The organism is Microbulbifer sp. (genome assembly GCF_051659245.1).
In the GTDB taxonomy this organism is placed as follows: domain Bacteria; phylum Pseudomonadota; class Gammaproteobacteria; order Pseudomonadales; family Cellvibrionaceae; genus Microbulbifer.
In genome coordinates this window covers 1-56394 of record NZ_JBOFOC010000187.1, presented here as the reverse complement: position 1 = coordinate 56394, position 56394 = coordinate 1, and the positions used below count along the sequence as shown (strand labels likewise).

Sequence of the window (56394 nt, the reverse complement as noted above, 5' to 3'; positions counted from 1 at the left end):
GATTCAGCTGGGGGTAGATGGAAATCGCGTGGAAGGAGCGGTGCTCGTTCGTATCGGTTTCCACCTTGGTGTAGCTCACCCCCAGGTGGATATGCTGGCGATGACTCTTCTCGAATTTTTTGAAGGAATAGTCGATGCCGTAGGTGCGGTTATGCTGGTCGGAGTCCGGCTGCGGGCCGCCACCGGCGCTGAGCAGCAGTTCGTTGGCGGATGTCGATTGGCACAGCAATAGCAGGGCCAACACAAAAAAAACTTGTTTCACCGCTTTCTCCTCGATTCAATCGATGGGCACGCTTCGCTTTGCCCATCCTACAATCTTTCCCTGTAGGAGCCTGCTTGCAGGGCCAAGCCGCGCGTATACAAAGCATCGCTTTGTGCGCGGATTGGCGCTCCGCCATGGATGGCGGAGCCGGGGCTTGATCGAACACTGTACGGTTGCGCCAAGGACGGCAACTCGCGATTGACTACCCACACGGTTCGCTTGCAAGCAAGCTCCTACAAAGAGGTTCTAGCAAACCGCGAAGGCCCTGATGATTTATTCCTTAAGCCCGCCGTTTAAAGATCAACGAAGTGTTGATGCCGCCAAAGGCAAAGTTATTGCTCATCACATACTCGGTATCGATCGCGCGGCCGTCGCCCTGAATGTAGTCCAGCTCAGCGCAGTCCGGATCGATGTTTTCCAGGTTGATGGTGGGGTGGAACCAGCATTCACGCATCATCTGGATACTGGCCCAGGACTCCAGTGCGCCGCAGGCGCCCAGGGTGTGGCCGGTGTAGCTCTTCATCGAACTGATCGGCACGGCACGGCCGAAGGCGTTGAGGGTGGCGTGGCTCTCGGCCACGTCGCCGCGGTCGGTGGCGGTGCCGTGGGCGCTGACATAGCCGATGGCTTGCGCATCGATGCCCGCCTGGACGATGGCCTGTTGCAGGGCTACCTGCATGGTGGGCGACTGGGGCTGGGTGACGTGACTGCCGTCGGAGTTGGTGCCGAAGCCGACAATTTCCGCATAAATCCGCGCGCCGCGGGCCACCGCGTGATCGTAGTCCTCCAGCACCAGGGTGCAGGCGCCCTCGCCGATCACCAGGCCGTCGCGCTCGCGATCGAAGGGGCGCGGGGTGGCACCCGGCGATTCGTTTTTGGTGGAAGTGGCGAAGAGGGTGTCGAACACTGCCGCTTCGGTTGCGCAGAGCTCCTCCGCGCCGCCGGCGACCATCACCGTCTGGCTGCCGTTGCGGATCGCCTCGTAGGCATAGCCGATGCCCTGGCTGCCGGAGGTGCAGGCGGAACTGGTGGTGTAGACACGCCCGCACAGGCCGAAAAAGACCCCGATATTCACCGCGGTGGTGTGCGACATCATCTTGATATAGCTGGTGGCGTTGAGGCCGTCGGTGCGGTGGTTGATCAGCATATTGCCGAAGTCGCCGATCGCCGCCGGGGTGCCCGCGGAGGAGCCGTAGGCCACACCGGCGGCGCCACTTTTCAGGATCGGGTCGTCCAGCAGGCCGGCCTCCTCCAGCGCCAGCTCGGTGGCGCGCACTGCCATCAGTGAGACCCGGCCCATGCTGCGCACCCGCTTTCGGGTGTAGTGCTTAGGTTTCTCGAAATCCACGACCGGCGCCCCCAGGCGTGTCTCCAGCCCCTCGTACTTGTTCCAGTCATCCATATACACCACGCCGGAACGGCGTTGCTGCAACGACTCCCTGACCTGCTGCCAGCCCTGGCCGATAGGGGAAATGCCGGCCATGCCGGTTACTACCACGCGTTTCATCAGTAGAGACCACCGTTTACGGAAATTACCTGGCGGGTGATATAACCGGCCCGCTCGTGCATCAGGAAGGCCACCGTCGCGGCCACTTCCTCCGGTTTGCCCAGGCGACGGGCCGGGACCATTTTCAGGATTTCTTCCACCGGCAGATCCTCGTTCACCATTTCGGTATCGATCAGCCCGGGGGCCACGCAATTGACGGTTATCTGGCGCTTGGCCAGCTCCAGCGCCAGCGCTTTGCTGGCGCCGATCAACCCGGCCTTGGACGCGGAGTAATTTACCTGGCCGCGGTTGCCGGCGAGCCCGGAGACCGAGGTCATCACCACGATGCGCCCCGGCGCCTTACGCCGCACCATGGGCATGGTGAGCGGGTGCAGCACATTGTAGAAACCGTCCAGGTTGGTGTGCACCACACGGTCCCAATCCTCCTCGGGCATCGCCGGGAAGGCGTTGTCGGCGGTAAGACCCGCGTTGCACACCACCCCGTAATAGGCGCCGTGCGCTTCCACATCGTTCAGCAGCGCTTCGCGCGCACCGCTACGATCGAGGATATCGAACTGCAGGATTCTCGCTTCCCGCCCCACTTCGGCAATCTCTTTCGCCACGGCTTCCGCCTGCTCCCGGCGGCTGCGGCAATGCAGCACTATGTTGTAGCCGTCCTGCGCCAGCTGCAGCGCAATGGCGCGGCCGATTCCCCGGCTGGAGCCGGTGACCAGAATCCACTCGGACATTTATTTTTTTCCCTTCAGATATTCTTCGATATTTTCCGGTTGAAACACATTCAGGCGCGCACTCTGCTCAATACCCTCGCCGCACACATGGCATTCGAAGGTAGCCATGCCGTTATCCGCCTGTAGCAGCCGCTCCACGCTCACCGTGAGTTCGTCGCCGCACTGATAGCTGTCCACATTGCTGTGGAACTGGCGCGAGCCGAGCAGGAAGCCGAGCTTTACCGCCTCTCCCGCGCACTTTGCGTGGTAGCCGGCAAACGCGGCAACCGCCTGTGCCATATATTCGATACCCACATAGGCTGGCACCCGGCCCTGGCGGTCGAAAAGGCCATCCTCGCGCACGCGCAGTTTCGCCACCAGCGTCTCCTCGCCAGCCGAAACCACAGTATCCAACAACACCATATCGCCGCTGTGCGGCACCAGTTCGCTCACCGGGTAGTGTTGTCCCTCTTTTGCGGAAGCTTGTATGGAAGATTGCATAAACTCTACTCCTCTCCGCCGAAAATCAGCGTGCTGTTGCTGCCGCCGAACGCGAAGGAATTGCTCATTGCGTAACGCGGCCTCTCCGCTTTTCCGCCACCGCGGTGCAGGCGCAGCGGCGGCAGTTTTTCGTCGTACTCGCCGTCGAAACAGTGCGGTGGCACGCCAGCGGAAAATTCTCTGTGCAGCGCCAGCCAGCAGAAGGCCGCTTCCAGTGCGCCGGCGGCGCCCAGGGTATGCCCGCTCACGGGCTTGCTCGAGGAGCAGAGCACGCCTTCGCCGAGCACGCCGTGCACCGCTTTCGCCTCCATTGCATCGTTCTGCGCGGTGCCGGTGCCGTGCAGATTCAGGTAGCCGATATCGCCGGGCGCGAGGCCCGCCGCGCGCAGCGCGCGGCGCATGGCCTCCGCCGCGCCCCCCCCGCTGGGGTCCGGCGCCGACATATGGTGCGCATCGGAGCTGGCGCCCACCCCGCGCAGGCGCACCGGCCCCGGCTCCCGGCTGAGTACGAACATGGCGCCCGCCTCGCCGAGGTTGATGCCGTCGCGGTTGCGGCTGAAGGGTTGCGCCAGGCCGGCACTCAGTGCGCCCAGCGCGTGAAAGCCTTTCACGGTCATGCCGCACAAGGTGTCCACGCCGCCCACCACCACCGCGTCGCAGATGTTCATCGACAGCAGGCGCCGCGCGCTGGCAAAGGCGTTGGCGCTGGAGGAGCAGGCGGTGGATACGGTGATCTGGGGCCCCTGCACGCGGAAACAGGCAGCCACGAATTGCGCCAGTGCCGCCAGTTGCTGCTGCTGGCGGTAGCTGTAGCTCCCCGAATTCGCGCCGCGCAGATGCTCCTCGCCGGCGGCGATGCCGGAAGTGGAGGTGCCCATCACCACCGCGATGCGCCGCGGACCGTACCGCTCGCGCAGCGCCGCCAGCGGTTGCTCGATCTGCCGCGCCACCGCCAGTGCGAGGCGGTTGTTGCGGCACTCGTGCTGCGCGAGTTCCGGCGGCAGCGCCGGCAGGCTCTCCCCGATCACACCCAGGCGCCCGGCGAAATCCGGCAGCCAGGGGGAGCCCGCGCGCATGTGCGAGCAGTCGCCGGCGAACAGGCTCGCGGCCACCTGGCGCGCGCCGCTGCCCAGTGCGCAGGCGAGGCCGAGATGGTTGAGATAGAAGCGCGTTGAAGCCATGGATTATTGTCTTTTACAGATTCCTGATTGCGAGCGAGTAGTCCAGGGACTCCTGCACCAGTCGCACCTGCGCCGTCCAGGGGTCATCGCCGCGGTAGTCCACCCGCGTGTGCAAGCGGCCGCCATAGTACAACCGGCGCTGCCATTCGCCGCCATCGCGCTGCTCTTCCAGCGACCATCCGGACGGCAGCGCGCCTCGCAGCAGCTCCAGCGGCCAGTACACCAGTTGCAGGTCCGCCAGCAACGCCTCCGCGGGCAGCGCCCGGGTTGCCGGCAGGTAGCGCTCGGCCGTCAGCTGGCGGCCATCGTACTGAATATCCATCAGGCTGACACCCTGCGGGCTGACCAGCGACAGCTGGAGCTTCTGCGGCCGCAAAAGCAGCGCCGCCATCAGGTCCCTGCGCTCGCCGCGAAACTCGACCCGCAAGTGCTGCAGCAGCTCGCGCTCCTCCCCCGCGGGCAAAGGCGCCAGCGGGCGCAACGGTGGCCGCCCGCCCGGCTGCAGAACGCAGCCGGTGAGCAGCAGCGCTGCGACTGCGATGGCAATCAGGCCGCGCATACTTCCGCCAGTATCCCCGGGCGGTGCTCTGTCCCCGCCTCATAGGGGGGTTGCCGGTACCAAGCGGCAACGCCGGCGCCGCTGGAATTGCCACAAGGTAATGAAAATTCTCGTTCAACAGGCTTCATATCAGCTCCGATGGCGCTTGATCACCTTGGTTAGAGTGTGGCTGATTCCCACATCATCTACTTCTTCCACCACCTCCAACCCGGCCTCCTCAATGCACTTGTGCATCAAAGAGGAATGGTACATCTGACTGTTTCCATTCGCGATGCAGGTAAAGTACAAGGATGTCTGCTGCAGGCAGAAGGCCGCATTCTCGAATTTCTGCCTGTCCCAATAAGTTTCCATGATGTATAGACTTGAATCCCTGGTCATGACATCAGCCGCCTTTCTCAGGATCATGACGATTTCCTCTTCCGAGAAGCAATCCAGGAATTGGCTCATCCAAATGACATCATGCCCTTCAGGCAACACAGAGTCTTCACGCAGGATATCAACAGGGAATTCAGAAACCCTGCCACCCAGGCCGTGCTTGTCGATTTGCACTCTTGCCTGCGCCAATTGGCCTGGAAGATCGCACATTGTCACCTTTACATCCGGCGAATGGTTGGCGCAGGCAATTGCCCATTTTCCGGTATTCGCCCCCACATCAAGGATGGACTGGACAGGGCTGCCGAAAATAACAGGAAGAACTTTCTGAAACGAATTATCGGAATAAAAATGATCGAAGTTGAACCAGCTCTCCCTTGCCTTTTCCGGCAGTGTGGCAAGCGCTTCATAAATTGTTTCATGCCCGGGCGCCAACTCCTTTAATCCGGCCGGCTTGCCTTCGATAAGACTTTCCTGAAAGTGAAAGAAACCCTGGTAATTTACATCGTGGACAAAATCCATATTTACCTGAGTCATTCGATCGTTCAGGATATAAAATCCCAGCTTGGTAAGAATGAATTTGTCTTCTTTAAGAATCAACAATCCGATGCCAAGCCCCGCCTCCGTCAGCACTCTCACCGCATATCTCGACAAATCCACGTGCTGCAGAATTTCCGATAAAGACAATCCATTGTCACCGCTCGATTCGATTACCCTCAACACACCAAGATCTCTCAGCGCCTTTGATGCCTGAAATGCAAATGGACCGAAAGCGATTCGCTGGGCCTCTTGTTTTGCTTCAAGAGCGCTCAACTTGTCTTTATTAAAATAACTCATTCTGATTTCCTTGATGGATACCGCGCACTAAAATTTCCTCCAACTGTTATTTATCCGGTTTTCATATGATTTCCACTACGGGAATATCCTGGTTCCGTCCCAATAAAAAACAGTACCGCCAGCAGCAAGGTAAGCGAGGTACCCAGTGCCAGCGTCAATCCAAAATCGGCAATCGCCTGAGTGCCGGACAGGGCCAACAGGCCAAAACCCAGCAGTGTGGTCACCCCCGCCATGGCGATAGCGAGCAGGGTGTAACTTTTTTCCCCGCCGTCGCTCATATGGCTGAACACGGCGTAATCCACGCCGATGCCGAATATCAGCAGCAGCGCCGCCACATGGAAAAGGCTGATGCCGCTGCCGCTCAGAATCAGCGCCGTCATTGTCCCCGCCAGTGCGGCCAATGGCAGGCCGATAATGGCCAGCGCCCTGCGCGGACCGGTGCGCAGGGCGATCACCGCGAAGGCTATCAGCAACACCAGCGGCAGCAGTTGCAGCAGCAGGTCGCGCTGTTGCGACATCACCGCGGCTATTTCCCGGGGCGGGTCCACCAGGGTGACGCCATCGATAGCCGGCACCTCTTCCAGTGCGCCGTCCAGCCCGTAGAGGCGCACTATGGATGCACAGCCGTCGCCATTGCAGCCGAGCCACAGATCGCGGTAATTATTCCCCGCCACCGCCAGCCACTCTTCCAGGGTCAGCGCCCGGAAGGGCCGCTGCAGCTCGGCGATCAGTTGTTCCGCTTCCGTCTCGCTGTAGCCGAGTTGCGTATAAAAGCCCTCCACGGTTGCGCTGGCGTAGAAGCCCCGCATCAGCGCCCAGTTCTCCCGCTGCGCCTCCGGCGGCGGGAATTTTTCGCTGAGCGCCTCGAAATACTGCAGTTCGCCGGCGTGCTGCTGTTCCCGCAGGCTTTCCGCGAGCCGCCACTCCCGCTGCAACAGTTGTTGCCAATTTTCGCCGCGGACCAGGAAATAGCTGGATTCCGCCCGCGACGGCAGCAGCTGATTGAGCCGCGCCTCCTCCCCCGCCAGGAATTCCGGCGGTCGGTAGAAAAGTTTCAGATCGTCGGCAAACTCGAGTCGCGGCAGCGCCAGCGCGGCCAATAACAGCAGCGCCGAAAGACACAAGCCATACCAGCGCTTCTTGCCCAGTGCCAGGCGCTGCGCAAGCACCAGGGGCCTGGGTTTCAGGCGCAGCAGTGCCGGGAACAGCAACACCACCGTCAGCCAGGCACCGATCAGGCCAAAACCCACAAACAACCCCATTTGCCGCAGCAGCGGAAAGGGCGTCAGCGCCAGGGCGAAAAATGCCAGGCAACTCGACAGCAGTCCCAACAGCAGTCCCGGCAGGATATCGCCGTCGCGACCCGGATCCCCGCGCAGCCGGTTGCAGATAAAGTGGAATGCGTAGTCGATCGCCAGGCCGGTGACGGTGGTGCCGAACACAAAGGCGAGAATATGCATCTGCCCCAGCAGCGCCAGCACCGCGGCGGTGCCGCTGGCGATACCGCAGCCGATGGCGAAAATCGACAGCAGCAGCGGCCTTGCGGAGCGGAATACCAGCAGCGACAGCAAACAGATGGCGGCAATGGAGAGGCCGCCGATCAGGCGGATTTCCCGCTGGGCGCCGGCAGCGGCATATTCGGTGTGCAGGGGCGCGCCCACCGCCAGCAGTTCCAGCCCCTGCGCCTCGGCCCAGAGCCCCATTTCCTCCCGCAGTGCCAACAGGGGCGTTTCAATTCTGCCTCTGAGTTCGGTGGCGCCGGCTGTGGCGCGGATCAGGGTAAACTGCCGCTCGCCACTGCGCTGCACCGGAATGTCCCCGTGCAATTCCGGCGATAGCGCCGGGCCGGCGGTAAAGTAATGGCGGAAGAGTTCGAAAGGGTCCCGTTGCAGGTCGAGCCCCCCGGATTCGGGGCCGTAGATAGCCGCCAGTTGCCGCTGCACCAGCTGGTCTGGTGATTCGCGCAACAGGGCGCGGTCTCCGGGCGCCAGCAGTTGCTGGCGCAGGGGAAACAGCAGTGTCCACTCGCTCTGGAAGCGTTCGCTTTGCGCCCAACGGTATTCGACGCTTTCGATGGCCGCGGAGGCAGCGAGTTTTTGCGCCAGGGTTTCCGTCGCCCCGGCAAGGGCCGCGGCCTCTCCCCGGGGCGCAACCAGCATCCACAGCAGACTGCGCTGCAACTTGCGGTTGAGCTTTTCCTGCGCCGCGGCCACCGCCGGCGCGCCGGCGCCCTCGCCGGCCAGGGCGAGAATATCCGTCTGCAGCCAGCCGGGCTGGTAGCGCAAGGCCGCCGCCAGCGCAAAGGCGGCGGCCAGGGTGAACCATATAGCGAGACGGCGTTTCATTGTTGTTTGTTTTCTGGTTATTGTATTTCTGGTTATTGTTCGCTGAATTCCGCGGTGAACTCCGGGTCCGTTTCGCTCACCGGCTGCAGCCCGATCAGCTGCATTTCCGTTATCGCCTCGTTGGCCTCCGCCAGGTGAATGCTTTCAATACTCTTGTTGCCGGACACTTCGATGGAGGCGATAAAGCCGGCCAGGACTTCGCTCCTGGGGGTCAAGGTGACCGACCAGCTTTCCTCACGCAATTGCGCCTGCACCTCGAACAACTCCTCCAAGCGGGTGAAATCGCCGCGAAAAATCTGCAATAGCGGATTGGCAATCTGGCGCGCCAGCGCGTCGTCACCCGCCCCTTCCTCGCTCATGATCAGGTGGGATTGCAGCGGCTGCACCACCCGCCAGCTGACACCGCGTTCTTTCGACAGCGCCACCACGCCGCTGGAGAGCAGCGGCCGCGGCAGTTGCGGCAGTGTTTTTTTCTGGGTGAAGCGCCCCAGCATTCGCGGCGACTTTTGCAGGCGTGTCTCTATCTGTTGCAATGTATCGCGGGGCTCTATGGCCGCCGCCGGCGCGGATAGGAAAAACAGAACAAATAGCACCCGAATAAATAGCGACTTCTTCTTGCAGGGCCGAAGGCGCCGTGAATGCCTGGAGCGGCCGGGCGGGCGAAGCGCAGCTTGCCCATCGCGGACGCCGATGATGGGCACGTCACTGCGCTCCTTTGCCCATCCTACGGAAATAGCCGTTCCAACATTTAATTTCTGCATCAGGCCACCCCCAGTTTTTGCAGCAGCACCGGCGGCGAGGCGAACAGCATTTCACCATTGCCCATATCCACCGCCACCTGCACCGTGTGCCCCTTGGTCAGCCGGGCACCGCTGTCGCGGTCGCGCACCTGGTAGTTGATCTTGAGGCGGTTTTCGTACTCGGCTACTTCCGCGCGCACCACAACCCACTGCTGGAAGCGCAGGGGTTTTGCGTAGCGGATGCGCAGGTCGATCACGGGCCAGGCGTAACCCGATTCCCGCATCTGCGGATAGTCGTAGTCCAGGCGGTCCAGCAATGTGCAGCGGGCTATCTCGAAATATTTGACGTAGTGGCCATGCCAGGCCACCTCCATCATATCCACATCGTGGAAGGGCACCTGCAACTCGACTTCCGCACGCCAGTTGTCCGGCAGTGTTTTTTTAACAGTCATCGTACAAGCGCCAGTGTTTTTGCTGTATCAGCTGGACGAAATTGCGCAGGTCGCTTTCCAGCTCCCGATCCTCCTCCAGCAGCGCAAAATTGTCGGCGACCTGCCGCAGGCTGGCGCGCAGTGCCGGTGACAGGCCGTCTTCCTCCACGCCGCCCGCGCGCAGGCGCAGCTGCACGCCCTGCCAGGACATTATCAGCGCGGCGGCGGCCACCTGCTCGGTGAGCTGCAGCACGCGCATGCAGTCCCGCGCGGCGATGGTGCCCATGCTGACCTTGTCCTGGTTGTGGCACTCGGTGGAGCGGGAGAAGACGCTGGCCGGCATTGTCTGCTTGAGGGCCTCGGCGGTCCAGGCGCTGGCTCCTATCTGCACCGCCTTGAATCCGTGGTTGAGGGGTTTGCGTTCGCCCCCGGCGCCGGTCAGGTTGGGCGGCAGACCGTTGTTGAATTTCACATCGGCGAGCTGGGCGATCTGGCGGTCGAGCAGGTCGGCCAGGTTGGCCACTGCGTTTTTCAGGCTGTCCATGGCGAAGGCGATATGGCCGCCGTAGAAGTGGCCACCGTGCAGCACATGCTCGTTTTCACCGTCGATAATGGGGTTGTCGTTGGCGCTGTTGAGTTCGGTCTCTATAAACCGGCGCAGCCACGGCAGGGAGTCTTGGGCCACGCCGATCACATGGGGCGCGCAGCGGATGGAGTAACGGTCCTGCAGGCGGTCGCTCTGGCGCGGTGCCTCGCCGGCGTTGAGGTCGTCGTGAATCCAGCGGGCAATGCGGTTCTGGCCCGGATGCGGCTTGGCCGCGAACAGGGCATTGTCGAAGTGGTAGGCGTTGCCCAGCAGGGCGACGCTCATCAGCGACGTGATGCGCGCGCAGAGCTGGCACAGGTATTCGGCGCGGCTGTAGGCGATACAGGCGAGACCGGTCATGGCGGCGGTGCCGTTCATGATCGCCAGCCCCTCCTTGGGGCGCAACTTCAGCGGTTCGATACGCAGCTGGTCAAACACTTCCGCAGTGGGACGCTGCTCGCCGCGGAACCACACCTTGCGCTCGCCGGCCAGCACCGCGGCCACGTAGGAGAGCGGTGTCAGGTCGCCGCTGGCGCCCACGGAGCCCTCCTGGGGAATCACCGGAATCACATCCCGCTGCAGCAGTTGCGCCAGTTGCTGCAACAGTTTATAGCGCACGCCGGAACTGCCGCGGGCCAGGCTCGCCAGGCGCGCGGCGACAATGGCGCGGCTCTGTTCGATGGGGAAAACCTCACCCAGGCCGCAGCCGTGGAAGGTGTAGAGGTGCCGCGGCAACTCCTCCACCAGCTCGCCGGGAATATTGACGGTGCAGGAATCGCCGTAACCGGTGGTGACGCCGTAGATGACCCCCTCCTGCTGCCACAGGCGGTCGAGAAACTCCACGCCGCGATTGATCCGCGCGACAAAGCCCTCGTCGTCCGACAGCTGCACCGCGGCGCGTCCGCACGCGATTGCGTCCACCTGTTCGACACTCAGTTCGGAGCCGTCGAACAGCACCGGGGTGCGCTGTAACACTGCTGTATTCATCGATTTTGATCCCAGAACGGATAGAAGTTGTACCACTGCAGCGGCGCCTTGTGGCAGTAGTGTTCGAGCCGCCGCACATAGTCGGCCACCAGCTCGCGGATATGCCCCTCACGGTCGCCGCGTCGCATCTGCACGCGATCGCAGAGCTTTTCCATATGGATGTCGTAACCGTCGCGGCCGCGCAGGCAGAAGAGGGTGTACACCGGGCACTTGAGCAGCGCCGCGAGAATATAGGGCCCCTGCGGAAAGGGCGCGCTGCGGCCGAGAAATTCCGCGTTGCAGGTGCGGCCTACGGAATTGATCGGCGTGCGGTCGCCGACGATTACCACGAACTCGCCGCGCTCCACCGACTCCGACAGCTGCATCGCCAGCGCCGGGGTCACCTCGGTCACCTGGGTTAGGCGCACCTGGCTGTTCGGATTCAGCAGCTTCATCATGCGGTTGAATTTTTTCGCGTGCTTGGTGTGCACCAGCACATTGACCGTAACGTCCATCATGCTGGCCAGGGCTCGGCAGACTTCCAGGTTGCCCAGGTGGGAGCCGATCAGCACACTGCCGCGGCCGCCCTGAGCCAACTGATGCAAAGCCGCGCGCCGGAGAAAATTTACCCGGCCGAGGGGGATGCCCACAAACCATGCCTCGAGCTTTTCCCGCGCGCTGTCGGCGAAATTCAGGAAGATGCGGAAGCCGGTGGCCCAGTCGGGTTTGATACCCGCCTGCGGATAGCGGGCGGAGAAAAGTTGCAGGTATTGCCGGATCGCCAATCGACCGCTGCGGTTTTTCAGGTAATAGCAGAGCACCACCGGGTAGACCGCGATCTTGAAGGCGACGGGCCCCAGGCGGTGGTGCAGCCAGAACAGGAATTTGATCCCGAGGAAAAATCCCTGCTCGCGATAGCGCGACCAGTGCACACTGCTCACAGCGCCGCCTCCGGTTTCAACCTGCGCGGCAGGCGCGCCAGCATGCCGAAAAACAGGCGGGTGTGCATGGCGGAGATCAGCATATTGTCCTGCAGGCCACGGAAGTGGGACACGCCGCCCACCGGGTAGCGCACCTGCACCGGCAGCTGCACCAGCTTCCCGCCGCGCCAGTGCCAGCGCACCAGTACCTCCGGATCGAAATCCATGCGGTCGCCGGTGTACTCGCCGTCGATCAGCGCCACGGTCGCCACCAATGGATAACAGCGCAGGCCGCACATGGAATCCCTGATTTCCAGCGACAGGGTATTGATCCACACCCACACGTGGGTCAGGTAGCGACCCAGCAGCCTCGCCAGGGGCACGGAGCGGTCGTACACCGGGTAGCCGCAAACCAGCGCGGTGGGGCTCTCCCGGCAGTGGTGCAGAAACTGGGGAATGTCCGCCGGGTCGTGCTGGCCGTCCGCATCCACCTGGATACCGTGGGAAAAACCCAGTTCGCGCGCAGCCCGCAGGCCGGTTTTTACCGCGGCGCCCTTGCCGCCATTCTCCCCGCGCACCACCAGGTGCAGCCAGTCGCCCTGCTCCCGCGCCAGCCGCTGCAATTCCTCACGGCAGCTTTCGTTGCAGCCATCGTCCACCAGCACGCAGGGCAGCCCGAAGCCGCGCAGGGAATCCAGCGTGCCGGCGATGGCGCGCTCGTGGTTGTAGACCGGGATAACGAAACAGGGTTTAACCATGATCAAAACACAATTGTCCGCTGCTGTACTCGCGGGATTCTTCCCCCGCACAACGAAAGCGGAATTTCAGCTTGTTCTTTTGCGGATTGAATTCCAGCTCCAGCTCCACCCGCTCGCCGGGCACCATCAGCTGCTTGAACTTGATCACTTCCATCGAATCGAAGCGGCCGCCGATACCCAGCAGTTCGCGACCGTAGTGCATTGCCCAATCGATCTGCACCACGCCGGGCACTACTGGGGCGCTGGCAAAGTGCCCGGGGAGGCAGATCAGTTCTGCCGGAACAGTTATCACCATCCGCGCGCGGTTCAACTCCGCTTCGCGGCTTTCGACCCGCGGCAACATCGCCGACGGCGTCGCATCGAAAACTGGCATCAACAATTCTCTCGGGCTCTTGCCCTGCTGATTGGTGGGTATCTCGCGTACAAAGCGCCACAGTCTCGGCAGTGCCACGCCCTCCAGGTCCGGCGCAAGATAGCCCCGCAGTGCGCGCACCAGTGCGGATTTGCCCCGCCGGGCCAATTCGCGCCGGCCCTCTTCGCTGAGGACTGCCACCGCGGCCACACACTCGCGCCCACGCTTCAGGGTCAGTGCCCTGGCCGCGGCAATCCAATCGCTGCGGCACAGCAGTGTCTCTATCTGTGAAAGCGAGATACGTTTCTCTTCTATTTTTACAATCCGGTCCGCGCGCCCCAGCAGGCGGAAGCCCCGCGCCTCCAGTTGCACCCGGTCCTGCCCGGCGAAGGGTCGGTCCAGCCAGGGGGAATTCACCCGCAGCAGGCTTTCGTCGCTGCAACTTACCTCGACGCCATCCAGCGGTTGCCACAGGTCGCCTTCCGACTGGCGCCGCCAGGCGATGCCGCCGGTCTCGGTGCTGCCGTAGATCTCGATCGGCGCCAGGCCGCTGAGCGCTTCTATCTGCTCCGCGTCCTCCGCCGCCAGAGGTCCACCGGAGGAAAAAATTGCGCGCAGCGAAGCCGCCCGTTCCCAGGGCCAGCTTTCAATACGACGGCTCAGTTGCGCGGGGCTGGCCACCCAGATCGCCGGGGCCAGCCTCTGCGCGTCCCTCAATAGTGCCGCCACATCCACGTAGGTCTTGCCGACAAAAGCGCAGCCGTTCGCCAGCGGCCACAATACTTTGAACAGCAGGCCGTAGATATGCTGGTGGCTCACAGTCGCCAGCACCGTGGCGCCGTCGGCCAGCGGCCCCCAGTGTCGCTGCTGCGCGGCGATTTCCCGCAACAGTTGCGCCAGCGTCTTATCCACCCGCTGCGGCTCGCCGCTGCTGCCGGAAGTGAACAGCTGGATAGCGCCGGAAAAACTCTGCGGCAGTTCGCTGTCGGCCGCGGGCACCTCGCCCAGCGTCACAACCCCCTCCGCATCCCACTCCCCCAGCCACAGGTCGACATCCTGCTGCAGCGGCTGTACGGTACTGCGCTTGTTGTTGGCCGGGATCACCACCTGCGCATCACAGGCCAGTGCGGCGAACAGCAGCACGCAGAACTCGTAACTGTCGTCGCTGTACAGGACCACCGAAAGCCGGTCGGCATCTCGCGGCAGCCGCTCGCGCAACACGTCGCAGGCGCCGGCCAGTGCCCGCTTGAAATCGCCAAAGCTCAGTGCCCCGCCCCGGCTGTGGCACAGGGGGCTGTCATCGGTGGCGTAGCCGAATATCGATTTGAAATGCATCCGCCTACACCTTTTGGATCAGCCTCTGCCGCAGCAGCCATTCGCCGGCAAACAGCGCTCCCATCAGCCCGTAGGAGATCAGGCCGTTGTACAGGGTCCACAGCTGCATATCACCGGCCAGCGCGGTGGCCGCCGCGATACCACCGTTCAGCAGAAAAAAACCGCACCACACCTGGGTCACCCGACGGGTGTAAGCCACGCCCGCCGGCGGCAGCTCGGGCTCGCGCAGCCGCGCCAGGCGCTCGATGATCGTCTGGGGCTGGCGCAGGCTGTAGGCGAATACCGCAAACAAGATGCTGTTGCACAACACCGGATACCACAGCAGACCCTGTGTATCGCCGCGCAACCAGGCGAAGGCGGCGACGATCAGCATCGCCACGGCCACCAGCCTGGCCCCGACCTTTGCGCTGCGGCCGCCCAGTGCGAGACGCAGGCCGGCAACCGCCAGCAGCAACAGCAGCAGCGAACCCAGCGACAGGTACTGAATGCCGAAATACACCGCAAACGGGTAGAGTGCGACAACAACGGCCAGCAACAACTGTGCGAAGCGGGACACTTCTAGGCCTGGCCCATAACCGTCTGGATAGCGGCGACCACGTCGCCCACGGTGCGCACGCTCTTGAACTCCTCCGGGGCGATTTTTTTGCCGGTAAGCTCCTTCAACCGCACGATCAGATCCACCGCGTCGATGCTGTCGATATCCAGGTTGTCGGACAGGTGTGCCTCGGGGGTAATGTCCGCGGCATCCACTTCAAACATCTCTACCAGAATGTCGGTAAGTTCCGACAGAATCGCTTCTTTACTATTCAACATCTTTGTATCTCTCTCACCCGCGGCGACTGTCCGCAACGAAGTTGGCCAGGTTGTTCACACTGGCAAAATGGGTCTTTGTCGTTTCGCTCTCGGCGTCGATAGTGATGTTGTATTTTTTCTGCAGTGCCAGACCCAGCTCCAGCGCATCGATGGAATCCAGGCCCAGGCCCTCGCCGAACAAAGGCTCCTCCGGCTGGATATCCTCGGGGGAAATATCCTCCAGGTTCAGCACTTCTATGATCAGCCCTTTAAGTTCTTCTACCAATTCGCTCACGCGACACACTCCTCAGTGAAATACTCTTTTAATTGTCTGGTTATTTTCCTGGCGGCCAGCGGCGTTTCCTGCGTGTTTTGCAGTTCCAGAACGCTGTCGCCAGTGGCGATCTCGAATTGAAAATGCGGGCGGGACAGCGGGATGCTGTACCAGGGAACATTCTTCATCAGCATCGGCGGATTGCAGCGAATGGTTACCAGTGTGGGAGCCACCCGGGCGCGCAGGGCCATATAGGCGGCGCCGCGCTGGAGCCTGAGCCCCCTGCCCGGCACCGAGCGGGTGCCCTCGGGAAACAGCACCACCGACTCGCCGCACGCCAGCGACTCCGACGCCAGCTGGATGATTTTTTCCGGGTCGTCGTTGGGGATATATCCGGCGGTACTCACCACCCAGCGCATAAACGGGTTGCGGAACAGGCTCGCCTTGACGATGCAGTTGGCGTTGGGAATGCGCGAAATCAGGAACACCACGTCGATCAGCGACGGGTGGTTGGCCAGCACCAGCTGCCCCGGTTGGCGCAGCCGCGCTTCGTCGCAGAACCGGTAGGTGTAAATGCCGGTGATATGCATAAAGCCGATAAAGGTCCTGAAGGCGTGGTGCACCAGCAGGCGCGCCCGGCGCCTGCGCACTTCGCTGTCGCGGTAGATCAGTTTGAGCGGCGGGAACACCAGCAGGCCCAGCACCAGACCGCCGAGCCCGAACAGGCTGAAGGCGGCGGCGGTGGCCAGCAAACGCCCCCAATAGCAGTCTCTGCGCACGTCGGAAATCTCCTCAGCCGCCAATGCGCACCTCCCAGCCCCGACCCAAGGGCACGCGACCGCCGTCATCCGCCAGCGCCGCAATCAGCGGCAGCTGGTATTCGGCGGATTCGAATGCGGATTCCGGCTCGCCGGCGCCGGCCTGCGCCAGTTCGCAGCTTGCCGCCTCACCTGCGCAACCGGCGCTCAGATGGAGAGCGGTGGCGCAGATAAACGACGGACTCTGCGCGCTGTGCCGGTAAAGCTCCGGCAGCGGCTCTTCGCAGAACAGCAGCAGCAGCTCGGGGAACCCTTCCGCCAGCATACCCGCCGCCTCCAGAAAACCCGCCTGCAACGGCAGGTCGCCGCCCGCCAGGGCCAGCGCCGGGGAGCGGATACCGCAGAGGATGGAGAGCTGGCCGGCGATGGCATTGTGCACCGACAGGCCGAAAGCGGTGGGGGACAGCGGCTCACCACCGACCACATCCTGCAACAGGGAATAGGTGCGCTGTGCCTCGCCGTGCACCGAACAGCACAGCAGGGGCATATCGCGCCCGGCGAGCAGCGGCTGAGCAGTGGAGAAGGCGGCCTTGGCCAGCGCACTGAGGCGCCGGCGCTGCATGGCGGGCAGGAATGACACGTCTGGCAGGGCATCGCCGGCCAGGCTCAACTCGCCCCGCCGCCATCGAACCCAATCGGATTGATCCCCGATTCCCGTTGCCCAGGCCCGCCAGGCAGAGAGTGTGAAATGATTTGGCACCAGCTAATCATGGGACCTGGTCCCATCCCCCAAGAAATCAATATCCGGCGGTCCCTCATACGAACAGCCCAGTGGCTCTGATCAGGCCCGGCCACTTTGGACTAGTCACCACTCCGGCAAACAAGCCCTGAATAGTACCCAAACTGACCAATTTCCGCCAGTTAATTGACATTCTGTACTAGACTGGCGCGCTTTTTCCTTTCACAGCATTCTCGTATGATTCGCCCAGCTTCCGCGATCTTTCAGCAAAACCAAGGGGATCAAATAATGAAACACACTCTGGCCGCAGCAACCGCTGCCCTGCTGTTGACTACCCTTAATACCGCACAGGCACGGGATACCCGGCATATGCTGTCCATCCAGGATGCGCTGTCCACTCCCGATGCCAAGGCAAAGCTGGACGGGGATATCCAGCTCCATTTCGGCGCTGCCCCCAAAGGCACTATCTCCCAACGCCATGGGGAATTCACCGCCAATAAAAAAACCAACGCTTTCAACAAATCCGATACCGAGGCCTGTCGCTGGGTGTTCCTGTCCGCGATGATCGCACTGCAGGACCGCGCGCGCCGGGAAGGCGGCAACGCGGTGATCAATATCCGCAGCTACTACAAAAAGAACGAAGTAAACAGCTCCAGTGAATTCGAATGCGGGGCTGGCGCGATGGTGGCCGGGGTCACCTTTAAGGGGGAGGTGGTAACCCTCAAGCAATAGATTCCTGCTCAGGCCGCATTTGCCCACCATGACTCACACCAGGGATGGCGCGAGTCAACGGTGGGCCTGCGGCCCGTTGCGGAGCCGGAGCTCCGCGTTCCCGGTATCGCGGCCGTAGGCCGCTTCTACAGTTGGATTCGTTCAGAAAATCGGAGTACCGATGGAGATACTGCCGTTCGACTGGCTTAATCTGCTACTGTGCTACGTTTACCGCGCCTCCGCGAAATTGCGCAGCTGCTCGAGGTAACTCCGCTCGGCTTCCGCGGGTAGAAAGCTGGCCTCGAAGCCGTTTTGCAGCAGTTGCAAGGCCTGTTTGCGATTTAAATTCAATTCGCGATACAGGGCGATGAAATTATCGTTCAGGTAGCCGCCGAAATAGGCGGGATCGTCGGAGTTGACCGTGACCTTCAGCCCCCGCTGCAACAATTGCAGAATATTGTGGTGTTTCATGTCGGGAAAAACCCGCAGGCGCACATTGGAAAGCGGGCAGACGGTCAGGGGAATCTGCCGCTCGCACAGCTGTTCCACCAGCGATTCGTCCTCCACACAGCGCACGCCGTGGTCGATACGCTCCACGTGCAGATCATCCAGCGCCGCGCGGATATAGGCCGGCGGCCCCTCCTCGCCGGCGTGGGCGGTTAGGTGGTAGCCGCGCTCCCGCGCGCGGCGGTAGAGCTCGGTAAATTTCTGTGGCGGGTTGCCCCTCTCTCCGCTGGCCAGGCCTATGGCGACGAAGTCGTCGCGGTAGGCATCCGCCAACTCCAGCACGTGCAACGAGTCCCCTTCCGGCATATGGCGCAGGAAGCTCAGGATCAGTAGCGCGGACTGGCCCCACTGGCTGCGGGCATCGGCGATTGCGCGCTTGAAGCCGGCCATAAATACCGGAAATTCGATACCGTTGGTTAAATAGGTCTGCGGCTCGATCATTATTTCCGTATGGACGATATTGTTTTCGCGGCAGCGTTGGAGATAGTCCATCATCAGGTGGTAGAAATCCTCCTCGTCGTGCAGCACCGAGGCGCCCAAGTAGTAAAGATCGAGAAAGCTCTGCAGATTCTCGAACTTATAGGCGGTCTCCACTTCCTCAAGCGTCTGGAAGGACAATGGTATGCGTTTTTTTTCCGCCAGAGACAGCAGGCGGGAAGCCTCCAGAGTACCGTCCAGATGGAGGTGCAATTCGGCTTTGGGCGCGGCTTTCAGCCAGTCTTCGAAATTTATCTGTTCATTCATCATCTTTTCCCTTAACGCTTTCGGGTTTGGCGGGCCTGCGGCCCGCTGGCCGAGCTGGAGCTCGGCGGTCCCAGGATATCCGGGACGGCGTCGCCAGTTCGGATTTTGACGCGCCATTCAACTTCAATACCTGCTCCAGGCAGGCGAGGGTCTGCAGCACCGCATCCCTGCGTGCGTTGTAGCCCATAGTGGCAATGCACCAGATATGCCCGTGCAGGGACCTGGCTATCCCGACGGCGAAATCCTCCAGCTGCGCGCGGACCTCTTCCCCGCCCACTTCCTCTGAAATATAGACCCCAGAACATTGTTCAAACGGTGGTGCTGGACGCCTAACAGCCGCAGGCCCATGACCTGCTGGCCGGCGGGCATCAGGTAACGCGCGGTCGGTGCGGATATCCCCCGCCGGACACGACCATGATCAATTCCCACTGCAGCTTGTGCAATGTGGTGCAGACAAGGCTGGCGCCAATCAGGATCGCCGCCACTGACATTGGCGGTGATCCCCCCGCGCAGCCGGTGTACAAACTGCACGCGGACATCCACAATCAGGGCGCAGACTGCGCAGCTGCCCGTCAGTAAGACTTATGCCATCCGGGCCGGAATTCGCTTTTACCTGTGGGGTGATTAGAGGCTGTTTCATAACGACTTCTCGCTGACAGAACAACGCTTAGGAGCGGCCGCTCCTTCGGAGAATTGGGAGCATTCATGCCTGACGAAAACCGGTTTGATCCACAGGTCTACCTGGAGCTGATGCAGACAGTTACGCGCATCCCCATCCGCGAGGAATGGAAAGCCGGCATCGCCCAGCACCTGGCTACAGCAGCAAAAATGGCCGAGATTGCGGACGCGGCAGAAATAGACCCGAACACCATCGACCTCGCCAACGTGTTTCAGGTGAAGTCCCCGTGAGCGGGCTGCTCTTTTCCTCCGCCAGCGCCATAGCCGACGGCGTAAACAACGGCCGCTTCAGCGCCGGCGAAGTGGTGGATTTTTTCCTGACCCATATCGAAGAGCGGAACCCGGCCCTGAATGCCTTTACCCGGGTACTGGCCGATCGGGCCAGGCAGCGGGCCGCACAACTGGACGCGATGGTGACCCGGGGAGACAAGCCCGGTCCGCTCGCCGGAGTGCCCTTTGCGGCCAAAAACCTGTTCGATATCCGCGGCCTCACCACCCTCGCCGGCTCGGTAATCAACGCCGGCAACCCACCCGCCCGCGAAGATGCATTGCTGATTCAGCGCCTGGAGGAAAGAGGCGCGATACTGGTTGGCGCCCTGGGCATGGGCGAGTACGCCTACGACTTTACCGGCGAGAACCGCCACTACGGCAACTGCGCCAACCCCTGGAACACCACGCATATGAGCGGTGGCTCCTCCTCCGGCTCCGGCGCCGCGGTGGGCGGTGGGCTGGTGCCGCTGGCCTTGGGCTCCGACACCAACGGCTCCATCCGCGTGCCCGCGTCTTTCTGCGGCGTCTTCGGCCTCAAGCCCACCTACGGCCGCCTGCCGCGCACCGGCAGTTACCCCTTCTGCGACAGCCTCGACCACGTCGGGCCCCTGGCGCGCAATTGCGCGGACCTGGCCCGCAGCTTCGACGCCATGCAGGGCTACAGTGCGAGTGACCACGCCTGCGCGGAACGGCCGCTCCTGGATACCGTGGCCGAATTGGCAAAGGGCGTGGATGGTCTGCGTATCACCCGCGCCGGAGGCTATTTCTCCCTGGAGGATTTCCCCCAGGCGCAACGCGCGATGGACAAGGTCTGCCGGGCCCTGGACTGCGCCGACGAAATCGAACTGCCCGGCACCCTGGAGGGCCGCTCCGCGGCCTACCTGATCACCAACGTGGAAAGCAGCCGGCTGCACCTGCCGCGGCTGCAAACCCGGCCGCAGGATTTCGACCCGGACACCCGCGACCGCTTTATCGCCGGCGCCCTGCTCCCGGCGGCCTGGTACGCGCGCGCCCAGCAGGTGCGGCACTGGTATGCGGAAAAGGTGCGCGAGGTGTTCGCCAATGTGGATGTGATTGTCGCCGCGGCCACGCCCTGCGTGGCGCCGCGGATGGGGGAGAAAATATTGAATATCCGCGGCGAGGAACAGCCCCTGCGGCCCAACCTGGGCTACTTCACCCAGCCCATCTCCTCCGCCGGCCTGCCCAGCTGCGTCGTCCCCACCCTGGACGAGGACAGCGGCCTGCCCATCGGCGTGCAGATTATCGCCGCGCCCTGGCGGGAGGACTGGTGCCTGCGGGTGGCCAACTACCTGGAGCAACAAGGCTTCACCGCCCCGCGCCCGCACCTGTAGGAGCGGCGGGGCGGCCATCCGCCCATGGCCGCGATCAGCCTGCACTACGAAGCAATGCCGATCGCGGCCATGGGCCGCTCCTACAGAAAATCGAGCTTCAATGTAAATATCCCGGCCACCAGATAAACCACCGGCGGGCAGGATTTCACCTGCCCGTTCAACAACTTGATCGCCGCATAGGCGATAAGCCCCAACCCAATTCCATCGGCGATGGAATAACCCAGGGGCATGGCCAGCTGGCAAGCGCACAAATTGGGCATATCTGACCGCCGGATGGCTGAGCGGTCGCTCCCGGGATTTGTCCATGCCTTAAGCATCCTGTATAACTGTACAGTACTCAGGGAGCTCCTCGAACACGCCTTCACAATAGAAGCACTGATGCAATAAGCCCTGAAAATCAACCGCGATCAATTAGCAGTAGAACATGGCCGCCCCCGTTGAACTGGCACCGGATTATTACCTGACCAACTTCCGCGCCCTGGTGGATTTTGTGATGGCGCGCTATGAGCCACTGCTCTCGGACGGGGAGCGGCAGTTTTACACCGTTTTTCGGGTGTTGGATATCGACAGCCAGCGGCTGTATGTGCGGCTGTTGTCGCGCAAAGGGGTGCCGTCCCCGGCGGGGGCCCTGTTTCGCCTGGGCAAGCTGGTTTACCCGGAAATTGATGACCTGCCCCGGGCCGCGGGCCGGTTAGTAGAGGCCGGCTTGTTGCGGCGCAATCCGGAATTGCCCCTCGGGGAATGCCTGCCGCTGTTCAGCAAGGCGGAGCTGCTGGCCTGCAGCCCCACACCTCTGCCCAAGACACTGAAACGCCAGGCGCTGGAGCTGGCCCTGCTGGAGCAAGGCGCGGACCAGGCGGTGCTGCTGCATGCTTTGCTGGCGGCTGAATCCCTGATGGCGGTGCAGGCAGCGGAGCACTTTGAGACTTTTAAACTCTGCTTTTTTGGCAACCTGCACCAGGACCCGACCGACTATGTGTTGCGGGACCTGGGGCTGTATCGCTACGAGGATTACCCGCTGGATCGACAGCACCTGCCGTTCCAGAGCCGGGCGCAGATCATCCAGCACCTGCGCTATTACGACTGCCTGGAGCAGCTGGAAAGCACTCTGTGCGCCGGGCCGGACACGATTCTGGCGCTGGCCGGGCAGCTGCCCACCCCCGCGGGCGAGAACAAAGGTGAGGGTGATGGCGATGCCGCCCTGCACCGGCGCCTGGACCGCCTGCGCCTGGCGCTGGCCCGGCAGCTGGAACGGCTGGACGAACTGGAGGCGGCCGACCAGCTGTACCGGCGCTGCACACGGCCGCCGGCCCGGGAGCGCCGGGCACGTATCGCCGTCAAGCGCGGCGATATCGATACCGGTCTGGCCCTGTGCCGGGAGATATTGGCGACGCCCCACAGCGAGGCGGAGCGGGTTTTCGCGGAGAGCTTTGGTTACCGCACCGCCAAGCGGGAGGGGCACCTGCCGGGTTGGGAACCACCGGCCCGGTACCGGCCGCCCACCCAGACCGCGATATTGCCGCAGGCGCCGGAGCGGGTGGAGCTGCTGGCCGCCGTCTATCTGCAAGGGGGGTCTCCCTGCCCGCAAAGAGACCAGTGTTTTTACGTGGAAAACAGCCTGTTTAACGGGGTGCTGGGGCTCTTTGTCTGGGACATCGTTTTCGCCCCGGTGCCCGGGGCTTTTTTTAATCCGTTTCAAGTGGCGCCCAGCGACTTTCGCACCCCCGACTTTTATCCGTTGCGCCGGGCCGCGTTCGAACAGCGCTTGGCCGAACTCGACAGCCACAGTCTGGCGCATCGGGTGTGGCGGCACTATCGCGAGAAACAGGGCATCGCCAACCCGCTGGTGGCCTGGGAGGCGCTACCGGAAGCGCTGCTGGAACTGGCGCTGACGCGCATCCCCGCCGACCATTGGCGGCAGCTGTTTCAGCGCCTGCTGAGCGATATCGCCCATCACCGAAACGGCCTGCCGGACCTGATTCTGTTTCCGGCGGCGGGCGGCTATGAGCTGGTGGAAGTAAAGGGACCCGGCGACCGCCTGCAACAAAACCAGCTGCGCTGGCTGGCGTTTTTTGCCGAACACCAAATCCCCCACCGGGTCTTGCATGTGGAGTGGCAGCAGCCTTGAGCGGGGTAACGACAGCCTTGAGCGGAACAACGACAGCCTTGAGCGGAACAACGACAGCCTTGAGCGAGACGACAATACCCTCGAGCGGGATGGCAACAGCCTTGAGCGACATGACAGCCGAGAGCGATGCCCGGCCCCTGCAACTGCCGGTGGGACAACTGGTCGCGTTTGCCTGCCGCCGCGGTGACCTGATCGGCGATACCCCGGGCGGGCCCTCGGCCCAGGAGGGAATCCGCGCTCACCAGAAACTGCAAAAACAGCGACCACCGGGCAGTGAAGCCGAGTACAAACTGCAGGTGCAATGGAAGTGCGAGGGCGAGGCGGTGATCCTCAGCGGCCGGGTGGATATCCTGCACCCACAAACGGACCTGCACCGGCCGGTACAGCTGGATGAGATTAAAACCACCTACTGTCCGCCCCGGCAGTTGCCGGAGTCGGTGCGTCAGTTGCATTGGGCCCAACTTAAAATCTACGGTTTCTGTTACCTGTTGCAGCGGCGGGCTGACGGGGAGAACCCCGCTACCGATGACGGCTGCGTGGCTCTGCAGATGTTGTGGCACAACCTGAAAGAGAAAAAAACCTACCCGGAGTTGCACGAGTTCACTTGGCCCGAGCTGGAAGCCTTCGCCCGCGCAGCGGTGGGTGAGTATCTCCATTGGCAGCGGAGCTGGCAGCAGCATCGCCAGCAAATGCAAGCGTCGGCCCGGGCGCTGGCGTTTCCATTTCCCGATTATCGCCCCGGCCAGCGAGAGTTGGCGGTGGCGGCATACCGCTGCCTGCGCGATGGCGGTGAGTTGGTGGTGGAAGCCCCCACCGGCATCGGCAAAACGGTCAGCACCCTGTTCCCGGCCATCAAGGCGCTGGGAGAGGCCCAGGTGGATCAACTGGTGTACCTGACCGCGAAAAACTCCGGCCGCCAGGTGGTGCGGGAAACGGCAGCGCGGCTGCACGACAAGGGACTAAAGCTTTCACTGCTGGAAATACAGGCGCGGAACAAAAGCTGTGCCTGCCGTCTGGGGTTGTGCAGCCGGGATGCCGATGGCATCTGCCCGCGCACCCGGGGCTTTTTTGATCGCCTGCCCGAGGCGCGGCGGCAACTGCTGGGCGAACCCCTGTTAACCCCGTCGGTGATCGCCGGGGTGGCGGACCGCTTGCAGTTGTGTCCGTTTGAGTTGTCGCTGCAGATGCTGCCCTGGGTCGACCTGGTGGTGTGCGATTTCAACTATGTGTTTGATCCCCTGGTCCGGCTGAGTGCCCTGCAGGATCAACGGCAGCGGCGGGCGCTGCTGGTGGACGAGGCCCACAATCTGAGCGACCGCGCCCGGGCGATGTACAGCGCCACCTTGAGCCGCAGAGACAGCCGCCGCGCCGCGGCGGCCTGTAAAGGCTCACACCCGGGATTGCGCCGGAGTATTCAGTCACTGGTGAGATCCCTGGATAAATGGGTAACGCAACGACGACAGGAGGGCGCAACACCAGAGGCAATTGCGGACCGGAATGTCGAGCTGTGGGTAACTCCCCTGTCCGAAGCTGAATGCCACCCGGCAGCCGTCACCCGCGCCGCCCACAAAGTTGTGACAGAGGTCAGCCAGCTGTGGGAGCTGTCCCAGCCGCCTCCGGAAGCGATCGGCGACTGGTTAACCGCGCTCTACCGCTTCCTGTGTATTGAACAATTGCAGGCGGAGCAGCATCGTTGCCTGACCCGGGTGGAAAACCGGGACACTCCCTGGCAGGAACAGCAGCTGAAATTGCTGTGCCTGAACGCCGCCGATTTCCTGCAGCAGTGTTATCAACAGTTTCACGCTGTGATTGCATTTTCTGCCACGCTTCGGCCTGCCGCCTATATCTATCGCCAGCTGGGCCTGCACACACAGTCGCCCTACCTGGTGTTGCCGTCGCCGTTTCGGCCCCAACAGCTGGGGGTCTATCTCTGCTCCTATGTGGACACCCGCTACCAGGCCAGGCACCGGGCCACCGATGCCCTGGTAGATATGGTGGCCCGGGTGTACCACAGCCGCCCGGGCAATTACCTGGTGTTCTTCCCGTCCTACCGTTTTTTACAGCAGGTGGCCCAGCGTTTTACTGATCGGTTTCCGCAGATTGACCTGCTGCAGCAGGAGCCCGGGGCCGGCGACGGCGAGCGCGCCGCGTTTCTGGAGTCCTTTAGCGAGGGCCGCCGGAGCCTGGGGTTTGCCATTATGGGCGGTGTCTTTGGCGAGGGGGTAGATTATGTGGGCGAACAGCTGGTGGGTACCATCGTAGTGGGTGTGGGCCTGCCGCAAGTCAACGAGGAGCAGGAGTTGCTGCGCCGCGCTTGCGATACGGCCGGAGACCATCCTGGGGGCAGCGGTTTCGATATTGCCTATCGCTACCCGGGCATGACCCGGGTATTGCAGACCGCCGGGCGGGTGATTCGCACTGAGTCGGACCGGGGGGTAGTGATCCTGGCCGATTACCGTTTCGCCGATCCCTTTTACCGGGCTCTGTATCCGGAGCACTGGCAGCTGCAAACCTGCAGTAGTGGTGAAGCGCTGTCGAACGGGCTCAATCGGTTCTGGGGTCTTGAGTGAGGAAAGTTTATGGTGTCATCCCGAAAGTTTTATCGCCGTGGACCCCATCGACTGGATCGGCATCCGGTCACCTTTGCGGACGTCAGAAGAGAATTTGGTTTCAGGTCCATCGGTATCGGCCGCTGGGTCACACAGGCGGAGCGCGATCGTGCCGCCGGCCTATTTTATGAGGCGCTCACCGATTTGATGTGGATACTGCAGGGGCCTCCGCTCCTGATCTCCCTTCGGCAAACGTTGTCATTTCAGTATGGTATTGGCGGGCGCCCCGGGATATCGGCCTTCTATGAGCCTTCGACCAGGAATTTCTCGTTGGCGAAAAATGCCGGCCCCGGGTCTATTGCCCACGAGTGGTTCCATGCCCTCGACCACTATCTTGCCGATAAAGCATTCAGCGATGCTCCCCGCGGAATGTTCGCATCGGAAGCCTGGCTGCGCGACGCCACTCCGGTGCCCCATCCCCTCAATGATTGTCTCTACGCCTGTTTCAGATGCATTATGTTGGACGAGGAAACCGGGAAACCCAGTGATCTGGTACGGATATCCAATCGGTTCGACAAAGAAAACGGCTGTGTGTATTACGGCGATCCCGCAGAGCTATGTGCCCGGGCATTTGAAGCCTTCGTTCAGGATTCCAGTATCAGTAACAATTTTCTCGTATCCGGAACCAAGGCCACTAAAGAAGCACACATGGGCCTCTATCCAACGGGCAATCATCGCCAGCGCATTAATGCCGCCTTCAGAGAGTACTTTACTTGTCTCGGCAGGGCTTTGCAGGCGAATTTGAACCGTTCCGTTCATGAACGTTGAGAAAATTTTTAGAAATTTGTGACCTTCAATAGCAGCCGGAAGCGCCAACAGGTCTTCTTTGGTCAAGCGCCATGTTTTACGCACTTTTTGAAAAATACATACGATCCCATGACAATCAGAAAACTCAGCCCCGATTTTTCATCATGCACATACAAAAACGGCGGAATTTCTTATCCTACTGCGCTAATACAGTTCGATAAGAAATTCCGCCGTTCCTGCACCTGAATTCGTGCAATATCCAGACTGACACGAGCCAAAGCAAGCGCAGCTTGCGGAGGCCCGGCCCGCCAAGCGGGCGTACGTGGCCAGCCTGGTTATCTGCTTTCCCTTACAGCGGGCGAACCTTGTTCGCGCAAGGACCTTTCTGGCCCTGACCCACTTCGAACTCAACGGCCTGACCGTCGTTCAATGTAGCGTAGCCGCCACCCGCTTGAATTTCTGAATGGTGAACAAACAGATCTTTACTACCGTCTTCGGGAGCAATAAAGCCGAAGCCTTTATCTGCATTGAACCACTTTACTGTACCTTTAGTCATATTGCGTCTTTCTCACTGTGGTTATCTTAAAATTCCATTTCCGCTACCACTATTACGGAAACAGCCTGTGAATTCAATATAGCCCGGCCCTAAAACCAATATCTTTTGGCCGTATCTCAATTGGGCACTTAAGCTAAAAACGCTCTGGGGCCATTGAAACGCCAAGCTTACAGCAAAATTCCAATACTTGCCCGCTATTAAAAAATATTTAATAAGCCCCTTATACCCAAATTTCCCCTGAAACACAATATTAATTTTCTTATATTTTCTATTTTCCCGTCATTTGCACTATCGTACGGAGAAAGCCTACTGCCTTTTCGGAATCAGAAGGCAGCAAATGCCCGCAAATTAAGTGACAACTCTGTGCTTTATTATTTTTTCTAAGAACCTGTTTAGAATCTCGCGAAGAACTCTCCAGGTCGGGAGGGGCGCCTCTTTTCGGGACCGTATGAGGCAGGGATGCCGATTACGAGCGTACAGGGACGTATTCACAGCGTGTCCCGGAAAGAGGCACCCCTCCCGACCCCGCGCTGGACGTGCAGCACCATAGATCGCAAACAGGCTCTAAGAGCCTGTTTGGAGGCTCGCGTAAAACTCGCTTGGCCGGCTTGGATCGGAAGCCGGCGAAGGCTATTCGCGACCAAACAATTCCCCAAAAAAGTCCCCCTCATACCAGCGCGGCTTCTCATCGGCGTCCGCCACTTCCCGCGCAATGGCGTAGTTCACCTCCGCAAACTGCTGCGCGGCAATGTAGTCGATCTGTTCGTCCGCCACGTCGGTGGGCTGGTGGTAACGCTCTTGCAGGAAGCGGTTCTGCATGGCGGTGCCGTCGATTTCCGGATTCTGCGCTTCGCGGCCGGTGATCAGGTAGATGGCGGGAACGCCCTGGCGCACGAAGTTGTAGTGGTCGCTGCGCACAAAGATGACCTGCTCCGGCATGGGGTCTGGGCTCAGTTTCAGGCCGGTGCGTTTGGCGGCGCGCTCGGCGGTGGCGCCGAGGGTGGAGTGCTCGGCGCCGAAGGCGATGATGTCGTTGAAGGGATACAGCAGCATGGGCATGTCCAGGTTGATATTGGCCACCATGGATTGCGGCGGTACCGGCGGGTGTTGGGCGAAGTAGTCGGAACCCAGCAGGCCCTTTTCCTCGCCGGTGACCGCCACAAACAATATAGAGCGGCGCGGCGCACGGCCGGATTCCCGGAACAGGCGGGCGGTCTCCAGCATCACCGCGATGCCGGCGGCATTGTCCTGGGCGCCGTTGTTGATGCGCCCCTCGCTGTCCACGCCGATATGGTCCAGGTGAGCGGAAAAGACCACGTATTCGTCTTTCAGTTTGGGATCGCTGCCCGGCAACAGCGCCACCACGTTGGGACTGAAGAGTTTTTTGTGCACCGCGCCGCTGGTGAGGGAGGCGCTGTAGGGCAGCGTGAAGCCGCGTGGCACCAGGCCGTGTTCCATCTCCGTAAAGATGGTGTCCAGGCTGCGCTCGGCGCCGATAAACAGCTGGCGTCCCGCCGGCATATCCAGCATGACGCCGGGGTGCAGGCCGGGGATGGCGTCGCCGGGAACGTCGTCGGCGCGGAGCCAGTCCAAAGTGTCGTCGTGCAGGTGTTCCAATGAACGCTTGAAGGACCAGCGCTGTTCGCGCTGCGGCGTATTCAGGCTGATGATTCCGACGGCGCCGTGGCGCACGGCGGTCTCGCGCTTGGTGCGACGGGACGAATAGTGAGCCCCCACTTCGCTGGGCAGGTTCTGCGGGCGGCCGCTCAGTATCACCGCGATCTTGCCCTGGACGTCCAGGTTCGCGTAGTCGTCCACGCCGTATTCCGGTGCCTCTATGCCGTAGCCGACAAATACCAGGCCGGCGGTGGTGACGGTGTCCTCGCTGACGGTGGGCGGCGCAGCGACAAAGTCCTCGCCGAAATTGAACGTGATATCGCCGTCGCGGCTGTGTATCACCAGGGTGGGCTCACGATGCCCCCAGTTGGCCTGGCGAAAGGGCACCTGCTGCAGGTAGCCCTGGGTGCCGGCGGGCTGCAGCCCCAGGACCTGGAACTGCCGGGCCACGTAGTCCGCCGCCTGGCGGTAGCCGGGGCTGCCGGTCTCGCGCCCGGCCAGTTCGTCCGCGGCCAGATACTCCACATGCCGGCGGATATTCTCGCTGTCGGCGGTGGGCAGCGGCTCGAGAGAGGTAATGGTACAGGCCCCAAGGGCGCACGCCAGCAGGGCGCTGAGCAGAAGCTTTATTCTCATCCGAAAATCTTTTTCTCAAATCATTGAAAGGGGGAGAGTCGGGTTAAGGAGCCCTCTCTCCCCTCTCCCCTCCCCGGAGGGGAGAGGGGCTGTTAGGCCAGCAAGCTTACCATGGCCCACAGCAGCGGGATTGCGGCGAGGTTCAACAACAGGCCGGCGCGCAGCATCTGGCCCTGGCGGATTGCGCCGGTACCGTAGGCGAGGGCGTTGGGCGGTGTGGCCACCGGCAGCATAAAGGCGCAGGTAGCGGCGATACCGACACCGAATACCATCGCGTAGCTGATCGCCGGGTCGAACTGCTGCGCCAGGGCGTAGATTACCGGCACCAGGATGGCGGCACTGCCGGTGTTGGAGGCCAGTTCGGTGAGGAAGATCATCAGCGCGATGCCGGCCATGATCAGCAGCCAGCCGGGGGCATTGCCCATTCCCGCCAGCAGCGTCTGCGCCAGCCACACGGAGGTGCCGGTCTCGCTCAGGATGAGCGACAGGCACAGGCCACCGCCGAACAGCAGCAGTATGCCCCAGTTGATGTGCTCCTGGAGCTTGGGCCAGGTGACCAGCCCGAACAGCGGCGCCAGTGCGGTAATGGTGAGCCCGACGATCGCATCGAAACTCCCGCCCAGCCCCAGCGCGCGGCTGATTGGCGCGGAGAAAACCCAGGCGATCACCGTACATACAAACAGCGCCACTGCGCCGGTGGCACGAGCCGTCCATTGGGCGGTCTCCACTTCGGCGTGCACGATCCGGGCGTTTTCCCTGCCCGGGCGCAGCACTACCCACAGCGCGGCCAGCACCAGGGGGAACATCGCCAGAGTTACCGGCAGGCCCACTTTCAACCAGGCGGTAAAATCCAGCCCCAGGGCGCGTCCGGCGATGGCGTTGGGCGGACTGCCGACGATGGTGGCCAGGCCGCCGACATTGGCGGCATAGGCGGTACCGAGGACGATGTAGGTGCGGGTGCGCGGGAACTTTTCGTCCACCAGCGACAGGGCGATGGGCAGCATCATCGCGGTGGTGGCGGTATTGCTCATCCACATGGACAGGAAGGATACGACAGCCATAAAGCCGATCAATGTCAGCCACAGGTGCCCGCCTCCCAGATGTAGTACACCCGCCGCCAGGCGGCGGTCGATACCGTGGGTGTGCAGCACCGAGGCCAGGGTAAAACCCCCCATAAACAGGAAGATAATGGTACTGGAAAAGGGGGCCAGGGCATCGGCCGCGGACATCAATCCGCTGAAGTAGGCCGCCGCCGGCACCAGCAGCGCGGTGACAGGGAGCGGAACTATCTCGCTCATCCACAGGCCGGCGGCGGAGATCAGGATAAACAGCCCCAGCTTTTCCGGACCTTCACCCACCACCGCGCCGGCGAGAAAATGGGCCAGCAGTATCCAAGCGGCTATAACCACAAGCTTGACAGGCGGGGGGAGATTTATCACCGACGTGCTCCGAGGTTTTTTTGTTTGTCGTTAACTCAAGTTTCGGGATTCAAATCGAGGCGCCGGGTGGGGTAGCCCTTTGCGGGACACGCTGTGAATACATCCCTGTACGCTCGTAATCGACATCCCTGTCTCATACGGTCCCACAAAGGGCTACCCCACCCGGCTTTGTGCCACCTTCGCGGCCTTGAACTTCGAAACTTGAGGTCGTTAAGATAACAAATTACCCAGGTCGCTGGTGGGAAGAGCCTTTATTTCATTCGCCCGGAAAACTTTTCGCTATCGCTCTCGCCACCTGCTCGTGGGCGGTATCCGGACAAAAATCCCCGTGTGCCGACAGCAGGTGCGCAAACGGCAGGCGCAACAGGCGCTGGAAATCCGCCAGCAGCCAGTGGGCCAGATCCTTTCCCTCCGGGGTCATGCGCATGCGCCAGATGGGCGCCACCTGCATTCCGCGCCGGAGGCCGGACAGGCGCAGTAAATTTTTGCCGCACCAACTGCAGCCGCACCAGTTCTCCCAGTACTGCAGGGCGTCGCAGGTCAGCAGCAGGCCACCATCCCCGGGCACCCAAAGCGCGGCCTCGGGAAAACGGCCGCGGCTGAATTCAAAAAAGTACCCGCCGGGCACCGGGCAATCACCGCCCTCCCGCAGCCACTGGTCCGCCGCCGGCGCGGGATAGAAAGTCGAATTGAGCTGGCGCCAGAAGGTGAGATTGAATTTGTCGCGGTAGTAAAGATCGTCGCAGCCGTGGTAATAGCCGAGGCGCACCGCGTGGCGGATATTGCCCAGGTCCAGCAGTTTTTCCTCCACCGCCGGGCGCAGGCGCACCGGGTTGACCAGTATCAGGTCGTCACCGCAGCGCACTATGCCCATATTGCGCTTGACCACAGTCGCTGGAGCGAGTTTTGTCGAGCCCGGCAGGCAGAAGAATTCCGGCAGCAGCCGCCGGATTTTACCGTGGGGTTGTGCAGGTGGGTAGGCGATCCGCATGGGAACTGCCGCGGCTTCGCCGGCCGGTCACGAGTACTGCGCCCGGTTGCTGGCGCCGCGCAGGATCTGCAGTGCCTCCTGCGCCCTGTCCCCCGGCACGAAGACATGATCGTGGCGCAGCGCCGCCACCACATTGGCGCTAATGCCCGCACTCGCCAGTTCGGCGGCGATGGCGGCAGTCAGGCCCACTGCCTCGAGGCTGGAATAGACCCGCAGGGTGATCTGGCGAAAACTGCCGCTTGCCTCCAACTCCTCGCGTTCCGCCACCGACTGCGGCAGAATCGCACTGACCCCCTCTCTTTCGCGAAACAGGCACAGACATTCCCGCCACAGCGACCGCGCCTGCTCTTCATCCAGCAGACAGAAAGTATAGGTTTCATCCTCCAGGCGGGACTCCATGTTCTGTAGCAGTTTTTGCAAACGCACTTCTGCATTCATACATTAAATCGCCGGGTTGTTGCTCTTTTTCAACGGCGCGGGCCGTCAGTCCCGACTCGCCTTGGGGTCGGTGCCACCGGCCGGCATCTCTGTAAACTCCTCGCCTTCAAATTCCGGCTCGCCCTCCGCCGGAGTGGTGTCCACGGCGATGTCGCGCCGGGCCTCCCGCTCCCAACGGTCCAGCACCAGATCGATATCTTTTTCCAGCTCGACGTTGGGAAATTCCGGGCAGGGTGCATCTTTCACCGGGTTGTGCCAGCCGGACAGCGGGGCCACGAATACGATCAGGGACTTGTGCAGGTGATTTTCGCCGATACTGGCTTCGGTCCAGGTGGTCTGCCAGGCGAATTTCCCCTTTACCGCATAATCGCTCTCGTAGGATTTGAGAGTGAGAAAATAGGGATAGAGTTTACCGCCCCGGCATACGATGCGCCGCTCTGTTTTGATATTGGCCATCTGGGTAAAAGGATCGAAGTACCAGCGGATGTCGTAGCCGTAGACAAAGCGCATTTCCCCGTTGCGCTCGATAAACGCGTAAGAGCGGCCGCTTCCGTCTCCTTTCAGGCTCCATACGTGGCGCGCCTCGCCGTCCCGGGAAATCAGCCAGGAACCCACCCACTGTTCGGCGGAAAGACGGGATTCGGCTTGCCAGCCCTCGACCTCCTCGTCTCCGTCGTCTTTCGCCGCCAGGGCCGCAGCGCAGGCACTCATCAGCGCCAGCGCAAGAATAAAGCGCCGCTGTACCACAGCCTTACTCCAAGTCCGCTTTATTCTTCCGTGAAGTTTTTTCCTGTTTCTCCAGTCTCAGCCGGCGGCTTTCATCATCGCTCAGGAGCCCGCGAGCTTCGGGCACTCGCTGCCCGCCCGCGGGGTCTGCCAGCGGCTCAGGCGCCGCTGGAAGCTCAACAGTCCGCCGCCATCCTGGAGCCAGTGGCGACCGTCCACTATCGCGAAGTTTAAGGTGACCGGACTCCAACCGGTAAAAGCCACCGCAACCACGCCGCCGGTGCAGCGCACCGAGGCGCCGGTGCGCACGCGCACCCGGTCACCCTGCAGTTTCCAATTGATGGCAAAGCCGTGGGATAAGCGGCCGCCCTCGCCGAATCCATAGGCGAAACCGGTGCCGTCGGCGCGCAATTGCCACACCAGTTGCTCGTCGCCCTCGCCCACCACCAGCCAGTTGCCGGCCCACTGACGCTGGGGGGACTCCGCCGCGGCCGGCGATGGCGACAGGAGGAGCATCAGCGAAGCGATGGCACAGAGGGAAGGGAGGGTTTGGCTGAGGGACAGGCGACGCAAAAACTTCATGCGCAACTCTTCTGTTACTGCGGAGGGTTTAGGCAATGGCGGTGAACGCCACCGCCTAATTTAAGGCTAGACGCAAAAACCTACCGTGGCAGCGGAAACGACAAAAAACTTTATTGAGCCGCCACAGGGCGCGGAGAAGCGTTTATTTCGAGTGGGCGTCCGAGAAGGTCTTGTCTGCGCGCCACACACGGTATTTCAGCTCGAAGCCTTCGGGCAGGTAAACCACCAGCGGCCGCTCGCTGTTGTAGGGCACCATCAGGTCCTCGCCATCCACACGCACGAAGCGCCGCGCTTCGCTGCCTTCGGGGCAGGCTTTGAGCGTGGTCGGAGCGGGCCGGGGCTCGCCCAGCACGTAGTAGCCATAGCCCCAGCCGGGAAGGGTCCCGCGCTTCAGCGGCGCGCGGTAACCGCGCAGATTGCAGTCCACCACTTCGTATTTGCCGGGCACCAGCTCCACCATAAAACGGTTCTCGTCCGCCACCCTGGGCAAGTGAATCACCTGGCGCCGCTTGCCGTCGAGGCTCCCGGGGAAAGCGTCCAGGTCGGAGCAGGCGGCGGCGGTGGTAAACAGCAGCAGTGCGGCGAACAGGGCACAGCGCAGCGGCATGGGAACCCCCTTGGCGCGAAAACTCTCCATTCAGTCTAGACGCCGGCGGCGCAGTCCGAGCCAGAGCAGCAGCCCCAGGGCCGCGGCGGCGGCGAACAGCAGCCAGGCCCAGAGAGTCACCCGCCCGCTCTCGGCGGCAGGCTCCAGGCGCGCCTGGGCCTGGGCCAGCGCCGTGCGCAATTGCTGGAAAGCGGCGATCACTTCGGTGCTGGGGGCGTCCCCCAGTATCGCGCCCCGCAGCGACTGCCACCGCCCCGCCAGCTGTGTCGCCAGGGGCGCGTCGCGCCCGGCCAACTGCTCGCGCACCGGCCGGTAGCCCTGGCGGAATGCAAGCATCAACTGGTGGTAGGCCGCGGCACTGTCCCCGGCGCGGTAGCTGGTCTCCGCCAGTTGCAACAAACCGCCGGCACGCGTCAGGGGGTGTTCCAGCGCGCGCACCTGCTGTGGATTGCCGCGCCACCACATCAGTGCCGCGGCGGCGTCCCCGGGAAGTTCCACCGGCCGGGTGGTGGCCATCCCGGGCAAGCCGATCAGCGCCGGATATCGCCGGGCCAGCTCCACCGGCGGGGGTTCGTACGCGGCCGCCGCCAGATGGGCGACGGTCACCGCCAGGGCCCATCGCTGGTGGCTCGTGAGGTCACCGTCGATGTCGCTGCCGTGCACCGAGTCCGCCGCGGGGTCGAGGGTGTTGTAGAGGTCGTAGAGGCTGAAATTGGCCATGCGTTGGGAGTCGCGCAGAGCCGGCCCCCCGGCTCCCCCCTCACCGCGGCCTCCGTGGCAGGCGGCGCAACGCCTGGCGTAGAGGGGAGCGGCCGCGCTCGCCGCGGGCAATACTTCCGCCGGCGAGCGCTGTAACTGGTAGAGGGCCGCGAGGCGGTCGGCAGCGGCGTTGGCGCGGCGGCGCACCCCCTCGGCATCGCGCTTTGCGGCGATGGCCGCGTCCAGTTCCAGTATGCTGTTTTCCAGCGCGGCGCGGCCCGGCTTATCCGGCAACTGGCGCACCAACCCCAGTGCGCGCTCCAGATTACGCCGCTGCTGGCGGTAGAGAAAGGGATCGCGCACCTCACCCTCCTGCACCGCCTCGCCGTAGTCCACGGCGATATAGGACAGCAGGTTGCCGGCCTCGGCCGCCAACGGCTCCTGGGCGCGCACTTCGCCGGATAGCCACGTGAGAGTCAGCAGGCAGAGGCGAAACAGCCAGGTACATTGCATAGGCGGGTATTTAGCGGGGGTTTCGCAACAGATTAGCACCGCGGTGCTCGTAGGGGCTGGTGTTCGCGAACACAAAATTCGCGCACCCTGTGGGAGCCTGCCCCGCAGGCGAAAAGACGGTGCTAAACGGCAACGCTGTTATTCGCCAGCAGGGCTGGCTCCCACAGGGCGATTCCCCCTTAATTTAGTGCCATTCGGGTCCGATCCGAATGGCACTTACTTAAGCGGTTTCCGGCTCCCGTAGGGCGGATAAGCGAAGCGCATCCGCCGCCCCAGGCTTTGTAACTGGTGGATGCGCTTCGCTTATCCACCCTACAAATAAGGCCATTTGCGCTTAAATCAGTGCAATTCGGGTCCGGTCCCATGAGCCAATGGTTCTGCGAACTCGAAACTTGAGTCAGAAACCCCGCACGGGGCGGGGTTCGGGAAGCGGGGACCGGCTCAGCCCTTGTCCGCACGCTCCTTGGCAATCAAATAGTCGGCCACCTCCAGCATCATCTGCTGGCCGTCGCTCTTGCCCTTGAAGCCCGGCAGGGAGGTGCTGATGCGGTACTTGCCGGCCACCACCACTTCCGGGGTGCCGGAAAGCTGGTAGGCGCGCTGGCTGGCGGAGCCCTGTTTTACCTTGCTGCTGATGGCAAAGGAGTTCATCAGCTTGGCGGCCTTGGCGCCATCGACGCCTTGCTGGTTGAACAGCGTCTCGATGGCCTTCAGGTCCGGGTTCCACTCGCGACCTTCGCGGGTGGCGAACATTTTGCGCTCGTTGTTGATGGCGTTGAAGATGGGTTGGTGCATCTTGTCCAGCACGCCCATGGCTTCGGCCACGTAGTACATACGCGCGTGCACTTCCATCACCGGCTGCCAGATGGCGGGAACCTTGAGCAACGCCACGTCCTCGGGCGCACCCTTCTTCCAGCGGTTGAGGATCGGCTCGAAGTGGTAGCAGTGACCGCAGCCATACCAGAACAGCTCAGTCACCTCGATTTTGCTGTCGTCCTTTTGCGGCACCGTCTGGGGCAACACCTGGTAGTGCTGGCCCTCTTTGAACTGGCCGCTGTCCTGGGCACAGGCGGTCAGGCTGAACAGCAGGGCGAACAGCAGGGAAAGGGGGGCGGCGACGGCTCTCATAGTTTTCTCCAATCGTTATTCTCGCGGCCCGCACACGGGCCGATCGACTCAGTAGGACAGCGCAGATTATTGAAGTTCCCTGGCGAGGAAGCAAGGAAGCGGCGCCCGAAACGCGAAAAGGCCGGTCCTGGACCGGCCATTTTGAGAACGACAGCGGGCAATCAGTCAGTCAGGCCCGCCACATAGTTGGCCAGGGCCTTGATCTCGGCATCGGACAGCGGCTTGGCGACGCTGCGCATCACCCGGGTGTCGCCGTCGTTGGCACGGGTGCCCTCGCGGAAGGCTTTCAGCTGGGTCTCCACATACTCGGCGTACTGGCCGGAGAGGCGCGGATAGCCGGCCGGCGCGTTGCCCTTGCCGGTGGGGGAGTGGCAACCCATGCAGGCCGGCACGCCCGTCTCCGGATTGCCGGCGCGGAAGATTTTGCGACCCAGCGCCAGCCCATCCACATTCTCGCCGCTGTTGAGCATTACCGACATGGGCTCGGAACCGGCCAGCTGGGTCTGCTGGGAGGCGAAGTAGGCGGCGATGTCCTGCAGATCCTGCTCGTCGAGGTTATCCAGCAGCCCAGCCATCTGCGGCACGCTGCGCTCGCCGCTCTTGATGTCCGCCAGCTGCTTGGCCAGGTAGTTCTCCCCCAGGCCGGCCAGTTTGGGGAAAGTCGGGGCCGGGCTGTTGCCGTCGGCACCGTGACAGGCGGCACAGGCCGCGGCCTTTTCTTTGCCGGCGGCGGAGTCTCCGGCCGCGAGGGCGAAAGGTGCGGCCATCGCCAGGCCGAGAAGCAGAGCGGTGTTCTTTATAATGCTGTTCATACGTCGTCCCGTTGCGCGCTGAAATATGCCATCTGGCGCCGCCCCCTCTAATAACTCCAACAAAAAGAGTTCTGCGACGCAAAAACCGCGGCATTATATACTTGCGCGCCAAGCGAAGGTACCCGGTGCACTCCTATGTCTGAAGCCCCCCCAGAACCCGTCAATTTCCGCGCAGTACAGTTTCTGATCAGCGCCCCCACCCTGGCGGAGTGCCCGCCGGACAGCGGCGCCGAGGTGGCCTTTGCCGGGCGCTCCAACGCCGGCAAGTCCAGCGCGATCAATGCGCTCACCGGCAACAGCAAACTGGCGCGCACCTCCAAGACCCCGGGGCGCACCCAACTGATCAATTTCTTCCGCTTGAGCGACGAGCGGCGCCTGGTGGACCTGCCCGGCTACGGCTACGCCAAGGTGGCGCGGTCGATGAAGGACGAGTGGCAGCGCCACCTGGCTTTCTACCTGGAGCGGCGCCAATGCCTTCGGGGACTGGTGCTGCTGATGGATATCCGCCAGCCGCTCAAGGAATTCGACCTGCATATGCTCACCTGGGCCAACACCGCCGGCCTGCCGGTCCATATACTGCTGACCAAGGCGGACAAGCTGAAAAACGGCCCGGCCAACAATACCCGCTTCGCGGTGGAAAAGGCCTTGAAGGAACAGGGGCTGGATACCGGGGTGACTGTGCAGACCTTCTCCGCCACCAGGAAAACCGGGCTGGACAAGCTGGAGCACAAGCTGAACGGGTGGCTGGCACCGGCGGATTCGGGCTCCCTGTAGAGAAGCGGCGGGGCGGCCATCCGCCGCTGGCCGCGATAAAGTTGGACGCCGGGGGGCGAGCCATAGGGAAGCGGCGAATCGACGGCGGCCTTGCGGCCCGCATGCCGAGCTGGAGCTCGGCGTTCCCAGGGGGCCGCTTCTCTAAAGCGGCCCCTGGAGTCAGGGCGCGGAACGGGACAGCAGGGAATTGAGCAGCAACCGCCGCAACTGCCTGCGCGCCCGCGGGGTAAGCCCGCGCAACTCCTCCGCGACCAGGCGCCGCTGCAACAGCAGCAGCGCCAGGGTGTCCTCCCTGATCTCTATTTTCAGATAGCGCGATTCCATGGCTACCCCCGGTTCAGTGATAGGTGTTCAGCTGCGCGCCCCCGCTGCGGCCGGCCAGCTCGTAGTGTTTCGGTATCCGCGGTTCACTGCGGTACAGCGCCTCGATACAGTCCGCAGTGACCTGGCAGCTGCGGTCGCGTTGCAGTTCCCGGGCCAGCCGCGAGCTGGCGCCCACCAGCAGGTAATTGTACAGGCCGCTCTCTCCCTGCTGCCGGTAGGACGACATCAGGGAGACCGCACAGTTGGTGAAGCGACCCACCGCCACCGGATAGCTGGGCCAACTCTCCGCCAGCAGGTAGTCCGCGAGTTCGTAGGCACAGCCGAAATAGGGTGCGGCCTCGCCGTATTTGCCGCTGTCGAACAGCGCACAGCCCTGCTCCATCCAGTCCAGCCAGTAGCGCTCCGACCTCTGGGTATCGGAGGTCAACCACTGGCGGTGATTAGCGCACAAGAATTTCAAGTTCATAAGCTGTCTCCCAAACCATAACTCATGCTAATGCGACTCATTATCATTTGCAACAAAAGTCTAGGAGAATTACAGGGAGGGGGATGGAATGTGCCGGGAAGGCAAAAAAAAAAAGCCGGCAGATGGGGACTGCCGGCCAGGGGTCTGTGCCCTTGGGGATGGGCACTTAAGACGCACCCAGGGGGACGGGTACGCCTTTTGGGCTCTCGCCCAATCTTTCCCGCTTCCAATCGTATTTAAAGCTTAAGCTGAGGGCACCGGATTCCCCATAAAATTTGCGCCGCAACCGCCTCGGCAATTTCACAAACCGGGTACTCTACAAAAAAAAGAGCCCCGACATTGGGTCGGGGCAAGGGGAAAGCTGACTGTCTGGGTTACGGGCACCATCCTGCGATCTGTCTACTTAGAGGGGCGGTTTTGGCGCGGGTTCCCCGGCCGGCAAGCGTTAACGGGCTGCCGGGGGCTCACTTCCCGCCGAGGGACGTATTTAAGGGGCGCCCAGCCGTGTCCCGGAAAGAGGCACCCCTCCCGGCCCCGCGCTGGGCGTGCAGCACCATAGATCGCAAACAGGCTCTAAGAGCAGCGAGCTACTCCCCTTCCCGCTCTATATCGCAGCAATGGCTCGCGGGAATATCGTCCGCTCCCATCAGCACCGCCTGGGTGACCGGGTTGGGGCGGAAGGTGGTGCAGCCTTTCAGGCCCAGTTCAAAGGCCTCCCGGTAGAGGGACTCAAAGTCCTCGAAGGGATAGTCCTCGGGAATATTCACCGTCTTGGAGATGGCGTTGTCCACACAGGGCTGCAACGCCGCCTCCATCCGCAGGTGGGCGCGCGGCGATAGCTTGCGCGCGGAGATAAAGGTCTCCGGCAGCTTCTCCGGGTCGTTGCCGCGCTCGCACCAGAGCCAGTAGGCGGGATCGGTGATATCGAACTCCCGGTAGTCGCCGTTCGGGGTCAGCACCCGCCGGCGGTGGCGGAAGTCGAACACCGGCTCCACACCGCTGGACACGCCGTTGGCGAGCAGGCTGATGGTGCCGGTGGGGGCTATGGCCACCAGGTGACTGTTGCGGATGCCCTTGGCGGCAATGCCCTCGCGAAGCGTCTCCGGCAGCGCGCGGGCGTGGGCACCGTCCAGGTAGGCCTCGCGCTCGAAAAACGGGAAGCTGCCCTTCTCCGCCGCCAACTCGATGGAAGTGCTGTAGGCGGTGTCGCGCAGTACTTTCATCACCTGCCGGGCCAGTGTGCGCGCGGCCTCGCTGTCGTAGTGCAGGTCCAGCATGATCAGCACGTCCGCCAGCCCGGTGATTCCCAGCCCCAGCCGCCGACTGCCGCGGGCCTGTTCCGCCTGGGCCGGCAGCGGGTAGCGGGACAGGTCGATCACATTGTCCAGCATGCGCACCCCCAGGCCCACGCAGTCGCGGATGCCGGGCCAGTCCAGGTCCGCGTGCTCGGTAAACGGCTCGCGCACAAAGCGGGTCAGGTTTACCGACCCCAGGTTGCAGGCGCCGTAGGGCGGCAGGGGGATTTCGCCACAGGGGTTGGTGGCGGTGATCTGCTCCCGGTAGTGGAGGTTGTTGTGCTGGTTGATGCGGTCGACAAACAGCACACCGGGCTCGGCATAGTCGTAGGTGGCGCGCATGATTTTGTGCCACAGTTCGCGGGCGCGCACCCGCTTCAGCACCCGGCAGGGCACCGCGGCCACCTCGCCGGTCCAACGGCGCGGCAGCAGTTCACCGCCCTCCCCCTCCAACTGGTGTTCGGGAAACACCAGCGGCCAGTCGCGATCCGCGTCCACCGCGGCCATAAAATCGTCACACACCAGCACCGAGACGTTGAAATGGCGCAGTTCCCGCGGGTCTTTCTTGGCCGCCACGAAGCGCTCGATATCCGGGTGATCGCAGCGCAGGGTGGCCATCATCGCGCCGCGCCGGCTGCCGGTGGATAACAGGGTGGCGCACATGCTGTCCCAGATGCGCATAAAGGACACGGGCCCGGAGGCGATGGTGCCGGTTTTGAGGGCGCGGCTGCCCGCCGGACGCAGGGTGGAAAAGTCGCAACCGATACCGCCGCCCTGCTGCATGGTCAGCGCGGCCTCCTTGAGCTGATCGAAGATGGCGTCCATGGAATCTTCAATCACCCCCATCACAAAGCAGTTGAACAGGGTAACCTGATGGCCGGTGCCGGCGCCGGCGAGGATGCGCCCGCCAGGCAGGAAGCGGAACCCCTCCAGGTTGCGGTAGAAGTGCTTGGCCCAGAGTTCCCGATCCGTGGGCTCCACCCCGGCCAGGGCATTGGCCACCCGCCGCCAACTGTCCGCCACCGATTTGTCGAATACCTGTTCGCCGTTGCGGTGGCGGTATTTGGTGTCCCAGATAAAGCGGGATATCTCCGCCGCGAAATGGTGCATCTCAGAACCTGTTTGAAGTCTTCGTTTTTCCGTCTTCAGTGGAGGAGAGCTCTGTGCCAGATCCGCAAACAAGCCCTCAGATACTGAGTTCCACCGCCGGGCCCCCTTCGTGGAGGCGGCGGATTGCATCGGCCAGCAGCGGCGCGCAGCTGACCACCTGCAGCTTGTCCACGCCGTCCGCCTGCGGCAGCGAATCGGTGACCGCGACCGCCTCCAGCGGCAACCGGCCGAGCTTTTCCAGGGCATCGCCACAGAACTGGCCGTGGCTGGCCAGGGCGAAGATACGCCTGGCGCCGCCGTTGTGCATGGCGTCCGCGGCGCGGCGCACAGTGCCGCCGCCGGAGATCAGGTCGTCGACGATCAGCACGCAGGCATCGCGCACTTCACCCACCAGGGTGCCGCCGCTCAGTTGGTCCGCGCTGCGGTACTTCTCCACGAAGGCACTGCCGATTTCCCGCTCCAGGCGCTCCCCCAGCGCCCGGCGGAAAGCCTCGGCGCGCTTGACCCCGCCCACATCCGGCGACGCCACCACCAGCGGTCCGTCGTCGTCGCGCAGCTGCGCCTCGGCGAAGTCCACAAACAGCGGCTGCGCCGGCAGGTGGAGGGTGCGGCAGCGGAAGGCGTTCTCGAACGCGGCCAGGTTGTGTGCATCCAGGGTCGCCACGCAGTCCGTTTCCGTGGATTCAAACAGTCCGGCCAGGTATTGGATGGAGAGGGGGTCGCGCAGCTTGGTGCGGCGGTCCTTGCGCGCGTAGCAGAGGTAGGGAATCACCGCGCTGACCCGGGCGGCGCCGGCGTCTTTCAGCGCGCCGGTAAAGAACAGCAGGCGCACCAGCTTGTCGTTCACGCTGTGTTCGGCATCGCTGTACAGGGACTGCACCAGGTAGACATCCGCCCCCTCCACGTCCTCCAGGGGGCGCAGCTTGTGCTCGCCGTCGACGAAGTCCCGCTCCTCGTGTTCACCCAGGGGTTCACCGAGGGCGTCCGCCACCTTGCGGGCAAAGTCGGCGCCGGAATCCAGGCTAAACAGCTTTAGCGGTGGCATGGCGCAGGTAGTGCTGAAACCAGTCGATGGCGAGGCGGATCACCTCTTCCAGTGTGCCGGGCTCCTCGAACAGATGGGTGGCGCCGCGCACTATCTCCAGGTGCGGATCGTTGGTCATGCACGCCGCCGCGTCGCGGTTGAGTTCGATCACCTGGAGGTCCTCCCCGCCGACGATCAGCAGGGTTGGCGCCTGCACTTTCGGCAGCGCCTCATCTGCCAGGTCGGGCCGACCGCCGCGGGACACCACCGCCCCCACCCGACGGGGGCGCTCGGCGGCGGCGATCAGCGCAGCGGCGGCGCCGGTGCTGGAGCCGAACAGGCCGCAGTGCAGTTCCGCGGTGTCCGCCTCCCCCGCCGCCCAGTCGACCGCCGCCGCCAGGCGCCGGGCCAGGCGCGGGATGTCGAAGCGGAATTCGCGGGTGACCTCGTCGATCCGGTTTTCGTCGGCGGTGAGCAGGTCGAACAGCAGGGTGCCAATACCCGCCTGGTTCAACTGCCCCGCCACCATGCGGTTGCGCGGGCTGAAGCGGCTGCTGCCGCTGCCGTGGGCAAAGAGCACCAGGGACTCCGTACCCGGCGGCAAGGAAAGGAATCCCCCCAGCCGCTCGCCGGCCGCATCGACGGTTACTTCGCGCTCGCTCATGGCTGTATATCCTCCGCCTCGCTCATGGCTGATCCTCCGCCTCGCTCATGGCTGTAAATCCTCCGCCTCGCGCATCATCGCGATCACCTGTTCGTCGCTCAGTTGGGAGAAGTCGCGATACCAGGCGCCGATCGCCCAGAAGGCTTCCGGGGTCATCAGGCATTCCACCTTGTCCACCAGGGAGGAAAACCGTCGCAGCGAATCGGGCGGCGCCACCGGCACCGCCAGCACCAGAGACTCGGGTTTCTGCTCGCGCACCGCGCGCGCCGCCGCCTCCATGGTGGCACCGGTGGCGATGCCGTCGTCCACCAGGATCACACAGCGGTCCTTCAGCTCCGGCCAGGGCCTGTCGCCGCGGTAGCGCCCGGCGCGCCGCTCCAGTTCCCCCTGTTCCTCGCGGGCCACTTCCTCCAGCGCCTCGTCGCTGACACCGCAGCTGCGCATCACCTCTTCGTTGATCACTCGCGCGTGGCTGGTGATGGCACCCATGGCCAGCTCCTTGTGGCCGGGCACCCCCAGTTTGCGCACCAGTATCAGATCCAGCGGCGCCTTCAGCGCGCGCGCCACCTCCAGGCCCACGGGCACGCCGCCGCGGGGCAGCGCGAGGACAATCAGGTCTTTGCGGTCGCCAAAAGAGTCGCGGAGAGATTCGGCCAGCCGGCGGCCGGCCTCGGTGCGGTTTTCGAAGGGCGTCATCACAACCCGGCCCTCGTACAGCTCATTGAGTGGTCGATAAAACTAGACTAGCAAACAGACGCCCCCAGAAATCCGAGTTATGACCGATTTTCCCGTCGAAACACCGGGCTTGAGCGAAAAGACCCGCTTCCTGCTCTCGCCCACCAGCTACCCCGAAGGCGCCCGCCGGGTGGAACTGGTGGAAACCCATATGGCGCGGGTGTTCCTGACCGAGCGCTTCGCCTACAAAATGAAAAAGCCAGTGCGTTCCAGCTACCTGGATTTCAGCACCCTGGACAAGCGCTACGGCGACTGTCGCGAGGAGCTGCGCCTGAACCGGCGCCTGACCGACGGCGTCTACCTGGATGTATTGGCCCTGCGACTGACTGCGGAGAACCAGCTGACCCTGGGCGGGCCGGGGGCGCCGGTGGAGTGGCTGGTAAAGATGCGCCGCCTGCCGGAAGAGGCCAGCCTGCCCCGCCGCATCGACAGCACCACGGCGGAAACCCTGGCGCCGCTGCTGCGGCGCCTGTGCGATTTCTACCGCACCGCCGAAGTGATTCCGTTGATTGGGGAGCAATACCTGGAGCGGCTGCACCGCCACTGCGAACAGCTGCGCCGGGATTTACTGGCCCCGGAACTGGGGCTGGCGAAGGAGGAGATAGAGCATATCGCGCGGGCGCTGCTGGACTTTATCCGGCAGCAGCCGGAACTGCTGGCCCGGCGCGCGAACGGCGGGAAAATCGTCGAGGGTCACGGCGACCTGCGCCCGGAGCACTGCTTCCTGACCGACCCGCCACAGATCATCGACTGCCTGGAATTCAGCCGCCCCCTGCGCTGCCTGGACCCGGTGGACGAACTGGGCTATCTGGCGCTGGAGTGCGAGCTGCTGGGACGAAAGGACCTGGGGGAGGTGCTGTTGAAGGGCTACTGCCGTGACGCCGGCGACGAGGTCCCGGAAGCGCTGCTGCGCTTCTACAAAGGCCGCCGCGCCTTCCTCCGCGCGCAGCTGGCGGCGGCGCACCTGCAGGACGGCGAGGTCCCCGAACCGGACAAATGGCGGCGCAAGACCCGCGACTACCTGGACGCCGCCCGGGCTTACTGCCGTTGATCTTTCAGGTTTTTAAGCAGGGCGCCCGATTTTGATACCGGGAATAAAAAAACACCCCGGGCTTGGGGGGGCACCGGGGCGAAACATCTGACTTCCTTGGGGGATGATGACGCATTCCAACGATCTTGCCTGTTTAGAGAGCTCCCTACCGGAACGGTTCCCCAAAAATCGCAAAAAAATGAAAATTTTTTATCTGCGGGATTTGCTGCCTCGCTTAATGGCGGGGAAATCCACGGAGGCCCATCGCGTAAGGTCAGCCGCCCTTGCAGACGGCGCATCGACGGGACCTGTAGGCCAGCGTAGCCAGTGCCACAGCGTACACAAGCACAAAGCGGCAAATCCAGAATTTTCTGCCCACTCCGCATTTCCCTTACCCGTAGGGTGCGCCGTCACCAAAAGGACCGCGATGCCGGCCCGAGCTGTATCGGTGCGCATGGCCCCTACATCGAGGTCTTGTAGGGTGGACAAAAGAGCGAAGCGACGTGCCCATAAGACGAAAGGTGATGGGCACGCTGCGCTTTGCCCATCCTACTACTGACAACAAAAAATCATTACCGATCATCGCCCATGGACGCCAGGATACGATCAACTGATTTCTTGCGCGCAGCAGACGGCGAAATATCGTTGGCGGCCCGATAGTATTTCAGCGATTGCTCCAGATTGCCCTGTCCCTCATAGGCCTTGCCGAGATTGTAGGCGGCATTGGACTTCAGCTTATCGTTGCCAAAACTAAAAACCTGCAGTGAGTAACGAATCGACTGATCCAGGTTGCCGGACCGTAGATGTGCAAGCCCTAGGTTGGATATCGCCTCGTAATTCGCAACATCCAGTTTTTGCGCTTGCTCAAACTCCCTAACTGCAGCGGCATAGTTGCCCTCTCGATAGTATTTCAGTCCCCTCTTATTTCTCGCATTTGATAGGGAGGTAAAGCCCGGCTGGTAGCTCCCCTCTACAAAAGTCAGTACCGGCTCCCACTCATTGTTGAAGGCGAGCTTCAGGTCAACAATGTATCCCGCTACACACTGGCAGTGCCGCGGGTGGGAAAAAGTGTAACGGCGGAGTCCGTGATCCCTCCATTCATAACGCTCATTGCCGAGGCTTTGGCCGGCAGGGATATCCAGTTCCTGTAAAAAGGACTCATCCACGGAGGCTTTACGGAGGGTTGAGTCTTCGACGAGGTAAAAACTCCACTCGACCATATTACCCGTGCCGCTGAAACTGCACTTTGCGGCAAGCAGTTCCCGTCCATTCAGCCTCTGGATGCTTTCCGGATACAGCAAACATTGGCCGCTGGTAATCTTGCCAAGCCGCTGATAGCCGGATGCTGTTTTGCGGAAAACCGTGGCGTGCTGTGCGCCCGGTTCTCCGTAACAAGATTTGCCCTGGGATATCGGCTCTTCGTCTTCGTGCAGGTAATTGATTTCAACGCTATTGGTAAGAGCGTAGTAGGTTTCCGATTTTCCAATCGCATGGAATTCCTCGCGGACACATTCCTGGTAGGTATGGCAACGCTCCCCTCTTTTCGATTCATAACACTCTGTTCCGGGCTCCCGAAACTCCAGACGCTTAATGCCATTCAAACTATCAAAGGGGACAGTCTCGGCAAAGGCAGAGGACGCAAAGACCAAAGCCACCATCGGGATTACGCGCATTGAACGATTTTCTTTTGTTGCATTTTTACCCCGATCATAACATCACAGGTAAAGACTACGTAAAACGTCCCAAGTGATGGTGTTCTGGCGACCGCACTAGTGCGCCCGCCCAATTGCCTTCAATGCGCCTCGTCCCAGTTGGCCCCCCGCCCCAGGTCCACGATCAGCGGCACGGCCAGCTCGGCGGCGCCCTGCATCAGCCCGGTGATGCCTTCGCTCACCCGCGCGGCTTCGTCCTCCGGCACTTCCAGCACCAGTTCGTCGTGCACCTGCATGATCAGCTTGCTGGCCAGCTTTTGTTCCGCCAGCCAGGCGTCCACGGTGATCATCGCGCGCTTGATGATGTCCGCGGCGCTGCCCTGCATGGGCGCGTTGATCGCGGTGCGTTCGGCGGCCTGGCGCTGCATGGCGTTGCGGGAGTTGATCTCCGGCAGGTAGAGCCGGCGGCCGAAGAGGGTTTCCACATAGCCCTTTTCCGCCGCCTGTTTGCGGGTGCTGTCCATATACCGCCGCACGCCGGGATAGCGCTCGAAATAGCGCTCGATATAGGTCTGGGCGTCGGCGCGGGGGATGCCCAGTTGCTTGGCCAGGCCGAAGGCGGACATGCCGTAGATCAGGCCGAAGTTGATCGCCTTGGCGCGGCGGCGCTGCTCGCCGTCGACTTCCTCCGGCGTCACCTCGAACACCTCGGCGGCGGTGGCGCGGTGGATGTCGGCCCCCTGGGCAAAGGCATCCACCAAGCCCTTGTCGCCGGACAGGTGCGCCATGATGCGCAGCTCGATCTGTGAGTAGTCCGCGGCGATGATCACGCGGCCCTCGGGGGCCACGAACGCCTGGCGGATGCGCCGGCCCTCCTCGGTGCGGATGGGGATGTTCTGCAGATTCGGATCGCTGGAGGACAGCCGCCCCGTGGCCGCCACCGCCTGGTGGTAGGAGGTGTGCACGCGGCCGCTGGCCGGATCGATCATCAGCGGCAGCTTGTCGGTGTAGGTGTTCTTCAGTTTCGCCAGGCCCCGGTATTGCATGATCAGCGCCGGCAGCTCGTGGCTGTGGGCCAGTTCCTGCAGCACCGGCTCGGCGGTGGAGGGGGCGCCCTTTGGGGTCTTCTTGATCACCGGGATCAGCAGTTTTTCGAACAGGATGGTGCCCAGCTGCTTGGTGGAGCCGAGGTTGAACTCCTCACCGGCGACGATAAAGGCCTGCTGCTCCACATCGCGCATTTTCTGTTCCAGTTCCCCGCTCTGTTTGGCGAGCATCGCAGCATCGATATAGGTGCCGTAGCGCTCCATGCGCGCGAGCACCGGAACCAACGGCATCTCGATTTCGTCCAGCACCTTTTCCAGGGAGGGCTCGCGGGCCAGGCGCGTGCTCAACTCATTGTGCAGGCGCAGGGTGATGTCGGCGTCCTCGGCGGCGTAGGGCCCGGCCTTTTCCAACTCTATCTGGTTGAAGGTGAGCTGCTTGGCCCCCTTGCCGGCGATGTCCTCGAAATGCACCGTGTGCTCGCCCAGGTACTTGAGCGCGAGGCTGTCCATATCGTGGCGGCTGGCGGTGCTGTCGAGCACGTAGGATTCGAGCATGGTATCGCGGTAGACGCCACGCAGCTGGATGTCGCAGCTAGCGAGGATATGACTGTCGTACTTCAGGTGTTGCCCGACTTTTTTCTGCGCCGGGTCCTCCAGCAGCGGCCGGAGTTTTTCCAGTACCGTTTCCATGGGCAGCTGTTCCGGCGCGCCCATATAGTCGTGGGCCAGGGGCACATAGGCGGCCTCGTGGGGCTCCACGGCAAAGGACAGGCCCACCAGCCTGGCCTGCATATAGTTGAGGCTGGTGGTCTCGGTGTCGAAGGCGAAAACTTCCGAGTTTTTCAGTTTTTCCAGCCAGCGGTCGAAATCCCCCATCTCGGTGATGATTTCATAATTCCGCTCGGCGGCGGCCTGCTGTACCGCGTCCTGCACGCTGTCGCCGTCCAGTTCCTCCAGCCAGCCGCGAAACTCCAGTTCGCCGTAGAGCTGCTTGAGTTGTTCCTTGTGCGGTTCGCCATGGTGCAGGTCCCGGGGATGAACCGGCATCTCCACATCGGTCTTGATGGTGGCGAGCTTGTAGGACAGCTCCGCGGCCTCGCGGTGTTCGGCCATTTTCTTGCCCAGGGTTTTCGCACCGCGGAAACCCAGCGGCGCGATGGCATCCAGGTCCGCGTAGATATCCTTCAGGCTGCCGAGGTTCTGCAAAAGGGCCAGCGCGGTTTTCTCGCCGACGCCGGGCACACCGGGAATATTGTCGGACTTGTCACCCATCAGCGCGAGGAAATCGATGATCAGCTCCGGGCCCACGCCGAATTTTTTCTCCACACCCTCCACGTCCATCTCAGTGTTGGACATGGTGTTCACCAGGGTGATGCCCGGGCGCACCAGCTGCGCCATGTCCTTGTCGCCGGTGGAGATAATCACCTCCTGCCCCTCCCCGAGGGCTTCAAGGGCAAGCGTTCCGATCACGTCGTCCGCCTCCACGCCGTCGATCACCAGCCGCGGCAGGCCCATGGCATCGATCAGGTCGTGGATCGGCTGTATCTGCTCGCGCAGGTCGTCGGGCATGGGCGGGCGGTGGGATTTGTACTCGGCGAAGAGCTCGTCGCGGAAGGTCTTGCCCTTCGCATCGAACACCACCGCGACGGTGCTGTCCGGATGTTCCTTGAGGTGGCGGCGCAGCATGCTGATCACCCCTCGCACCGCGCCGGTGGGATTGCCCTTGCTGGTGGCCAGCGGCGGCAGGGCGTGGAAGGCACGGTAGAGATAGGAGGAGCCGTCCACCAGGATCAGTGGTGGTTGTTTTTCTCTGCTCATAAATACTTACGTTGGTTTTTTACGGATGTCAGGGTTTTGCGCGGGAGAGCCAATAGCCCGGGCGGCGGCGCTGGTGGGCGACCGCAATTACATGGATGCGGTCGGCTTCCACCGCGTAGATCAGTGATAGTGGGAAATGCCGGAAGAGGTCATTTGTTCCTATAGGAGCCTGCTTGCAGGCGAACGGCTACGGAGCTTCGTTCTTATTTCGCCTGCAAGCAGGCTCCTACATCAGATTTCCCCAAACTATAAAGTTTGTCCCGCTCGGCAATATCGAGCTGCGAATCTCCTTTTCCATGCGCTCCAATGGGAATCCCATCGCGGGAGCTCTCAGCGCGGTCTATGCGGTTGTCGTCATTCTACTCCCGAGCTTTTGTTTTTCCCACCAGGGGGCCGGTCGGGAATCTGTGCCAGGCAGCTGCGCGCATCCGCCAGCAGCTGCTCGACCAGCGCCGGATAATCGGCATCCGCCGGCAGGTCGGTGGCGAGCGGGTCCAGGGTGGCGTAGCGCAGGCCGAGGTTGGCGGCGGTCTGGCGATCGCGGTCGTTGGCGGGCACCTCGCCGAACAGGCAGCCGTCCCCGACACCGCGCAGTTCCAGCAGGGTTTTGGCACCGCGGCGGCTGAAGCTGCTGTCGCTCAAGGCCAGCGTCTTCACCCCGGCGGGACCGAAGAAGTGGCCGTAGGCATCGTGGGTCACCGCCACCGGCACGTCCCGGTAGCCCCAGAGCGCCCGTTCCAGCACCTTCTGCAGGTTGGCCATGCGGCGGGAGAAATCCCGCGCGCGGGTGCGGTACACCTCCGCCTGTTGCGGCTGCAACTGCGCCAGCCGCTCGGCGATCTGCGCCGCGATCAGCGCGGCGTTGCGCGGCCGCAGCCACAGGTGGGAGTCGTTCGCCGAGGCCCCGGCATATTCGTAGCCGTCGGCCGCCAGCAGTTGCAGCTGGCGCTCTTCCGGCAGCAGCGCCATCTGTTTCGCCAGTACGTCCTCCAGCTGCGGCCCCACCCAGACCACCAGCAGCGCCCGCTCCAGCGCCGCCCGGTCCGCCACCGTGGGCGCGTAGTGGTGGGGGTCGCCGTTGGCGATCAGCGCGCGCACCGGCAGTTCCGGCCCGGCGATCTCCCGCGCGATCAGCGCCAGTGGGCGCACACTGACCAACAACTCTCCGCCCTGCGGCCGGGGCTCGCCGCAGGCGGTGACGGCAATCAACAGGAGTACAACAAAAAAACGCTTGGCGGACTTCATCTGGCTCACGGGTTGGCAAAAGGAATGCGATATAATCACACACAGCTTTCACCTGCCAGTCATACACTTTTTCCCGCGGAGATTTCCCCCTGAGTCAGACCGAACCGCTAATCACCGCCGAGAACCTGGGCCTGGAAATCGCCGGGCGCCAGTTGCTGCAGGATATCGACCTGGCGCTGCAGCCGGGGGAAATTGTCACCGTAATCGGCCCCAACGGCGCCGGCAAGACCACCCTGCTGCGCCTGCTGCTGGGACTGAGCAAGCCCACCAGCGGCAAGGTGTGGCGCCGCCCCGGCCTGTGCCTGGGCTATATGCCGCAGCGACTGCAGATAGACCCCTCCATGCCCATGTCGGTGGCGCGCTTCCTGCAGCTGGGCCAGCCGGAGGCCGACGTGCGCGAGGCACTCTCCCGGGTGGGGGCGGAGCGGCTGGCGGATACCGGACTGGCGGAACTCTCCGGCGGCGAGATGCAGCGGGTGCTGCTGGCCCGCGCCGCCTCGCGCAAGCCGCAGCTGCTGGTGCTGGACGAGCCCACCCAGGGGGTGGACCTGGGCGGCCAGGGGGAGGTCTACCGGCTGATCGCCGCGCTGCGGGACCAACTGGGCTGCGGGGTGCTGCTGGTCTCCCACGATCTTCACTTGGTGATGGCGGCCACCGACAAGGTCCTGTGCATCAATCAACATATCTGCTGCGAGGGCCTGCCGGAGCAGGTGAGCCGCGATCCGGCCTACCTGGAACTGTTCGGCGACAAGGTGGTGCCCTACACCCACCAGCACAATCACGAACACGGATTGGGTGGCGATATTATCCATCCACATTCGCATCCACACCCACACGACCGGGACGAGCACAAGCAGTGACCCAGCTCAGCGACTTGTTGCAAACACAGTTTCTCTGGTACGCCCTGGCCGCCGGCCTGCTGGTGGCACTGGTGAGCGGCCCTCTGGGCTGCTTCGCGGTATGGCGGCGCATGGCCTACTTCGGCGACACCCTGGCCCACTCGGCGCTGCTCGGCGTGACCCTGGGATTTATCCTGCAGATCCAAGCCACCATCGCCGTGGGCGCCAGCTGCTGCGCGCTGGCGATCCTGCTGGTTTACTTGCAGCGCCGGCAGAAGCTCTCGGTGGACACCCTGCTTGGCATTCTCTCCCACTCCATGCTGGCGCTGGGCATCGTCACCGTCAGCCTGTTCGGCATCAATGTGGACCTGCTGTCGCTGCTGCTCGGCGACTTGCTCGCGGTGGGTGGGCAGGACCTGGTATTGATGGCAATCGCCGCCGCCGCGATCGCCACGCTGTTGTATTTCCTGTGGGAAAAACTGCTGGCCTTTACCCTGCACGAGGAACTGGCCGCGGTGGAAGGCGTACCGGTGGAAAAAACCCGCCTGGCGCTGATGCTGATGCTGGCGCTGCTGATCGCCATCGCCATGAAGGTGGTGGGCATACTGCTGATCACCGCCCTGCTGATTATCCCCGCCGCCAGCGCCCGCCGACTTTCGCGCACGCCGGAGCGGATGGCCGGGTTTGCGTCAGCAATCGGTTGCCTCGCGGTAGTGTTGGGGCTGCTGGCGTCGATTTTTTGGGATACGCCGGCGGGGCCTTCGATTGTGTTGGCTGCCGGTTTGATATTTCTCGTCACTCAGACTGTTCCGGGTCGAAGCGCCTGAGCGGTTTAAATTCTGCGTTAAGGAACCGGCTGTGCCATCGAAGCCACAACTCCGGCAAGTTAATTTTCACTCCCTGCTCCGAGGGCACAATATCTATTGTGCCACGCGCGTAGCCCCTATATTTTTTCTCTCATGATCTGCATTGCTGTTCAGCAAAAAAAACCGAACAAGAACGATCCATATACAAATAAACAATAGAGCCCCACGCCACAGTCGGGATGTCAACAACACAAGAATCAATAATTACTTATTAAGGGAATATCTATGCATTCAGCTTTCAACAAAAGACTTTCTGCATTTTTGCCAATACTTTTCATGTCCGCCTGTGGCGGTGGTGGCGGTAGCAGTTCGGATGGCGGCGCCCCATACACTTCGTCCAATCGCGCTCCCGAATTTATCTCCGCCAGTGAAATCACCTCGGAGGAAAACAATTCCGACACCTTGTTGACGCTGTCGGCCAGCGATGCCGATGGGGACAACATAATCTTTAGCGTTATTGGTGGCGAGGACCAGTCTCGCTTCCTGATCGATAACGGCAACCAATTGCGCTTCGGATTTGCACCGGACTTTGAGAATCCGGCCGACTTGGATGGCGACAATATCTACCAGGTAACGGTTGAGGCCAGCGACGGCAAGGGCGGCACAGCGAGCCAGGCCGTTGTAATCACCATCCTCGATATCAACGATGGCGCTCCTGAGTTTACCTCCTCCACCGAAATCACCGTACAGGAAGGTGTCCGCGGCGTTTTCTACACAGCTGCGGCACAGGACCCGGATAGGGACGATGTTGCTTACTCGCTGAGTGACGGCGCCGATTCCGGGTTGTTTTCCGTTGATTCCGTCAGCGGCGATCTCCGCTTTAACGATGCGCCAGATTTTGGGTCCCCTGCGGATAGCGACGAAGACAATCTTTATCAGCTGATAATTAGTGCCGCTGATAACGAGGGCGCAGCGAATCAGCTCTCGCTGGAAGTTACCGTTACCGAACAAACGTCGCCATCGGTTCGTATCGATTTTCCGACCGGCGGCGCCAATATGGGTGGGAAGCTTTCCGGTATCGCACTTACCGCCAGGGCTGTCGATCTGGAAAGTGGCAAAGACGCTTCCGACCAGCTGGCCAGCATCACGGTCGACAGTCAGTCGCCAGTACAGGATTCTTCCAGCGAAGCCCTCTGGTATCTCGATACTTCACTCGGCGAAGGCCGGGATGCCTACCGGCTATCTGCACAATTTGTCACTGGTGACGGTGTGGATTACAGCCATTCTGTCATCAATGAGCAGCTGATCGAAATGGCAATCGGAGTTTCCTATGACAACTTTTATGGAACACATTATTTCGCCGACAGATATTTAGGCACGATATTTGAGGTAGGCAGTTCTCGTCGGGTTATTTCCGGACCCACTGTCGGCTCCGGTCCCGCGCTCAAACCGATCGATATGGAGCAGAATTTTCCACTTGTCCGCAGCGATCCCAGTAATGACAAGTTTGTAGTGCTTAATAAAGATGGTTCCATCGTCTCCGTGCAGAGAACCACGGGGGATCGAACCCTGCTGATAGATCCACATTGTTCGCCCTGCGAATCCCTCCCAAAGCGTCGAGAAATTACACTAGACAGTACTGGCACCATTGCGTATTCGACGCTGGCCAAATTCGACCTTCCATATTATGGAGAAATATATCGTTACAACTTATCCACTGGCGACTCTGAATTGATTTCCAGTTCCGATCCGTCTTTACCCAAAGGTAAAGGCCCCGATCTGTCAGTACCGTCTGGTATTGTATTGGATGAAGGAAATGGCCAGCTTTACGTGATTGATATTTCCACGAGTTCTATTGTCAGGGTAGATATTGCCAGTGGCGATAGAACGACGATTAGTGGCAATGGTGTTGGCAACGGCGAAAGACTTTCGGGACACTATATTGTCGGTGATTTTGACAATGGTAAAATCTATGCCCCCGGCTACGAAGATTTCGACATCCAAAAAGTACATCAAGTGGATATAGAAACCGGTAATCGATCAGTTGTTGTCAACTGGGCTACAGGTCAAGGGCCGTTGGTGGGCTATCATTCTTCAATAGGTCGAGAGCCCGCTAACGATCGCCTGCTGTTAGCATCCTATTTGAATTCAGATGCGGCTGTCATATCCCTCGATATCGACACCGGCGATTACTCGGTAATTTCCTCGAACCGTGTCGGGCGGGGACCCAGCGGACCCAGCTACAATTGGAGCGATCTTAGTTATAGCAGTTCCACAGATCGATTACTGGCTGTCTCGCAAAACGACAACGCAGTTGCAGGAATAGACCTGCAGAATGGCGACCGTACAATCGTATCCGACTTTGATCCGGGCGCTTCGCCACGCGTGGTGGCTTCGACAATCGTTGCCGATGAATCCGGTCGCCACGCCTATATATTCGATGAGTACTCCGACCGGTTGACCAGGATAGATCTGGAAAGTGGCGAACTCGCGGTAATCTCTGCCACGGGGATAGGTGAGGGGCCGGCCTTCTTCGGTCTCGTTCAAGCCATGGAGCTGGACGCAAATAACAATCGTATCGTTTTATTGCAGGCGTCGGGACTGATGACCGTCGATCTGGATACCGGCGACAGAGAAATTATTTTCGATAACCACACCGGTAGCGGACCGTTCTTTGACTCTGTCGACGGACTGGCACTGGATCTCGCGAACAACCGCGCCTTCGTCAGCGATGACGGTACCGGCGGAGTTTGGCAAGTCGACCTGACAAGCGGTGATAGAAGCACTTTTGCTTCCTCAGTACACGGCGGCACAGCAGATCAAGCCCCTATCGACCTTGTGCTGGATACCCTTGGTAACCGACTTCTGGTAGGCACCGAAAGTGGAAATCTGGTAGCTATCGATCTGGAAGACTTCTCACAGTCGACACTGTCTAGCGGCAGTGACTGCGATGGCGCCAGCCCCAGCGACTGCCACGGAGTGCCGGTTGCCGCCTTCAGTTCCATGACCATCGATAGGGCAGGCAATCGCCTCTTTGCCTACGATGGCGATCTGGACGGCCTCGGCGGGATAGTTGTTGTCGACCTGCGCTCCGGTCAGCGAGCATTGGCCTCCAAATAGTAATTAATTCTATCCGGGTTCCGAATCTTCGGAACCCGTTCCCACTCCATGACCTTGCCATCACGTAAGTTATTGCTGATAGCTAGATTCGAATTCGATTAGTTGCGTCAAAGACCGCATAGGTAGTTGAGACGTCAACGGTAGATAAATTTTAACCCCTATCACTGCTTTAACCCCGCTTTATCGTATGACAATTGTTCTTATCGATGGGCACTGCTAATGTTGATCTCGGCCAATAAATAGTCACCACCTCATAATTAAAATAAATGGAAGATTAACAACGGATTTTGGACGCCGATGGCGCCGGCAGGGTGAGCGCCAGGGATGGCGCGAGTCATGCAGTCCCGCAAAGGGCCATCCCACCCAGTCCGCCAACCTCACCACGAGATTATGAACAGGCTCTTAGAAAGAAATCTGCGCCGAACGATTTTCGAACGATTTTGGAACGATTTTGGAGGAACGATTTTGGGACGATTTTGGGACAGGACGATTTAGGAACGATTTTGGGAAGGAACGATTTTGGGACACCCACCAAACGATTTCCCACCAAACGATTTCCCACCAAACGATTTGGGACACCCACCAAACCGATTTTGGGACACCCACCAAACAAACAAACCGATTTTGGGACACCCACCAAACAAAAAGCATCTTACGCCAACCCGCTTGAGAAACACTCTTTTCTCCGTAAAAATACTGGCTATTCATCCAACTGTATGGATAGCCAGATATGGGACTTCCGCGCAAAGTCCTGGTATCCCTTGATACAACCCCCTACTACCACTGTGTGTCCCGCTGCGTGCGCCGCGCCTTTCTGTGTGGGCGGGACGAGCGTACCGGGCAGTGTTTTGAGCACCGCCGCCAGTGGATCGAGGACCGATTGCTGGAACTGGCTGAGGTGTTCGCGCTGGATGTTTGTGCCTATGCGGTGATGAGTAATCACTATCATGTTGTGTTACACGTCAACGAGACACAAGCGGCTGGTTGGGAACTGCGCGAGGTGGTGGAGCGCTGGCACCAGTTGTGCAAGGGCT

52 protein-coding genes and 1 pseudogene (1 of these 53 only partly in view) are annotated in these 56394 nt (G+C 61.9%); 12 read left to right on the top strand and 41 right to left on the bottom strand.

From position 1 onward, the window contains the following. The 19 genes from ACRC0P_RS17945 to ACRC0P_RS17855 form a co-directional block, all read right to left on the bottom strand. Positions 1-262 carry the start of an acyloxyacyl hydrolase gene (locus tag ACRC0P_RS17945; protein ID WP_438632673.1) on the bottom strand. The gene continues 272 nt to the left of window position 1, outside the view, so the window shows 262 of its 534 coding nt (coding positions 1-262); its start codon is at positions 260-262; its stop codon lies beyond the left edge, outside the window. Between the two features lie 280 nt (positions 263-542). Beyond that, positions 543-1769, bottom strand: coding sequence for a beta-ketoacyl-ACP synthase (locus ACRC0P_RS17940; RefSeq protein ID WP_438632672.1), 1227 nt, complete (start codon positions 1767-1769; stop codon positions 543-545). After that, positions 1769-2497 (bottom strand): 3-oxoacyl-ACP reductase FabG, encoded by a 729-nt coding sequence (fabG, locus tag ACRC0P_RS17935; RefSeq protein ID WP_438632671.1) that lies wholly within the window; start codon positions 2495-2497, stop codon positions 1769-1771. The genes ACRC0P_RS17940 and fabG overlap by 1 nt, the downstream gene beginning before the upstream one ends. Further along, positions 2498-2977 carry an ApeP family dehydratase gene (locus tag ACRC0P_RS17930; protein ID WP_438632670.1) on the bottom strand — a complete coding sequence of 160 codons (480 nt, stop codon included), beginning with the start codon at positions 2975-2977 and terminating at the stop codon, positions 2498-2500. Positions 2978-2982: 5 nt separating this feature from the next. After that, positions 2983-4158 (bottom strand): beta-ketoacyl-ACP synthase, encoded by a 1176-nt coding sequence (locus tag ACRC0P_RS17925; RefSeq protein ID WP_438632669.1) that lies wholly within the window; start codon positions 4156-4158, stop codon positions 2983-2985. A gap of 13 nt (positions 4159-4171) precedes the next feature. Then, on the bottom strand, positions 4172-4717 hold the full coding sequence (locus tag ACRC0P_RS17920; protein ID WP_438632668.1) for a DUF3261 domain-containing protein: 546 nt from the start codon (positions 4715-4717) through the stop codon (positions 4172-4174). 129 nt (positions 4718-4846) lie between these two features. Next, complete coding sequence (locus ACRC0P_RS17915; RefSeq protein WP_438632667.1) at positions 4847-5926, bottom strand: class I SAM-dependent methyltransferase; 1080 nt, start codon at positions 5924-5926, stop codon at positions 4847-4849. 50 nt (positions 5927-5976) lie between these two features. After that, positions 5977-8271: an MMPL family transporter gene (locus ACRC0P_RS17910; RefSeq protein ID WP_438632666.1), complete on the bottom strand. Its 2295-nt coding sequence runs from the start codon at positions 8269-8271 to the stop codon at positions 5977-5979. A gap of 32 nt (positions 8272-8303) precedes the next feature. Beyond that, a complete protein-coding gene (locus ACRC0P_RS17905; protein ID WP_438632665.1) occupies positions 8304-8864 on the bottom strand; it encodes a LolA family protein in 561 nt (186 codons plus the stop codon). Positions 8865-9031: 167 nt separating this feature from the next. Beyond that, positions 9032-9463, bottom strand: coding sequence for an acyl-CoA thioesterase (locus tag ACRC0P_RS17900; protein ID WP_438632664.1), 432 nt, complete (start codon positions 9461-9463; stop codon positions 9032-9034). Further along, complete coding sequence (locus ACRC0P_RS17895; RefSeq protein WP_438632663.1) at positions 9453-11015, bottom strand: HAL/PAL/TAL family ammonia-lyase; 1563 nt, start codon at positions 11013-11015, stop codon at positions 9453-9455. Before ACRC0P_RS17895 ends, ACRC0P_RS17900 begins: the two co-directional genes overlap by 11 nt. Then, positions 11012-11935: an LpxL/LpxP family acyltransferase gene (locus ACRC0P_RS17890; protein WP_438632662.1), complete on the bottom strand. Its 924-nt coding sequence runs from the start codon at positions 11933-11935 to the stop codon at positions 11012-11014. The genes ACRC0P_RS17895 and ACRC0P_RS17890 overlap by 4 nt, the downstream gene beginning before the upstream one ends. Further along, positions 11932-12672 (bottom strand): glycosyltransferase family 2 protein, encoded by a 741-nt coding sequence (locus ACRC0P_RS17885; protein WP_438632661.1) that lies wholly within the window; start codon positions 12670-12672, stop codon positions 11932-11934. Before ACRC0P_RS17885 ends, ACRC0P_RS17890 begins: the two co-directional genes overlap by 4 nt. Next, positions 12665-14359 (bottom strand): AMP-binding protein, encoded by a 1695-nt coding sequence (locus tag ACRC0P_RS17880; protein WP_438632660.1) that lies wholly within the window; start codon positions 14357-14359, stop codon positions 12665-12667. The genes ACRC0P_RS17885 and ACRC0P_RS17880 overlap by 8 nt, the downstream gene beginning before the upstream one ends. A gap of 4 nt (positions 14360-14363) precedes the next feature. After that, entirely contained in the window at positions 14364-14915 is a 552-nt protein-coding gene (locus ACRC0P_RS17875) for a hypothetical protein (protein WP_438632659.1), read from the bottom strand. 2 nt (positions 14916-14917) lie between these two features. Next, entirely contained in the window at positions 14918-15172 is a 255-nt protein-coding gene (locus tag ACRC0P_RS17870) for an acyl carrier protein (protein ID WP_438632658.1), read from the bottom strand. 13 nt (positions 15173-15185) lie between these two features. Next, a complete protein-coding gene (locus ACRC0P_RS17865; protein ID WP_438632657.1) occupies positions 15186-15446 on the bottom strand; it encodes a phosphopantetheine-binding protein in 261 nt (86 codons plus the stop codon). After that, positions 15443-16204, bottom strand: a complete 762-nt coding sequence (locus ACRC0P_RS17860; protein ID WP_438632656.1) for a lysophospholipid acyltransferase family protein — start codon at positions 16202-16204, stop codon at positions 15443-15445. Before ACRC0P_RS17860 ends, ACRC0P_RS17865 begins: the two co-directional genes overlap by 4 nt. A 13-nt stretch (positions 16205-16217) precedes the next feature. Beyond that, entirely contained in the window at positions 16218-16943 is a 726-nt protein-coding gene (locus tag ACRC0P_RS17855) for a beta-ketoacyl synthase chain length factor (protein ID WP_438632655.1), read from the bottom strand. 267 nt (positions 16944-17210) lie between these two features. Here ACRC0P_RS17855 and ACRC0P_RS17850 point away from each other — a divergent pair, with 267 nt between their 5' ends. Then, a complete protein-coding gene (locus ACRC0P_RS17850) occupies positions 17211-17654 on the top strand; it encodes an excinuclease ATPase subunit (RefSeq protein WP_438632654.1) in 444 nt (147 codons plus the stop codon). Between the two features lie 207 nt (positions 17655-17861). Here the strand turns inward: ACRC0P_RS17850 and ACRC0P_RS17845 are convergent, their stop codons facing one another. Further along, complete coding sequence (locus ACRC0P_RS17845) at positions 17862-18884, bottom strand: adenosine deaminase (RefSeq protein ID WP_438632653.1); 1023 nt, start codon at positions 18882-18884, stop codon at positions 17862-17864. Positions 18885-19589: 705 nt separating this feature from the next. Between ACRC0P_RS17845 and ACRC0P_RS17840 the strand changes: the two genes are divergently transcribed. Further along, positions 19590-19793 (top strand): AtzG-like protein, encoded by a 204-nt coding sequence (locus ACRC0P_RS17840; protein ID WP_438632652.1) that lies wholly within the window; start codon positions 19590-19592, stop codon positions 19791-19793. Beyond that, a complete protein-coding gene (locus ACRC0P_RS17835; protein ID WP_438632651.1) occupies positions 19790-21184 on the top strand; it encodes an AtzE family amidohydrolase in 1395 nt (464 codons plus the stop codon). Before ACRC0P_RS17840 ends, ACRC0P_RS17835 begins: the two co-directional genes overlap by 4 nt. Before the next feature lie 80 nt (positions 21185-21264). On the opposite strand, the gene ACRC0P_RS17830 is transcribed toward ACRC0P_RS17835, so the two are convergent. Then, on the bottom strand, positions 21265-21444 hold the full coding sequence (locus ACRC0P_RS17830; protein ID WP_438632650.1) for a hypothetical protein: 180 nt from the start codon (positions 21442-21444) through the stop codon (positions 21265-21267). A 164-nt stretch (positions 21445-21608) separates the two neighbouring features. On the opposite strand from ACRC0P_RS17830, the gene ACRC0P_RS17825 reads away from it, so the two are divergent. The 3 genes from ACRC0P_RS17825 (at position 21609) to ACRC0P_RS17815 (ending at position 26689) form a co-directional block, all read left to right on the top strand. Further along, a complete protein-coding gene (locus ACRC0P_RS17825; protein WP_438632649.1) occupies positions 21609-23312 on the top strand; it encodes a VRR-NUC domain-containing protein in 1704 nt (567 codons plus the stop codon). Between the two features lie 110 nt (positions 23313-23422). Further along, positions 23423-25882: an ATP-dependent DNA helicase gene (locus ACRC0P_RS17820; protein WP_438632687.1), complete on the top strand. Its 2460-nt coding sequence runs from the start codon at positions 23423-23425 to the stop codon at positions 25880-25882. A 9-nt stretch (positions 25883-25891) separates the two neighbouring features. Continuing rightward, positions 25892-26689, top strand: coding sequence for a CLCA_X family protein (locus ACRC0P_RS17815; RefSeq protein ID WP_438632648.1), 798 nt, complete (start codon positions 25892-25894; stop codon positions 26687-26689). A gap of 328 nt (positions 26690-27017) precedes the next feature. Here the strand turns inward: ACRC0P_RS17815 and ACRC0P_RS17810 are convergent, their stop codons facing one another. From ACRC0P_RS17810 to ACRC0P_RS17760, 11 genes are all read right to left on the bottom strand, one after another. Further along, positions 27018-27224 carry a cold-shock protein gene (locus tag ACRC0P_RS17810; protein WP_438632647.1) on the bottom strand — a complete coding sequence of 69 codons (207 nt, stop codon included), beginning with the start codon at positions 27222-27224 and terminating at the stop codon, positions 27018-27020. Between the two features lie 630 nt (positions 27225-27854). Further along, positions 27855-29477 carry a M28 family metallopeptidase gene (locus ACRC0P_RS17805; RefSeq protein ID WP_438632646.1) on the bottom strand — a complete coding sequence of 541 codons (1623 nt, stop codon included), beginning with the start codon at positions 29475-29477 and terminating at the stop codon, positions 27855-27857. Positions 29478-29569: 92 nt separating this feature from the next. Then, positions 29570-30886, bottom strand: coding sequence for an SLC13 family permease (locus ACRC0P_RS17800; RefSeq protein WP_438632645.1), 1317 nt, complete (start codon positions 30884-30886; stop codon positions 29570-29572). A 286-nt stretch (positions 30887-31172) separates the two neighbouring features. Next, entirely contained in the window at positions 31173-31907 is a 735-nt protein-coding gene (locus ACRC0P_RS17795) for a hypothetical protein (RefSeq protein ID WP_438632644.1), read from the bottom strand. A 27-nt stretch (positions 31908-31934) separates the two neighbouring features. After that, complete coding sequence (locus ACRC0P_RS17790; protein ID WP_438632643.1) at positions 31935-32345, bottom strand: ACT domain-containing protein; 411 nt, start codon at positions 32343-32345, stop codon at positions 31935-31937. A 45-nt stretch (positions 32346-32390) separates the two neighbouring features. After that, positions 32391-33092, bottom strand: a complete 702-nt coding sequence (locus tag ACRC0P_RS17785; RefSeq protein ID WP_438632642.1) for a hypothetical protein — start codon at positions 33090-33092, stop codon at positions 32391-32393. Positions 33093-33173: 81 nt separating this feature from the next. After that, positions 33174-33653 (bottom strand): hypothetical protein, encoded by a 480-nt coding sequence (locus ACRC0P_RS17780; protein WP_438632641.1) that lies wholly within the window; start codon positions 33651-33653, stop codon positions 33174-33176. Between the two features lie 142 nt (positions 33654-33795). Next, positions 33796-34290 (bottom strand): ecotin family protein, encoded by a 495-nt coding sequence (locus ACRC0P_RS17775; protein ID WP_438632640.1) that lies wholly within the window; start codon positions 34288-34290, stop codon positions 33796-33798. Continuing rightward, positions 34291-35472 (bottom strand): c-type cytochrome, encoded by a 1182-nt coding sequence (locus ACRC0P_RS17770; protein WP_438632639.1) that lies wholly within the window; start codon positions 35470-35472, stop codon positions 34291-34293. It abuts the gene before it with no gap. 441 nt (positions 35473-35913) lie between these two features. Then, entirely contained in the window at positions 35914-36600 is a 687-nt protein-coding gene (locus ACRC0P_RS17765; RefSeq protein ID WP_438632638.1) for a thiol:disulfide interchange protein DsbA/DsbL, read from the bottom strand. A 161-nt stretch (positions 36601-36761) separates the two neighbouring features. Continuing rightward, on the bottom strand, positions 36762-37412 hold the full coding sequence (locus tag ACRC0P_RS17760) for a c-type cytochrome (RefSeq protein WP_438632637.1): 651 nt from the start codon (positions 37410-37412) through the stop codon (positions 36762-36764). 135 nt (positions 37413-37547) lie between these two features. Between ACRC0P_RS17760 and yihA the strand changes: the two genes are divergently transcribed. Continuing rightward, a complete protein-coding gene (gene yihA / locus ACRC0P_RS17755) occupies positions 37548-38186 on the top strand; it encodes a ribosome biogenesis GTP-binding protein YihA/YsxC (protein ID WP_438632636.1) in 639 nt (212 codons plus the stop codon). 159 nt (positions 38187-38345) lie between these two features. Here the strand turns inward: yihA and ACRC0P_RS17750 are convergent, their stop codons facing one another. From ACRC0P_RS17750 to ACRC0P_RS17725, 6 genes are all read right to left on the bottom strand, one after another. Next, a complete protein-coding gene (locus ACRC0P_RS17750) occupies positions 38346-38510 on the bottom strand; it encodes a hypothetical protein (protein WP_438632635.1) in 165 nt (54 codons plus the stop codon). A 13-nt stretch (positions 38511-38523) separates the two neighbouring features. Next, positions 38524-38976: a hypothetical protein gene (locus ACRC0P_RS17745; RefSeq protein ID WP_438632634.1), complete on the bottom strand. Its 453-nt coding sequence runs from the start codon at positions 38974-38976 to the stop codon at positions 38524-38526. Between the two features lie 587 nt (positions 38977-39563). Beyond that, the gene (locus ACRC0P_RS17740; RefSeq protein ID WP_438632633.1) at positions 39564-41381 is read right to left on the bottom strand and encodes an adenosylcobalamin-dependent ribonucleoside-diphosphate reductase; all 1818 of its coding nucleotides are present in this window, start codon (positions 41379-41381) and stop codon (positions 39564-39566) included. 76 nt (positions 41382-41457) lie between these two features. After that, the gene (locus ACRC0P_RS17735; RefSeq protein WP_438632632.1) at positions 41458-42426 is read right to left on the bottom strand and encodes a ribose-phosphate diphosphokinase; all 969 of its coding nucleotides are present in this window, start codon (positions 42424-42426) and stop codon (positions 41458-41460) included. After that, entirely contained in the window at positions 42404-43069 is a 666-nt protein-coding gene (locus ACRC0P_RS17730; protein ID WP_438632631.1) for a dienelactone hydrolase family protein, read from the bottom strand. The genes ACRC0P_RS17735 and ACRC0P_RS17730 overlap by 23 nt, the downstream gene beginning before the upstream one ends. A 45-nt stretch (positions 43070-43114) precedes the next feature. Then, positions 43115-43765, bottom strand: a complete 651-nt coding sequence (locus ACRC0P_RS17725; protein WP_438632686.1) for a phosphoribosyltransferase — start codon at positions 43763-43765, stop codon at positions 43115-43117. 79 nt (positions 43766-43844) lie between these two features. On the opposite strand from ACRC0P_RS17725, the gene ACRC0P_RS17720 reads away from it, so the two are divergent. Continuing rightward, positions 43845-44855: a hypothetical protein gene (locus ACRC0P_RS17720; protein ID WP_438632630.1), complete on the top strand. Its 1011-nt coding sequence runs from the start codon at positions 43845-43847 to the stop codon at positions 44853-44855. A 551-nt stretch (positions 44856-45406) separates the two neighbouring features. On the opposite strand, the gene ACRC0P_RS17715 is transcribed toward ACRC0P_RS17720, so the two are convergent. The 3 genes from ACRC0P_RS17715 to ACRC0P_RS17705 form a co-directional block, all read right to left on the bottom strand. Then, on the bottom strand, positions 45407-46507 hold the full coding sequence (locus ACRC0P_RS17715; RefSeq protein ID WP_438632629.1) for a tetratricopeptide repeat protein: 1101 nt from the start codon (positions 46505-46507) through the stop codon (positions 45407-45409). Positions 46508-46626: 119 nt separating this feature from the next. Then, entirely contained in the window at positions 46627-49350 is a 2724-nt protein-coding gene (polA, locus tag ACRC0P_RS17710; protein ID WP_438632628.1) for a DNA polymerase I, read from the bottom strand. Between the two features lie 354 nt (positions 49351-49704). Further along, a complete protein-coding gene (locus ACRC0P_RS17705) occupies positions 49705-50595 on the bottom strand; it encodes a metal ABC transporter solute-binding protein, Zn/Mn family (protein ID WP_438632627.1) in 891 nt (296 codons plus the stop codon). A gap of 152 nt (positions 50596-50747) precedes the next feature. On the opposite strand from ACRC0P_RS17705, the gene ACRC0P_RS17700 reads away from it, so the two are divergent. The 4 genes and pseudogenes from ACRC0P_RS17700 to ACRC0P_RS17685 all read left to right on the top strand — a co-directional run. Then, the gene (locus tag ACRC0P_RS17700) at positions 50748-51455 is read left to right on the top strand and encodes an ATP-binding cassette domain-containing protein (RefSeq protein ID WP_438632626.1); all 708 of its coding nucleotides are present in this window, start codon (positions 50748-50750) and stop codon (positions 51453-51455) included. Then, entirely contained in the window at positions 51452-52261 is an 810-nt protein-coding gene (locus ACRC0P_RS17695) for an iron chelate uptake ABC transporter family permease subunit (RefSeq protein ID WP_438632625.1), read from the top strand. The genes ACRC0P_RS17700 and ACRC0P_RS17695 overlap by 4 nt, the downstream gene beginning before the upstream one ends. A 264-nt stretch (positions 52262-52525) precedes the next feature. Beyond that, complete coding sequence (locus ACRC0P_RS17690) at positions 52526-55360, top strand: Ig-like domain-containing protein (RefSeq protein WP_438632624.1); 2835 nt, start codon at positions 52526-52528, stop codon at positions 55358-55360. 730 nt (positions 55361-56090) lie between these two features. Further along, positions 56091-56394: pseudogene (locus ACRC0P_RS17685) on the top strand (transposase); the annotation flags it as partial.

What these genes read in the sequence shown, in the direction of transcription:
- ACRC0P_RS17880 (WP_438632660.1), bottom strand. Translation starts at nt 14,359, where the DNA reads ATGCATTTCAAATCGATATTCGGCTACGCCACCGATGACAGCCCCCTG.
- ACRC0P_RS17725 (WP_438632686.1), bottom strand. Translation starts at nt 43,765, where the DNA reads ATGACGCCCTTCGAAAACCGCACCGAGGCCGGCCGCCGGCTGGCCGAA.
- ACRC0P_RS17750 (WP_438632635.1), bottom strand. Translation starts at nt 38,510, where the DNA reads ATGGAATCGCGCTATCTGAAAATAGAGATCAGGGAGGACACCCTGGCG.
- ACRC0P_RS17775 (WP_438632640.1), bottom strand. Translation starts at nt 34,290, where the DNA reads ATGGAGAGTTTTCGCGCCAAGGGGGTTCCCATGCCGCTGCGCTGTGCC.
- ACRC0P_RS17920 (WP_438632668.1), bottom strand. Translation starts at nt 4,717, where the DNA reads ATGCGCGGCCTGATTGCCATCGCAGTCGCAGCGCTGCTGCTCACCGGC.
- ACRC0P_RS17940 (WP_438632672.1), bottom strand. Translation starts at nt 1,769, where the DNA reads ATGAAACGCGTGGTAGTAACCGGCATGGCCGGCATTTCCCCTATCGGC.
- ACRC0P_RS17815 (WP_438632648.1), top strand. Translation starts at nt 25,892, where the DNA reads ATGGTGTCATCCCGAAAGTTTTATCGCCGTGGACCCCATCGACTGGAT.
- ACRC0P_RS17840 (WP_438632652.1), top strand. Translation starts at nt 19,590, where the DNA reads ATGCCTGACGAAAACCGGTTTGATCCACAGGTCTACCTGGAGCTGATG.
- ACRC0P_RS17810 (WP_438632647.1), bottom strand. Translation starts at nt 27,224, where the DNA reads ATGACTAAAGGTACAGTAAAGTGGTTCAATGCAGATAAAGGCTTCGGC.
- ACRC0P_RS17730 (WP_438632631.1), bottom strand. Translation starts at nt 43,069, where the DNA reads ATGAGCGAGCGCGAAGTAACCGTCGATGCGGCCGGCGAGCGGCTGGGG.
- ACRC0P_RS17900 (WP_438632664.1), bottom strand. Translation starts at nt 9,463, where the DNA reads ATGACTGTTAAAAAAACACTGCCGGACAACTGGCGTGCGGAAGTCGAG.
- ACRC0P_RS17760 (WP_438632637.1), bottom strand. Translation starts at nt 37,412, where the DNA reads ATGAACAGCATTATAAAGAACACCGCTCTGCTTCTCGGCCTGGCGATG.
- ACRC0P_RS17870 (WP_438632658.1), bottom strand. Translation starts at nt 15,172, where the DNA reads ATGTTGAATAGTAAAGAAGCGATTCTGTCGGAACTTACCGACATTCTG.
- ACRC0P_RS17805 (WP_438632646.1), bottom strand. Translation starts at nt 29,477, where the DNA reads ATGAGAATAAAGCTTCTGCTCAGCGCCCTGCTGGCGTGCGCCCTTGGG.
- ACRC0P_RS17715 (WP_438632629.1), bottom strand. Translation starts at nt 46,507, where the DNA reads ATGCGCGTAATCCCGATGGTGGCTTTGGTCTTTGCGTCCTCTGCCTTT.
- ACRC0P_RS17690 (WP_438632624.1), top strand. Translation starts at nt 52,526, where the DNA reads ATGCATTCAGCTTTCAACAAAAGACTTTCTGCATTTTTGCCAATACTT.
- ACRC0P_RS17830 (WP_438632650.1), bottom strand. Translation starts at nt 21,444, where the DNA reads ATGCCCAATTTGTGCGCTTGCCAGCTGGCCATGCCCCTGGGTTATTCC.
- ACRC0P_RS17895 (WP_438632663.1), bottom strand. Translation starts at nt 11,015, where the DNA reads ATGAATACAGCAGTGTTACAGCGCACCCCGGTGCTGTTCGACGGCTCC.
- polA (WP_438632628.1), bottom strand. Translation starts at nt 49,350, where the DNA reads ATGAGCAGAGAAAAACAACCACCACTGATCCTGGTGGACGGCTCCTCC.
- ACRC0P_RS17910 (WP_438632666.1), bottom strand. Translation starts at nt 8,271, where the DNA reads ATGAAACGCCGTCTCGCTATATGGTTCACCCTGGCCGCCGCCTTTGCG.
- ACRC0P_RS17915 (WP_438632667.1), bottom strand. Translation starts at nt 5,926, where the DNA reads ATGAGTTATTTTAATAAAGACAAGTTGAGCGCTCTTGAAGCAAAACAA.
- ACRC0P_RS17780 (WP_438632641.1), bottom strand. Translation starts at nt 33,653, where the DNA reads ATGAAGTTTTTGCGTCGCCTGTCCCTCAGCCAAACCCTCCCTTCCCTC.
- ACRC0P_RS17885 (WP_438632661.1), bottom strand. Translation starts at nt 12,672, where the DNA reads ATGGTTAAACCCTGTTTCGTTATCCCGGTCTACAACCACGAGCGCGCC.
- ACRC0P_RS17770 (WP_438632639.1), bottom strand. Translation starts at nt 35,472, where the DNA reads ATGCAATGTACCTGGCTGTTTCGCCTCTGCCTGCTGACTCTCACGTGG.
- ACRC0P_RS17765 (WP_438632638.1), bottom strand. Translation starts at nt 36,600, where the DNA reads ATGAGAGCCGTCGCCGCCCCCCTTTCCCTGCTGTTCGCCCTGCTGTTC.
- fabG (WP_438632671.1), bottom strand. Translation starts at nt 2,497, where the DNA reads ATGTCCGAGTGGATTCTGGTCACCGGCTCCAGCCGGGGAATCGGCCGC.
- yihA (WP_438632636.1), top strand. Translation starts at nt 37,548, where the DNA reads ATGTCTGAAGCCCCCCCAGAACCCGTCAATTTCCGCGCAGTACAGTTT.
- ACRC0P_RS17720 (WP_438632630.1), top strand. Translation starts at nt 43,845, where the DNA reads ATGACCGATTTTCCCGTCGAAACACCGGGCTTGAGCGAAAAGACCCGC.
- ACRC0P_RS17820 (WP_438632687.1), top strand. Translation starts at nt 23,423, where the DNA reads ATGACAGCCGAGAGCGATGCCCGGCCCCTGCAACTGCCGGTGGGACAA.
- ACRC0P_RS17790 (WP_438632643.1), bottom strand. Translation starts at nt 32,345, where the DNA reads ATGAATGCAGAAGTGCGTTTGCAAAAACTGCTACAGAACATGGAGTCC.
- ACRC0P_RS17930 (WP_438632670.1), bottom strand. Translation starts at nt 2,977, where the DNA reads ATGCAATCTTCCATACAAGCTTCCGCAAAAGAGGGACAACACTACCCG.
- ACRC0P_RS17705 (WP_438632627.1), bottom strand. Translation starts at nt 50,595, where the DNA reads ATGAAGTCCGCCAAGCGTTTTTTTGTTGTACTCCTGTTGATTGCCGTC.
- ACRC0P_RS17825 (WP_438632649.1), top strand. Translation starts at nt 21,609, where the DNA reads ATGGCCGCCCCCGTTGAACTGGCACCGGATTATTACCTGACCAACTTC.
- ACRC0P_RS17735 (WP_438632632.1), bottom strand. Translation starts at nt 42,426, where the DNA reads ATGCCACCGCTAAAGCTGTTTAGCCTGGATTCCGGCGCCGACTTTGCC.
- ACRC0P_RS17745 (WP_438632634.1), bottom strand. Translation starts at nt 38,976, where the DNA reads ATGAACTTGAAATTCTTGTGCGCTAATCACCGCCAGTGGTTGACCTCC.
- ACRC0P_RS17845 (WP_438632653.1), bottom strand. Translation starts at nt 18,884, where the DNA reads ATGAATGAACAGATAAATTTCGAAGACTGGCTGAAAGCCGCGCCCAAA.
- ACRC0P_RS17925 (WP_438632669.1), bottom strand. Translation starts at nt 4,158, where the DNA reads ATGGCTTCAACGCGCTTCTATCTCAACCATCTCGGCCTCGCCTGCGCA.
- ACRC0P_RS17740 (WP_438632633.1), bottom strand. Translation starts at nt 41,381, where the DNA reads ATGCACCATTTCGCGGCGGAGATATCCCGCTTTATCTGGGACACCAAA.
- ACRC0P_RS17850 (WP_438632654.1), top strand. Translation starts at nt 17,211, where the DNA reads ATGAAACACACTCTGGCCGCAGCAACCGCTGCCCTGCTGTTGACTACC.
- ACRC0P_RS17795 (WP_438632644.1), bottom strand. Translation starts at nt 31,907, where the DNA reads ATGCGGATCGCCTACCCACCTGCACAACCCCACGGTAAAATCCGGCGG.